This is a genomic window from Methylomonas sp. Kb3 (genome assembly GCF_002834115.1).
Lineage (GTDB): Bacteria > Pseudomonadota > Gammaproteobacteria > Methylococcales > Methylomonadaceae > Methylomonas > Methylomonas defluvii.
The window spans coordinates 169,758-227,428 of sequence record NZ_PIZT01000067.1 but is presented as its reverse complement, the minus strand read 5'-3'; the positions used below and the strand labels follow the sequence as shown (position 1 = coordinate 227,428).

Annotated in this window: 50 protein-coding genes and 1 other RNA gene (2 of these 51 cut by a window edge); 28 read left to right on the top strand and 23 right to left on the bottom strand. The window is 53.6% G+C overall.

Annotation, left to right across the window (positions count from 1 at the left end):
* The 8 genes from CWO84_RS18220 to CWO84_RS18185 form a co-directional block, all read left to right on the top strand.
* Positions 1–1,575, top strand: partial view of a hypothetical protein gene (locus CWO84_RS18220; protein WP_101054389.1) — the 3' end only. Its footprint begins 2,100 nt before the window's first position; the window shows 1,575 of its 3,675 coding nt (coding positions 2,101–3,675); the start codon falls outside the window, past its left edge; its stop codon occupies positions 1,573–1,575.
* A gap of 9 nt (positions 1,576–1,584) precedes the next feature.
* A complete protein-coding gene (locus CWO84_RS18215) occupies positions 1,585–3,198 on the top strand; it encodes a hypothetical protein (protein ID WP_101054386.1) in 1,614 nt (537 codons plus the stop codon).
* On the top strand, positions 3,191–5,170 hold the full coding sequence (locus tag CWO84_RS18210; protein WP_051670169.1) for an ATP-binding protein: 1,980 nt from the start codon (positions 3,191–3,193) through the stop codon (positions 5,168–5,170). The genes CWO84_RS18215 and CWO84_RS18210 overlap by 8 nt, the downstream gene beginning before the upstream one ends.
* A 3-nt stretch (positions 5,171–5,173) precedes the next feature.
* Entirely contained in the window at positions 5,174–8,995 is a 3,822-nt protein-coding gene (locus tag CWO84_RS18205) for a DUF4157 domain-containing protein (RefSeq protein WP_101054382.1), read from the top strand.
* On the top strand, positions 8,995–9,960 hold the full coding sequence (locus CWO84_RS18200) for a tetratricopeptide repeat protein (RefSeq protein WP_033157791.1): 966 nt from the start codon (positions 8,995–8,997) through the stop codon (positions 9,958–9,960). The genes CWO84_RS18205 and CWO84_RS18200 overlap by 1 nt, the downstream gene beginning before the upstream one ends.
* Before the next feature lie 361 nt (positions 9,961–10,321).
* Entirely contained in the window at positions 10,322–11,029 is a 708-nt protein-coding gene (locus tag CWO84_RS18195) for a hypothetical protein (RefSeq protein ID WP_033157792.1), read from the top strand.
* A 1,041-nt stretch (positions 11,030–12,070) separates the two neighbouring features.
* Entirely contained in the window at positions 12,071–13,102 is a 1,032-nt protein-coding gene (locus tag CWO84_RS18190) for an agmatine deiminase family protein (protein WP_101054379.1), read from the top strand.
* A gap of 15 nt (positions 13,103–13,117) precedes the next feature.
* Positions 13,118–14,002, top strand: coding sequence for a carbon-nitrogen hydrolase (locus tag CWO84_RS18185; protein WP_101054376.1), 885 nt, complete (start codon positions 13,118–13,120; stop codon positions 14,000–14,002).
* 66 nt (positions 14,003–14,068) lie between these two features.
* Here the strand turns inward: CWO84_RS18185 and CWO84_RS18180 are convergent, their stop codons facing one another.
* On the bottom strand, positions 14,069–16,303 hold the full coding sequence (locus tag CWO84_RS18180) for an Rne/Rng family ribonuclease (RefSeq protein WP_101054373.1): 2,235 nt from the start codon (positions 16,301–16,303) through the stop codon (positions 14,069–14,071).
* 418 nt (positions 16,304–16,721) lie between these two features.
* On the opposite strand from CWO84_RS18180, the gene rluC reads away from it, so the two are divergent.
* From rluC to CWO84_RS18140, 8 genes are all read left to right on the top strand, one after another.
* On the top strand, positions 16,722–17,681 hold the full coding sequence (gene rluC, locus CWO84_RS18175) for a 23S rRNA pseudouridine(955/2504/2580) synthase RluC (RefSeq protein ID WP_033157796.1): 960 nt from the start codon (positions 16,722–16,724) through the stop codon (positions 17,679–17,681).
* Complete coding sequence (locus tag CWO84_RS18170) at positions 17,665–18,312, top strand: HAD-IIIA family hydrolase (RefSeq protein ID WP_033157797.1); 648 nt, start codon at positions 17,665–17,667, stop codon at positions 18,310–18,312. The genes rluC and CWO84_RS18170 overlap by 17 nt, the downstream gene beginning before the upstream one ends.
* A gap of 7 nt (positions 18,313–18,319) precedes the next feature.
* Positions 18,320–19,303 (top strand): signal peptide peptidase SppA, encoded by a 984-nt coding sequence (sppA, locus tag CWO84_RS18165; RefSeq protein WP_033157798.1) that lies wholly within the window; start codon positions 18,320–18,322, stop codon positions 19,301–19,303.
* 117 nt (positions 19,304–19,420) lie between these two features.
* Positions 19,421–19,517: signal recognition particle sRNA small type (gene ffs / locus CWO84_RS18160), an RNA gene on the top strand.
* A 33-nt stretch (positions 19,518–19,550) separates the two neighbouring features.
* Complete coding sequence (gene dnaX / locus CWO84_RS18155) at positions 19,551–21,149, top strand: DNA polymerase III subunit gamma/tau (protein ID WP_033157799.1); 1,599 nt, start codon at positions 19,551–19,553, stop codon at positions 21,147–21,149.
* A 16-nt stretch (positions 21,150–21,165) separates the two neighbouring features.
* Positions 21,166–21,489, top strand: a complete 324-nt coding sequence (locus tag CWO84_RS18150; protein ID WP_026147014.1) for a YbaB/EbfC family nucleoid-associated protein — start codon at positions 21,166–21,168, stop codon at positions 21,487–21,489.
* A gap of 2 nt (positions 21,490–21,491) precedes the next feature.
* A complete protein-coding gene (gene recR / locus CWO84_RS18145) occupies positions 21,492–22,088 on the top strand; it encodes a recombination mediator RecR (RefSeq protein ID WP_033157800.1) in 597 nt (198 codons plus the stop codon).
* Between the two features lie 8 nt (positions 22,089–22,096).
* Positions 22,097–22,435, top strand: a complete 339-nt coding sequence (locus CWO84_RS18140; protein ID WP_033157801.1) for a histidine triad nucleotide-binding protein — start codon at positions 22,097–22,099, stop codon at positions 22,433–22,435.
* A 67-nt stretch (positions 22,436–22,502) separates the two neighbouring features.
* Here CWO84_RS18140 and CWO84_RS18135 read toward each other — a convergent pair whose 3' ends face one another.
* From CWO84_RS18135 to CWO84_RS18105, 7 genes are all read right to left on the bottom strand, one after another.
* A complete protein-coding gene (locus CWO84_RS18135; RefSeq protein WP_101054370.1) occupies positions 22,503–23,495 on the bottom strand; it encodes a polysaccharide deacetylase family protein in 993 nt (330 codons plus the stop codon).
* Positions 23,492–24,349, bottom strand: coding sequence for a hypothetical protein (locus tag CWO84_RS18130; RefSeq protein WP_033157802.1), 858 nt, complete (start codon positions 24,347–24,349; stop codon positions 23,492–23,494). The genes CWO84_RS18135 and CWO84_RS18130 overlap by 4 nt, the downstream gene beginning before the upstream one ends.
* A 52-nt stretch (positions 24,350–24,401) precedes the next feature.
* Positions 24,402–24,668 (bottom strand): acyl carrier protein, encoded by a 267-nt coding sequence (locus CWO84_RS18125; RefSeq protein WP_101054368.1) that lies wholly within the window; start codon positions 24,666–24,668, stop codon positions 24,402–24,404.
* Positions 24,669–24,698: 30 nt separating this feature from the next.
* On the bottom strand, positions 24,699–25,802 hold the full coding sequence (locus CWO84_RS18120; RefSeq protein ID WP_101054365.1) for a 2-oxo acid dehydrogenase subunit E2: 1,104 nt from the start codon (positions 25,800–25,802) through the stop codon (positions 24,699–24,701).
* A gap of 9 nt (positions 25,803–25,811) precedes the next feature.
* Positions 25,812–27,839: an alpha-ketoacid dehydrogenase subunit alpha/beta gene (locus CWO84_RS18115; protein WP_101054363.1), complete on the bottom strand. Its 2,028-nt coding sequence runs from the start codon at positions 27,837–27,839 to the stop codon at positions 25,812–25,814.
* 122 nt (positions 27,840–27,961) lie between these two features.
* Positions 27,962–28,873, bottom strand: a complete 912-nt coding sequence (gene rsgA, locus CWO84_RS18110) for a ribosome small subunit-dependent GTPase A (RefSeq protein ID WP_101054360.1) — start codon at positions 28,871–28,873, stop codon at positions 27,962–27,964.
* Entirely contained in the window at positions 28,873–30,123 is a 1,251-nt protein-coding gene (locus tag CWO84_RS18105; RefSeq protein WP_033157806.1) for a M48 family metallopeptidase, read from the bottom strand. Before CWO84_RS18105 ends, rsgA begins: the two co-directional genes overlap by 1 nt.
* 89 nt (positions 30,124–30,212) lie before the next feature.
* Between CWO84_RS18105 and orn the strand changes: the two genes are divergently transcribed.
* The 4 genes from orn (at position 30,213) to CWO84_RS18085 (ending at position 33,326) form a co-directional block, all read left to right on the top strand.
* Entirely contained in the window at positions 30,213–30,758 is a 546-nt protein-coding gene (orn, locus tag CWO84_RS18100) for an oligoribonuclease (protein WP_033157874.1), read from the top strand.
* Positions 30,758–31,465, top strand: a complete 708-nt coding sequence (gene crcB, locus CWO84_RS18095) for a fluoride efflux transporter CrcB (protein WP_033157807.1) — start codon at positions 30,758–30,760, stop codon at positions 31,463–31,465. The genes orn and crcB overlap by 1 nt, the downstream gene beginning before the upstream one ends.
* Before the next feature lie 42 nt (positions 31,466–31,507).
* Positions 31,508–32,779, top strand: coding sequence for a serine--tRNA ligase (serS, locus tag CWO84_RS18090; protein ID WP_101054356.1), 1,272 nt, complete (start codon positions 31,508–31,510; stop codon positions 32,777–32,779).
* Between the two features lie 157 nt (positions 32,780–32,936).
* A complete protein-coding gene (locus tag CWO84_RS18085; protein WP_033157809.1) occupies positions 32,937–33,326 on the top strand; it encodes a group 1 truncated hemoglobin in 390 nt (129 codons plus the stop codon).
* A gap of 52 nt (positions 33,327–33,378) precedes the next feature.
* On the opposite strand, the gene CWO84_RS18080 is transcribed toward CWO84_RS18085, so the two are convergent.
* On the bottom strand, positions 33,379–35,409 hold the full coding sequence (locus tag CWO84_RS18080) for a methyl-accepting chemotaxis protein (RefSeq protein WP_033157810.1): 2,031 nt from the start codon (positions 35,407–35,409) through the stop codon (positions 33,379–33,381).
* A 119-nt stretch (positions 35,410–35,528) separates the two neighbouring features.
* On the bottom strand, positions 35,529–35,798 hold the full coding sequence (locus CWO84_RS18075) for a hypothetical protein (RefSeq protein ID WP_033157811.1): 270 nt from the start codon (positions 35,796–35,798) through the stop codon (positions 35,529–35,531).
* A gap of 194 nt (positions 35,799–35,992) precedes the next feature.
* Between CWO84_RS18075 and CWO84_RS18070 the strand changes: the two genes are divergently transcribed.
* On the top strand, positions 35,993–36,718 hold the full coding sequence (locus tag CWO84_RS18070; RefSeq protein WP_033157875.1) for a pentapeptide repeat-containing protein: 726 nt from the start codon (positions 35,993–35,995) through the stop codon (positions 36,716–36,718).
* 28 nt (positions 36,719–36,746) lie between these two features.
* On the opposite strand, the gene CWO84_RS18065 is transcribed toward CWO84_RS18070, so the two are convergent.
* Positions 36,747–37,529, bottom strand: a complete 783-nt coding sequence (locus CWO84_RS18065) for a symmetrical bis(5'-nucleosyl)-tetraphosphatase (protein ID WP_101054353.1) — start codon at positions 37,527–37,529, stop codon at positions 36,747–36,749.
* A gap of 554 nt (positions 37,530–38,083) precedes the next feature.
* Between CWO84_RS18065 and CWO84_RS18060 the strand changes: the two genes are divergently transcribed.
* Positions 38,084–38,353, top strand: coding sequence for a hypothetical protein (locus CWO84_RS18060; protein WP_033157813.1), 270 nt, complete (start codon positions 38,084–38,086; stop codon positions 38,351–38,353).
* A 224-nt stretch (positions 38,354–38,577) separates the two neighbouring features.
* Here CWO84_RS18060 and CWO84_RS18055 read toward each other — a convergent pair whose 3' ends face one another.
* Entirely contained in the window at positions 38,578–38,985 is a 408-nt protein-coding gene (locus tag CWO84_RS18055) for a DUF805 domain-containing protein (protein WP_033157814.1), read from the bottom strand.
* 236 nt (positions 38,986–39,221) lie between these two features.
* Here CWO84_RS18055 and CWO84_RS18050 point away from each other — a divergent pair, with 236 nt between their 5' ends.
* Positions 39,222–40,427 (top strand): HD-GYP domain-containing protein, encoded by a 1,206-nt coding sequence (locus CWO84_RS18050; protein WP_101054349.1) that lies wholly within the window; start codon positions 39,222–39,224, stop codon positions 40,425–40,427.
* A 91-nt stretch (positions 40,428–40,518) separates the two neighbouring features.
* On the opposite strand, the gene CWO84_RS18045 is transcribed toward CWO84_RS18050, so the two are convergent.
* From CWO84_RS18045 to gpmI, 3 genes are all read right to left on the bottom strand, one after another.
* Complete coding sequence (locus CWO84_RS18045) at positions 40,519–40,860, bottom strand: hypothetical protein (RefSeq protein WP_101054346.1); 342 nt, start codon at positions 40,858–40,860, stop codon at positions 40,519–40,521.
* Positions 40,861–41,042: 182 nt separating this feature from the next.
* On the bottom strand, positions 41,043–41,840 hold the full coding sequence (locus CWO84_RS18040; RefSeq protein ID WP_033157817.1) for a cobalamin-binding protein: 798 nt from the start codon (positions 41,838–41,840) through the stop codon (positions 41,043–41,045).
* 114 nt (positions 41,841–41,954) lie between these two features.
* Complete coding sequence (gene gpmI, locus CWO84_RS18035) at positions 41,955–43,595, bottom strand: 2,3-bisphosphoglycerate-independent phosphoglycerate mutase (RefSeq protein ID WP_101054343.1); 1,641 nt, start codon at positions 43,593–43,595, stop codon at positions 41,955–41,957.
* A 482-nt stretch (positions 43,596–44,077) separates the two neighbouring features.
* On the opposite strand from gpmI, the gene CWO84_RS18030 reads away from it, so the two are divergent.
* Complete coding sequence (locus CWO84_RS18030; protein WP_033157819.1) at positions 44,078–45,034, top strand: hypothetical protein; 957 nt, start codon at positions 44,078–44,080, stop codon at positions 45,032–45,034.
* A 126-nt stretch (positions 45,035–45,160) separates the two neighbouring features.
* On the opposite strand, the gene CWO84_RS18025 is transcribed toward CWO84_RS18030, so the two are convergent.
* The 5 genes from CWO84_RS18025 to CWO84_RS18005 form a co-directional block, all read right to left on the bottom strand.
* On the bottom strand, positions 45,161–45,712 hold the full coding sequence (locus CWO84_RS18025) for a hypothetical protein (protein ID WP_033157820.1): 552 nt from the start codon (positions 45,710–45,712) through the stop codon (positions 45,161–45,163).
* A gap of 830 nt (positions 45,713–46,542) precedes the next feature.
* A complete protein-coding gene (locus CWO84_RS18020; RefSeq protein WP_101054340.1) occupies positions 46,543–46,842 on the bottom strand; it encodes a type II toxin-antitoxin system RelE/ParE family toxin in 300 nt (99 codons plus the stop codon).
* A complete protein-coding gene (locus CWO84_RS18015) occupies positions 46,836–47,024 on the bottom strand; it encodes a hypothetical protein (protein ID WP_033157822.1) in 189 nt (62 codons plus the stop codon). The genes CWO84_RS18020 and CWO84_RS18015 overlap by 7 nt, the downstream gene beginning before the upstream one ends.
* Positions 47,025–47,044: 20 nt before the next feature.
* Positions 47,045–50,539: a transcription-repair coupling factor gene (gene mfd / locus CWO84_RS18010; RefSeq protein WP_033157823.1), complete on the bottom strand. Its 3,495-nt coding sequence runs from the start codon at positions 50,537–50,539 to the stop codon at positions 47,045–47,047.
* 157 nt (positions 50,540–50,696) lie between these two features.
* Positions 50,697–51,446, bottom strand: a complete 750-nt coding sequence (locus CWO84_RS18005; protein ID WP_033157824.1) for a flagellar brake protein — start codon at positions 51,444–51,446, stop codon at positions 50,697–50,699.
* 79 nt (positions 51,447–51,525) lie between these two features.
* On the opposite strand from CWO84_RS18005, the gene CWO84_RS18000 reads away from it, so the two are divergent.
* From CWO84_RS18000 to rimO, 4 genes are read left to right on the top strand one after another with little or no spacing between them, the layout of a single operon-like run.
* Positions 51,526–51,846 carry a multidrug efflux SMR transporter gene (locus tag CWO84_RS18000; protein WP_033157825.1) on the top strand — a complete coding sequence of 107 codons (321 nt, stop codon included), beginning with the start codon at positions 51,526–51,528 and terminating at the stop codon, positions 51,844–51,846.
* Complete coding sequence (locus CWO84_RS17995) at positions 51,846–52,139, top strand: DsrH/TusB family sulfur metabolism protein (protein WP_033157826.1); 294 nt, start codon at positions 51,846–51,848, stop codon at positions 52,137–52,139. The genes CWO84_RS18000 and CWO84_RS17995 overlap by 1 nt, the downstream gene beginning before the upstream one ends.
* The gene (locus CWO84_RS17990; protein WP_201799005.1) at positions 52,130–52,462 is read left to right on the top strand and encodes a TusE/DsrC/DsvC family sulfur relay protein; all 333 of its coding nucleotides are present in this window, start codon (positions 52,130–52,132) and stop codon (positions 52,460–52,462) included. Before CWO84_RS17995 ends, CWO84_RS17990 begins: the two co-directional genes overlap by 10 nt.
* 21 nt (positions 52,463–52,483) lie before the next feature.
* Entirely contained in the window at positions 52,484–53,794 is a 1,311-nt protein-coding gene (gene rimO / locus CWO84_RS17985) for a 30S ribosomal protein S12 methylthiotransferase RimO (RefSeq protein ID WP_101054337.1), read from the top strand.
* Positions 53,795–53,832: 38 nt separating this feature from the next.
* Here rimO and CWO84_RS17980 read toward each other — a convergent pair whose 3' ends face one another.
* The 3 genes from CWO84_RS17980 to CWO84_RS17970 all read right to left on the bottom strand — a co-directional run.
* A complete protein-coding gene (locus tag CWO84_RS17980; protein ID WP_020483452.1) occupies positions 53,833–54,042 on the bottom strand; it encodes a cold-shock protein in 210 nt (69 codons plus the stop codon).
* Positions 54,043–54,499: 457 nt separating this feature from the next.
* Positions 54,500–55,939 (bottom strand): sodium:proton antiporter NhaD, encoded by a 1,440-nt coding sequence (gene nhaD, locus CWO84_RS17975; RefSeq protein ID WP_308441615.1) that lies wholly within the window; start codon positions 55,937–55,939, stop codon positions 54,500–54,502.
* Between the two features lie 346 nt (positions 55,940–56,285).
* Positions 56,286–57,671: the final stretch of a pyridine nucleotide-disulfide oxidoreductase gene (locus CWO84_RS17970; protein ID WP_101054335.1), read on the bottom strand. Its footprint extends 2,262 nt past the window's final position; the window shows 1,386 of its 3,648 coding nt (coding positions 2,263–3,648); the start codon falls outside the window, past its right edge; its stop codon occupies positions 56,286–56,288.

Here is a 57,671-nt window from a genome sequence, read left to right as displayed (position 1 = left end):
ACGCTGACCGATTTATTCGACCCCACCGATGCCGCCACCTTGCGTAAACAGATGGAAAAAATCGGCGTGGTGGAAGACGATCAGGCCGGCGCCAATGCCAGCAATCCATTCGAGCGTAGCGGCAAACTGGAATCGCCAGCGGTGCTGGATAATCTGGCCGACAAAAACGCCCCGAACAATCCGCAGCGATCCAGCCTGTTAAAAACCCAATACCGCTACCACGCCTTGTTCAAGGCCGGACGGATTTTGACGCAATGGATCGCGATTTTCGAGGCGCGTTACAACAATATCGAACGCAAACTGCAAGGCAAATTACGCGAACAAGCCAACAAGCTGGCGCAGATCGACAAACTGGCCGGTTTGATCCGGGTGGCGCGGGAAACTCTGGAAGGTATGGATAGATTCCGCGTCGAACAACTCGGCGACTACGGTGTCGCGCAGCGCTTGCTGGATGAAGATTGGCGGCAGGTGTGGGCTTTGAATAAGGAACGTACCCGGATTTTGACCAAGGCCTTGCGCGGTTTGTATTACGTCAGAGTGCGCGGTACGCCGGTCAGCGCTGCCTTGGTCGACCCCTTGGCCTTGCGTTACGGCAGCAGCAAGGACATCGTCCCCGGCTGCGATTGGGAAGAGGAAGTGGATTTGCCCGCGGCGCTGGACCCGTTTTTCGCGGCGATCTGCGAGATTCCGATGGACGACTGGGCCGGTTTAAGACCGTTGCGGCCCAAGCTGCCGCCGTTTCAACAATTCGATTATCTGGGACAACTGCGTCAGGCCCGCTTCAAGGCCAGGCCCGCCAGCTTGCTGACGCCAGCCAATACCGATACCTTGCAGGCCCGCCTGCAGACCGTGCATCTGCAAACCCAGATCGTCATGCAGCAGTGGGCCGGTTTCAGCTTGCCGGCATTTACCGCCAGCAGTTTGCAAACTCAGGCGGCAGCCGCCAAAGTGTTGGCCTTGGCAGACCTGGCCGGCGCTGCCGGACCGCTGCGCAAACCAGCCCACGAATTGCGCGAGCAGTTGGAGCACTGCCAGTTTTGCTTGCTGGAAAAGCTCAATCTGTTGCCGCCGTCCTTGCGTTTGCAATGGGGGCAGCTGGCCGAAGACGATCAGATTCGCGTCGAGGACGTATCTTGGTGGCCGGGCATGGATAGAGCGGAAGCCGACGATTTTAACGCGGCCCGCACCGTATCGGAATTAATCGCCTGGTGGTTTCGGCAGCTGGACCGCGATGCCTCCGCTGCCAGCCGCAGCGCGATGCGCAATATGATTCGGGCCGTGCTGATTCATGCTTCCTTGGGCGATCCGCAGGAAATTATTCGCGGTAATGTGCATGTGCCGCCGCGTCTGGCTGCGATAGGTGAGCGCTTGCAGGTTAAGTTAAACCGGCCGCCGTTGCCGGGTACCCGGCTGCAATTGCTGGATACCGAGCAGCGGGTGGTGGCGGTGCTGGCGGTGGAAGATCATAGTCCGCAAAGCACCCAAGTCACCATTGTCGATATGCTGCAAAGTGGCGTGAAGATCAACACCCGCTTTAGCGTCGTGGCGAACAAGCTGACGCAGCAGCGCTTGTAAATTGCGGTTATGACCAAGCTGGCCGCCGACACCGTTGCGATACACCGTCTGACCGTCCGTGCCGGGCAGCAACGGGCGGCTGAAAGCGTGCGCGACAGTTTGCAAAGTGCGGATTGGCCGCAAGCCGGGCAGGACAACTGGGTGTTTATTCGCCGCCTGCAAGTCAGCGGTGCGGCGCGGCAACTGCCTCTGCATTTGCTCGAGCAAACCCGGCAGTACTTAACACAAAGCAACAATCCCGAACAGGTGATGCGCTTTGCCAGCCTAGCCGAGCTGTTGGCGGCTTTGCTGACGGATCTGCTGCGCGGCCGCGCCGGCTTGCATTGGTATTGGCGACGCTGGGCGCATTGGTTTGAATTGCCGGTGTCGCGGGCTATATCCGGGATAGTGTCCGAACATCTGACTTTACTGCCGGCGGTTTGTGCCCGATTGGCGCAACGAGAAAAATTAGCCGCCGTCTGCTTGAGTCTGACCGACAGCGATGCTCGGCAATTGGCGGTCGAACTGGCCGGAATGAGTGGTTTTCGCTTGCCGTCGGTTTTGGAAATCGCCGAGGTGCTTGGTTCTGAAATCGATAACGCAGACCGGCAAACCCCTTTAGCCGCCAGTCAGCAGACTTGGGCTGAGCAACTGACGCCTAGGCCCGGATTGCTGGCGTATTGGCGACCGCTATTGCAAGAACTGGATGTCGCCGACGGCCGTTATCAATTGGCCTTATTGCTGATCGGCCAAGACTTGGCGCCATTGTTGTTGCAACAACAGCCGGCTAGGCTGCAGGCTGTTCTATCCGCCTGTTTTGCGGCTATGCTGAACGCCAAAAAAGCGCAGACGAGTGGTGAGCCCAAGCCCAAGCCGGTATGCGCGAAGGAACAGATCCATCCCCGGCAAGTAAAACCCCCTTTGCAAGCGCAGCCGCTTAACCAAGTCCATCAAGCCCGAGCGCAAACAGACGGCGAGGCCAATCCGAAACTGGATGCCGACACCGAGCGGCAGATACCGGCGCCATTACCGCAAAAGCCCCTTGCCGAGCATGATGGCAACTATATTCGGCAATCCCGGCAAACGCCGATGGCTGAAAGCCTATCGTTAGCCGACTCTTCTTTTCCTGCCAAGGCGCTTGCCCAGGGCTCTTCTCCAGAGCCGGCCAGCGCAGACCTGGAGTTTGCGGGATTCCATACCCGGCAAGGCGGCTTGCTGTATTTATTGAATATCCTCAACCGGCCTGAAATGCGCTGCTTGATGCTGGAGCATGCCGAAACCTTGCCTAGCGGCTGGGGCTGGTTGTACCGGCTTGGGCAAGAGTTGCAATTGCAAGAGGACGATGCGCTGGTCGATTTCATCGCGCGGCAATTGGGCCTGGACGATAGCGGCGAACTGGGCCGATTGCCGCCGCTACCAGCCCGCGAACAGGTGTTGGATTTGGCCCTGCGCTGGTATGGCAAGACCGGGGTTTGGCAGCCTGAGTTGTTGGCGCTCACCGGGCAAATTCACTACAGCCCCAGTCATATCGATTTGTACGCGCCGATGTCTGCGATCCGATTGCCGGTACGCCTGGCCGGGTTGGACATCAATCCGGGCTGGCTGCCGTGGCTGGGCCGAGTCGTGGGTTTTCATTATGACTAAGCCGCCGCAGCCCTTGGCCGAATCGCTAAATCTGCAAGCACCTAACCGGCAGCAACCGTTGGCGGCCTTGGTGCGGGTCGGTTTGGCAGAGTTCTGGGAGCGGATGATGCCGGGCGACACCGAACTGTCAGAGCAATTGCGGCAACAAGCCGCCCGGCTGTTAAACGTGGAAGTGCTGCCGAGCTGGATACAAATGCGCGAACACGCAGTGGCCCAGTTGCATGCATTGCCCGGCCCATTTGGGCATTGGTTGCGCGAACAACAGATCGATCTGCCGCAAGCCTTTTTGTTGGCCGTAGTTGGCAGCGCCGAGACCGACTATCTGGTGACCCTGACGCTCAGCGAATTGCAAGCGCCCAATCCCGGCAACCGCCTCGCCGCGCATCTGGCGCTAACGATGCTGGACGAATTATTCGGTGCCGGCACACTGGATGCGCTGGATTTGCATGCTACGCCGTTGGTGCAACAGCAGGTGTTATTACTGGAAGGATCGGGGCCGCTGTCGCTCCGGCCATTGCGCATCGAGCCGGCCTTGTGGTCGGTATTGTGCGGCCGGCCGACGATTTGGCCGGGATGCCGAGTGGTTGCGTTGACTGACCGGGAATTGCTGCCGCAACGTATCCGCAAACAATTGCCGCATTTGGCGACCTTATTGGCGAAAGGCGAAGTGCGCGGCTTGGCGATACGCGGCAACAGCGGTTGCGGCCGGCGGGCCTTGGCCGCCGAGCTGGCCGGTTTGTTGGGATTAACGGCCATCGAAGTGCCGAGTGATTTGTGGCAACAGCAGCTGGCCTTACCGCTGGCCTGCCAACTGGCCGGCTGGCTGCCGGTCATCAAGGTGCAGGTCGCGGCCGGCGAAAGCTGGCAGTTGCCGGCGATACAACCCAATATCGCCCATGTGATTGTGCTGGGTATGACCGATGCGGTATCCGGCCAGGATTTGTTGGAATTGGAAATGGGCGTGCCCGACGAAGCCGAGCGCCGCCAGCTTTGGGCGCGTTACCTCGCCGATCCGGAATTGGCCCGCCGTGCCGCCAGTGCCTTGCTGAGCGGTCCGGTGATCCAGAAAGTGGCGCGCAATGCGGTGCTGCGCGCAGAACAAAGCCGCAGCGTATTGAATGCCGAACACATTGCCCAAGCCCGCCGCGATTTGGGGGCGGAACGCTTGCGCTTGCTAGCCGAGCCGGTGCGGCGGCGCGTCGAACGCGAAGCGGTGGTATTTCCGCCGCTGGTGGAGCAATACCTGCACGATTTCATCGCCCGCGCGCACAGCCGCGAATCGTTGTGGGAAGCTTTGGGCGTAACCTTGCAAGCCTCGCGCAATGCCGGCCTGCGGGCCTTATTCGTTGGCGACAGCGGCACCGGCAAAACCCTGGCCGCCAGTTATGTCGCGACCGCGCTGGGCGCGCCGCTGTACTGTGTGGACTTGGCGGCGATCATGAACAAATATGTCGGCGAATCCGAGAAAAATCTGGGCCTTTTGTTGGATCTGGCTGCCGCCGCCGATGCCATCCTACTGTTCGACGAAGCCGATTCTTTATTTGGTCGGCGCACCGAGGCCCAGCAAAGTGGCGAACGTTACGCCAATATGCTCACCAACTTTTTATTAACCCGCATCGAAAACCACCCCGGCATCACGATTCTGACCACCAACAGCCGCGAGCGTATCGATAATGCTTTTACTCGCCGGTTGGATGCGATTGTGGATTTTCCCATGCCGGGGTTTCAGGAGCGCCTGGATTTATGGCGCAGCCATTTCGGTCAACGCAGCCCCAGCGACGATTTATGCAAAACGCTGGCTAGCTATTGCGACATCAGCGGCGGCCAGATTCGGAATGTGGTGTTGACCGCTGCCGGTTGCAGTCCGGCGGATCAGCCTATCGGCATTGAGACCTTATTGTCGGCTTTACAGCGCGAATATCAAAAACTGGGCCGCAATCCGCCGGCGCAGTTAAAACAGTTAAGGAGTTAGCTTATGGCAACCCTGGCCTCCAAACTCCGTAAAAAGCAGCCGCAGCGCAAAACCAGTGCGCCGCCCAAACCCAATGAAGAGAAAAAACAGCGCAAACCGGCGTATCTGCAACGCAAGATGGCCGTCAGCCAGCCGCATGACCCCGAAGAAAAGGAAGCCGACCAAGTGGCGCAGGAAGTCAGCCGCGCTAAAAAATCCGGCGATCAGCCGGGGGTGAAGGAAGACAAGGAGATGATTTCCAGCAAGCCGGTGCCGAGTGCTCAGCGCTTGTTGCGGCGGCTGAACCGGGCTGTGGCGGATGCAGCCAAGCCGGAAGAGGAGCAAAAACCGGTGCGCCGGGCGAAAAAGCCGGATGAGGAAAAGAAAAACCCAGCCGCGCAGCGCTCTGTGGAAACCGAGGACAAAAAAGAAGATCAGCTCAAACGTCTGAGTCGTAAAACCAAGGAAGAAGAAAACCCCAAGTCTGCCCGGCTATTTCGTAAGGCCGCAGGACCCGAAAAAACAGACGAACAGCAAACGACTGCCGCCCGTTTGTTACGTAAATCCAAACCGGCGGATGAGGAGCAAACGGTCGCCCAAACCCGCCTGCACAGGGCTGCCGCCGAACAAGCAGAGCAGCCTGACGATACCGAATCAGCCGCGTCGGCAAACACAGTCGAGCAGTCGGTGGAGGCGCGAATCGAGGAAAGCCGGGGTAAGGGAGCGCCGTTGCCGGAAAGTATCCGGCGCGAAATGGAGCAACAGCTTGGTGCGGATTTTGCCGGGGTGACCATTCATAACGATGCCGAAGCGGCGGATCTGTGCAAGCAACTCAATGCTCGCGCCTTTACCGTTGGTAACGATGTTTACTTCGCGCCCGGCGAGTTTGCGCCGGAAGCCGACGCCGGACGCGAACTGCTGGCGCATGAGTTGAGCCATGTGGTGCAACAAAGCGGCGGGGTGCAGCGCGTGATGCGCGCGCCGCCGGTGGCACCTGCTGCCGCTCCGGCCGCGGGCGGTGCCAAAAGTGCCGGTAAAGGTACGCTGAAGGGTGGGGAATTGCATGTGCCCCTGCTGACTTTGCCGCAAAAACCGGGCATGCAGGAGAAATTCAGCGCCAAATACGGCGGGCTGACCAATTGGAAATTACCGCAAGCCGACGAGCGCACCAACCAGATTGACGACTGGAAAAAGCAGATCAAACCGTCGTCCGGCGGCTGGGATTTAAAACCCTACCTCGGCAGCGATAACACTTTGCCGGATACCAACGGTGCCAGCACGCAATATGCCTTGAAGCTGAAAGCCGGGGGTGGCGGCCAAGGCTATCTGATCGGCTCCGAAAGCGACATCCGCGAGCAGGCTATTCTGCCGTGGTGGAATAGTCAGGGCGCCCCGCACCTGTTCGATGTCGATCATATTCTGGAGCTTCAATTGGGCGGGGATGCGGACAAGCTGGAAAACTTCCAATTACTCGATGCCAGCGCCAATCGCAGTTCGGGTAGCAAGATTAAAAACGCCATCGATAAAGCAATACGCGCGGCCATCCCGCCCGAAGTGGAAGGTGGTGGCGACTTGCCGGAAAATCTCTCCAAACCGTTGCCAGGGCGGGGCAAAGCCGCCCCTGGCGCTGCACCGGCACCGGCTGCGAATGCCGCGGCGCCTACTCCGGCCCCAGCTGCGGGAGGCGGTGCAGCACCGGCTACCGCCGCCAAAGATCCGGCGTCGGCTGCACTGGACGCGATCAAAACCAGCTATCAGGATAAGCTGATTTTCGACGAAGTGAAATTCGAGGGGGCCGTCGGCGGCAATCCGGGCATCTGTTGGCAGGCCGACCGCGTCACGAAGATGGAACATCTGAAGCCGTTGGAAAAGGCTACCAAAACCAATGCGCCGGATCTGTTTGCCAACGATAAATTGCGGCTGCTGCCGCGTCCCGGTGCCGGGGTGATGTTTGTTAGCGCCTTGAAGGGCGACCCCGGCAGCGAAACCTTCGACGCCGGTAGTTGGGGCGGCATGTCGGTGGTTGGCGGAACCTTCAACCGCAGCGCCGGTAGCGGTACGGTGACGCTGACCATGCCCAAAACCAAAAAAGTCGATGCGCAGAACACTACACTAAATTTTGTCAGCAGCGGTGCGCCGACGCTATGTCATATTCCGCCCGGCCAAGTAGCCGATGCTTATCGCAACGCCTTTAAAGCCAAGACTTTGAGCCCGATTGCACTGAACAACGCCGATATGGATGCCAGCGCCAATATCGTCGGTGGCGGCGTCTTAACCATCGACGGTATTCCGCTGTTGGCTGGCACGACGGTTGACGTGGCGTTGGTCGGCGGCGATCTGGTGTTTTCAAAAACCTTTTCTACCGACGAGTTCGATATGAAAGGGCCGATTCAGCTGGATAGCAGTTCGCTGACGCTGAGCGCCGGCGCGGCCACGCCGATTGCCGCCGCCGGCTTGGTGGAGTTTCATATCGGTGAACTGGCCAAAGGCTATTTGGAGGGCAGTGCCACCGCCGGCGGCTTTGCGATGGCCGGCCAATTGGAATTTGATAAACAGCTGTTCACCGGTGCGGGGCGTATCGATTATGACAGCGCTAAAGGCATCAAAGCTTCGGGTACGCTCGGCCTGAAGCCGGGGGCGTTGAAAGGCATCAAAAAAGCCAGTTTTACCCTAGCTTACGACGATGCCAAAAAAGCCATCGATTTTGCCGGCGATGCCGAAGTTTCCGTGCCCGGTTTTAAAGGCGCCAAACTGTCTGCGCATGCCGACGATACCGGCAACATCAGCTTGGGTGGCGAGGCGACGCTGTCCGACACCATCCCGCGTATCAAGGGCGGCAAGCTGAACATTGCTGCTGATCGGAAGGGCGATGTCTGGTCTTTGGGCGGCGGCGGTGAGCTTGAGCCCGATTTGAGCGGATTGGACGCCAGCGCCAAAATCAAACTGGATTATAAAGATGGCTTATTGAATGGCAAACTCACGGCCAATTACAAACGCAGCATGCTGGCCGGTAATATCGATTTGAATGCCAAAGCCGTGGTCGGTGAAGGTGGCGGCGAGGCCGAGCCCATCAAGGTGTGGGGCAGCGGCACGGTCGATGTCACTGCCGCGCCGTGGTTGAAAGCGACGGTTGGATTGACATTGGACGAGAAAGGCGAGATTACCGTGTCCGGCGAATTGGGTTTACCTAGTTCGTTGGAGATCTTTCCGCGCAAGGAAATCAACAAATCGCTGTTTGCCGTTGCCACGCAAGTACCGATTGTGCCGGGTATCGTCGCGGAAGTGGGCGGCAATCTCAGTGCGACGGCTGGCATTGGCCCCGGCAGCCTGGATCAGTTGAAAATCGGCTTGACCTATAATCCCGATCACGAGCAAGACACCAAGATTACCGGCGACGCGCATCTTAAAGTGCCGGCCGATGCCGGCTTGCGCTTGGCGGTGCGGGCTGGTATCGGTCTGGGGATTACCGGCGCCAGCGCCACCGGCGGCCTGGAGATAGGCGGCAAACTGGGTATTGAGGGTGCGGCGGAGGCTGGCGTGCATGTGGATTGGACGCCGGCCACAGGCCTGGATTTGACTGCCAAGCTGGCGGTGTCCGCGCAACCCAGCTTTACCTTTGATATTTCCGGTTACGTAGCCGTGACTGCATTGGGCTTCAGCGTGTACGATCAGCGTTGGCAACTGGCTTCGTATCAATTTGGTTCGGATTACAAGTTTGGTATCAGCCTGCCGGTGCATTATCACGAAGGACAACCCTTCGATGTATCGCTGGATGACGTGCAGTTCGAGGTGCCGGACATTTCGCCGGGCGACATTTTGAGTGGTTTGATTGCCAGGATAGCCTGATGAATGCGCTTAACGATTTGCTCAGAGAAGGCGTGATAGCCCATCAGTCCGGTAACCTGACCGAGGCAGCGCGCTTATATCGGGCGGCGCTGGAATTGGACGCTGACAATGCCAGCGCGCATAACAATCTCGGGTTCGTGCTAGCGCAGCGGCAAGAGTGGCCGGAGGCCTTGGTGCATTTGCGTACCGCGTTGCGCCTGAAGCCGAATATGGCGATGGCGCATTGCAATCTTGGTCAGGTGTTGGTGAATACCGGTCGTGCCGGCGAGGGTTTGGCGCATTTGGAGCAGGCTACCGCTTGCGATCCGGATAGCGTCATGGCATGGGATAATCTGGCACGGATTAGAGTGCTATTGGGCGACTTTCAGGGCGGAGAATATGCGGCGATCCGAGCCTTGAAACTGCAACCCAACGCGCCGCAGCTGCATACTCGTCTGGGCATCGCCGTGGCCGCTCAGCAACGGCTGCCGGAAGCCTTGCAGCACTATCAACAAGCTTTGGCATTAGACAGCAAACATCAAGAAGCCTGGGCGCAACTGGGTATTACCTGTTTCCTGCGTAACGATCTGGGCAGCGCCCGCGATGCGTTGGAAACCGCGCTGGCGCTGAATCCGGACGACAGCAATGCCTTGCGGCATCTGGCCTTGGTGAATCTGAGTCTGGGTAACCGCGATGTCGCCATCGCCCAGTTCGAGCATCTACTAGCGCATAACCCGGACGATGACGACTCGCGCTTGGATTTGGCGGTGGTGTTGTTATCCGGCCAGCATACGGCGGCGGCTTTGGAACAGCTGGAGTCGATAAACGAGGCTGCGCGCGCATCCAGCAAATATCGGTTTTATTTGGGTTTGGCTTTGCAACAAAACGGCGAACAGGAATCCGGCGCGCAATTGCTGCGGCAACTGGCCGATTTGCCGGATGATGCCTACGGGGTTAAGGCGCGGAAGATGTTGTTGGTGAGTTGAGTTTAGTGAGGTGGGAGGGTTTTGAATTCGAATCGGAGGATTTCGAGCATTAAAGTATTTAAGCGATTTGTTGAAATGGAATATTTGAGAGGCGGGAACCGGCCACAGAGCAGTCTTGGAGGAATGACGGCAAATTGGCACATTGCCCGATGGCTTCGCTTCATTGATCGTCCGACTGGACACGGAAACATAACAACCTCTAAAACAACTATCGGTGTAGTTTGGATGATATACAGAAAGGAAAATCCTTGCTGATCACAAACTTATTGTAGCGGCGCAGGTTTCATGGTAGATGTTCAGAAACTATCTAATAACTAGTTAGCGCCCATGATCCGGACAAAAATCCTCTAGGAGGTTAGCGATGGATGTTGGTACCGCCATAACAGTGAGCAAATCCCTGCTGGAATTGGGGCAAGACATAGCCGAGGTTGTTAAAAAAGCCCAGGACAGTCCAGACGTCACGAAACGTGTTCTTTTATACTTGGAATCGGCGCGGGCAGCAGTTAACGCTTTAGGCCTCGAACGCCAACACATTCTCACAGATGTGCGGAAATGTGACGTCGGAGAACTTGATCAGGTAAACGCTCTCTGGGCGCGACTTGATCGTTACCTTCATGAGGATAATATTCGCCCTCAGTTGGAGAATTCAATCCGCGGGCTGTACGCATGCCATCAGGCAATCGAAAAAGAGGCAAAGGGAATCTGGTGGCGTAAGCGCGATAAACAACTCGCTGTAAAAGCATTCACAAATACCTTAAGTGAACTGGAAGCCATGTTGCAGGGCTTGAGCTCCAACTTCTATCCTGGCGGGAGCGGTATGGGAGTCCAAACGCTTGTGCCAATCTTTGAATTAATCAGCAAGGTTCGTGAGGACCGTAAATTTGGCCGGTTCCAAGACACTCAAGTTGAATTGGTTCATGAAGAGCTTGGCGAATTGGCCTACCAAGGCGTATGTGACGAATCACACGAGGAATGGTTTCGGATGGCTGGAAGGGTTGAAGCGTTAGTTGCGCAACTGCAATTAGCGTTCTCGGTAAAGATAACGAAGGAACATGCAAGCGGCTTCTGACAAGCGGCCAGGGCTAACATTGCGCTCAAGCCGACCCGCTTCCGCTTCACTCCAGCAGTCGGCTTAGCTTTACGTTGAATGTCAGCTAATTGAATCCCTCCCGACATTGAGTGCAAAGCTTCGAATGTCGCCTTGGGGGCGATGGCTACAGTTCACCAGTTCCAAATGCCATTATTCAATACGGCTGCAATCTTATCGGTACTGGCGGCCTGATTTAGATCTGGGCCGGTGGCGGTTTTAGCTGCGATGAAGGGATGGATTTAAAAAGGAATAGTAATCACAAAACCTCCAAATATTCGCATCCGTCATAGCTAGTAAGTCTAAGTTATCTGGGCTCCCGCGCAGGCGGCAGTCCAGTAAAAATCCTGGATTCGAGTCCAGCTTGATGCCTTAGTTGTTGAAACTGCCCCAATAACCGCCCGCAAAATCAATATTCCCGCTTGAAAAAATCGGCCGTAAGGCCAGAATGAAACACAGAGCACTACTGCGGTGTTAACACCGCGCAAGCGGTCGATGACGAGTGGAACAAATGAGCGGCAACGCGTGTCCTGTCTGAGGATTGAACGTTAGAGGCAATTACCACGTAAAGAGCGGGTACGGAAAGATTCAAATTGGTGCATAGTGGCGTCGAATCCCTCGAGCAATCGTGGTTTCGTATTTTGTTCATAATTGGCTGAAATGATGGCAGATGTCTTGGTTAGTGCGGCCTCACGGTAAATTTCGGGATTTCTGACTGACTACAGACCTCGAGTCTGACCTCGTCAACGGCATCGGCGGTAGGCTGGCGGGTTGGAGGCTACAGTTTAGGCTGTGGAATCCCCCGCCGGCGGGCTCATCATCCAACTCCGGTTATTTCTCCCTTCCTGCTTCTCGAATCGCATCCCAACTGTTTTTCGGTGTTAGCGGCAAACCTCTGGAACCTTGCCTCCGTATCCAAACATGCACCGATTACATTTAAAATTCCGTGGAATAGGCCTAACCGGTCAGCATTGATACAATAAGGCATTATTTCTCAAAGCCACATTATCCAGGGAGTACTTCATGATTCGCTTTCCAGCAGAATGGGAAACACAATCAGCCGTTATCATCGCTTGGCCGCACCACAGCGGCGACTTTACCAATCTGTCCGCCGTCGAAGACACCTATCATTTTGTCGCCACTACCATCAGCCGGTTTCAGCCGCTGGTGATTATTTGCAAGGATGGCGAGCATCAGCAGCATATTCAGACGCAACTGGGCCACAACGAAAAAATTCATATGGTGCAGGCCGATTACAACGATATTTGGCTGCGGGATACGGTGTTTTTGACGATGGAGTGGCAGCACCCCAAAGCCAGCGTGCAGTTGCTTAACTTTCGATTCAATGGCTGGGGTAAGAAATATCCGCATGCGGCCGACGACGCCTTGAATTTGGCCTTGTTTGCGCATCCGATTTTTAAAGGCCATCCCACCGCGACCTTGGACTTGGTCTTGGAAGGCGGCAGCGTGGAGTCGGACGGGCAAGGCACCTTGATGACGACCAAAAATTGTTTGCTCAACCCCAACCGTAATCCGGATTTGTCGGAAGCGGCGATAGCCGGTCAACTGCAAAATTATTTGGGCGCGAAGCGGATTTTGTGGGTCGAGCAAAGCAATCTGGCCGGCGACGACACCGATGCGCACATCGATACGCTGGCGCGGTTTTGCGATGCCAACACTATCGCTTATACCAGTTGCGACGACAGCGCAGACCCGCATTTCGAGAGTCTGAAAAATATGGAAGCGCAACTCAAAACCTTTAAGACAGAAGGTGGCGATGCCTATCGGTTGGTGGCGCTGCCATTACCAAAACCGATTTTCGATGAACAAAGCCAGCAATTACCGGCCAATTACTCGAATTTCCTGATTATCAACGGCGCGGTATTGGTGCCGGTTTACGACGACGCGATGGATGCGGTGGCGCTGGAGCGCTTGAAAGGCTGCTTCCCGAATCACGAAATCATCGCCACGCCGTGTCGGCCGTTAGTGCATCAGTATGGCAGTTTGCATTGCGCCAGCATGCAGGTGCCGGCATTTGTTAAATTGAATTTCTAAGCATCTGTCCGACTCATGAAAAAATCGATTATCGCCTGCGCCGTGCAGCAGCCTTGCAATCGCGGCCGGGAAACCAATCTGGCTTATTCGATTAGTCAAATCGAAACAGCCGCCCAACAAAATGCCGACTTAGTGGTGCTGCCGGAACTGCATCTGGACCATTATTTTTGCCAAAGCGAAGACACCAGCTGTTTTGATTTGGCGCAGCCGATTCCCGGTCCGACTTGCGAAACGCTTGCCGAAGTGGCCAAGGCCAACAAGGTAGTGATCGTCTCGACCATTTTCGAGAAACGTGCGCCGGGTTTGTACCACAACACGGCGGTGGTGTTCGATAAGGACGGCAGCATCGCCGGCACCTTCCGGAAAATGCATATCCCTGACGATCCGGGATTTTACGAGAAGTTTTATTTCACGCCTGGCGACCTGGGTTTTACGCCAATAGAAACGTCGATAGGCAAGTTGGGGGTGTTGATCTGCTGGGATCAATGGTATCCGGAAGCGGCGAGGCTCATGGCGTTGGCCGGTGCTGATGTGTTGATTTATCCCACCGCTATAGGCTGGAATCCCGAGGATGACGCTGTCGAGAAACAACGCCAATGCGATGCCTGGATTACCGTGCAACGTGCGCATGCGGTGGCGAACGGCATTCCGGTGATTTCCTGCAATCGTATCGGTTTTGAAGCGGCGCCGGATCAAGCGCCGGGCATTCAGTTTTGGGGAAACAGCTTTATCGCCGGCCCGCAAGGCGAGATTCTAAGCAGCGCTGACGATAATCAGGATGTGTTGTTATTTGCCGAGCTTGATTCGCAGCGCAGCGAAGATGTCAGACGCATCTGGCCGTTTTTGCGTGATCGGCGGATAGATGAGTATGCGGATTTGAAGAGGCGGTTTATCGATTAAACGCTGATGATGTCAGCGATTTGAGAAAGCCGGACAACAGCTAGAACTGTTGTCCGGCTTTTTTTATCAGTCTTCGCTGGCGCTGCGGCTGACAGGTTCTTGAGGTGTTTCGCTGTGGCGATTGTTGCTGCGCTCGGCGAACTCTCTGTCATAAGAGCGCGGTTGGCTACTGGCTTCGCCGCTTTCGGAATAGCTTGGAGCTGGGGCTGGACGTTCGCCGCCTTGATTGCCTGTTGAGCTATTTTCGCCCGCTTCGCCAGCGGCGTTTTGCTCGGGGCGTCTCTCGCCACCGTTGCGCGGGCCACGTCTGCGGCTGCGGCTGCGGCGGCTGCGTTCTTGGCCACCGTTGCCGTTTTCTCTTTTTGCGGTTGTAGTCGCGTCGTCGGTATTTTCCTGGTCAATCACCACGGCTTGCTTTGGCTCGACTGGAGCGCTGCCCGTAGCTTCGGTATTTGCCGGGTTGTTGGGCGGACGGCGATTGTTGTTACGGCGGTTGTTGTTACGGCCTGATGCTGAGCGCTCGCCCCTCTCTCCTCTGTCGCCGCGATCACCACGGTCCCGGCGATTGTTTCTGCCGGATCTGGGTTTGTCTTCGTTGCTTTTTTCAGAGGCTTCGCCGATTTCGGCGGCTTTGCTATTCCCGATCAGACGCTGCCAGAAACGTTGAATTAGACCGGCAGAGGTCTTTTTGTTTTGTACGGGGGCGGGGGAGTCCGGTAAAAACTCCTTAATCGCGGCTTTTTCGGCTTTAGGGCCGGCCTGCTTGGCAAATTCCGGTACCGTGATGTCTTCTTCCTTGATATGCAAATGGCTGGCTTTTTCTTCGCTGCTTTCGCCTGCGGATTTGATGCGTTCGATGTCGTAAGACGGGGTTTCCAGGTGTTTGCTCGGCAGAACGATAATGCCGACTTGCAGTCTGGTTTCGATTTCCTGAATCGCCGCGCGCTTTTCGTTGAGCAGGAAGGTGGCGCAATCGATAGGCAAATGGGCGATGACGCGCTCGGTGCCTTTTTTCATCGCTTCTTCTTCGATCAAACGCAATACGGCCAGGGTGACGGATTCGACGTTACGGATGGTGCCTTGGCCTTTGCAGCGCGGGCAAGTTAATTGTGTGGAGTCGCCCAGCGAGGGACGCAAGCGCTGTCTGGACATCTCCATCAAGCCGAAGCGCGAGATGCGGCCGGTCTGGATGCGGGCGCGGTCGATTTTCAAGGCATCGCGCAGACGGTTTTCCACTTCGCGCTGGTTTTTGTTAGACATCATGTCGATGAAGTCGATGACGAACAAGCCGCCCAAGTCGCGTAAACGCAGTTGGCGGGCGATTTCGTCGGCGGCTTCCAGGTTGGTATTTAGCGCGGTTTCTTCGATGTCGCTGCCTTTGGTGGCGCGCGCCGAGTTGATGTCCACAGAAGTTAAGGCTTCGGTGTGGTCGATGACGATCGAGCCGCCGGATGGCAATGACACTTCCCGGCGATAGGCCATTTCAATCTGGGTTTCGATCTGATAGCGGCTGAACAGCGGCACGCTGTCCTGATACAGTTTCGCCTTGTGCAGATTGTGCGGCATCACCTGCTTCAAGAAGTTATGCACCAGTTTGAAGGCGCCTTCCTGGTCGATGAGGATTTCGTCGATGTCGCCGCGCAAGTGATCGCGCAGGGCGCGGATGATCACGTTGCTTTCCTGGAATATCAGGAATGGCGCGGTTTGTTCACTGCTGGAGCGGTCGATGGCTTCCCAGAGTTGCCGCAGGTAGTTCAAATCCCACTGTAGCTCTTCGACGTTTTTGTCCGAGCCGGCGGTGCGGATGATCAAGCCCATACTGTCCGGAATTTCCAGGGCGGCCATGGTTTCGCGCAATTCACTGCGGTTGTCACCCTCGATACGGCGAGAAATGCCGCCGGCCTTGGGGTTGTTCGGCATCAACACCAAATAGGTGCCAGCGAGACTGATGTAGGTTGTTAGCGCCGCGCCTTTGTTGCCGCGTTCTTCTTTTTCAATCTGAACGACGATTTCCTGGCCTTCGCGAATATTCGATTTGGAGGATTTACCCTCTTCGACTTCACCGGTTCTGTATTCGGGGGCGATTTCCTTGAACGGCAGAAAGCCGTGTTTTTCGGCGCCGTAATTAACGAAAGCTGCTTCTAAACTGGGTTCTACCCGGGTGATGATGCCTTTGTAAATGTTAGATTTTTTTTGTTCTTTTGAAGGAACTTCGATGTCGAAATCATAGAGTTTCTGACCATCTACCAATGCCACTCGCAGCTCTTCGGGCTGCGTGGCGTTGATAAGCATTCTTTTCATTAAATTATCCTTATTGTAATTTGTATCCTACTTAGAGCTTAAACAGGTTTGGTTGTCGCGGATAAAGGCGGCGTGTTTCCCAATATGTACTTAAGTGAGCGGCCAGACTGACGGAAAACTGCAATTAGTTGTAGTAATTGTCGCAGCGGGTTATCGGCATTGCCGAGGGTGGCGCTTGAAAAGTGGGAGGTCTGTTATACCGAACTCTATTCTAAGGATGCAGCTCGCTCATCATGGGTTGAGCGATAAAACCCGAAAAAATTCTTTTAGGTCAGCGCGAAGACACAACGCTGAAACCCCGGTCTTTAAATTTTTATAGCTAAAGTCTATCCAAAGATAAACTAGCCTAATATAGCAATGTTTATTGACAGCAGCAATTTTAAACATGGCTGGCGGATATGTTGTTATTATTTGCCGCATGAATACCGCAGAAAATCAGACCAATCCGCAAGTCCAATGGCTGGAGATTACCGAGGCAAACAGCGAACAAAGGCTCGATAATTTTCTGATCACTTATCTCAAAGGCGTTCCCAAAACCCGCATCTATCGCATGGTCAGAAAGGGCGAAGTGCGGGTCAATAAAGGCCGGATCGACGTCAGTTACAAGTTGCAGTTGGGTGATATTGTGCGAATCCCGCCGGTCAGAGTTGCGGAAAAAAAAGACGAAATCATCGTCCAACCCACCTTGAAGTTCAGCCTGGAAAACCACATTCTTTACGAAGACGAGGGCTTTATCGTGTTGAACAAGCCGGCCGGCTTTGCCGTGCATGGCGGCAGCGGCGTCAGTTCCGGCGTGATCGAAGGACTAAGACAGATTCGGCCGCAACAGAAGTTTTTGGAATTGGTGCATAGGCTGGACAAGGAAACCTCCGGTTGCTTGTTGATTGCCAAGAAGCGTTCAGTATTGAAGCTATTGCATGAACTTTTTCGCGGCGATGGTATCCAGAAGACCTATTTGGCTTTATTGGTTGGGCAGTTCCAACGCAAGAAACAATTAGTCGAGGTGCCCTTATTGAAAAACGTCGCCCAGGGCGGCGAGCGGATGGTAGTGGTCAGCCAGGCAGGCAAATCCGCCGAAACCTTGTTCACGCGGCTGAAGCAGTTTCAGGATGTCACCTTGGTACATGCCGCGCCTAAAACAGGCCGTACCCATCAGATTAGGGTACATGCTGCTTGGCTGGGGCATCCGATTGTGGCTGATGATCGGTATGGCGATGACGATACGAATAAAGCCTTTAAAAAGCGCGGATACAAGCGTTTGTTTTTACACGCCGAGCAACTGCAGTTTGCGCATCCGGTCAGTGGCGACTTGCTGCACTTTACCGCGCCATTGCCCGAGGATTTACAAGAATTGCTGAATCATGAAAAACCGCTTTGATTTAATCATTTTTGATTGGGACGGTACTTTAATGGATTCGGTGGACTGGATCGTGCATTGCATCCAACAAGCGGCGATGAGTTGTGAATGTGCAGTGCCGGAAGCGCAGGCGGTCAGAGACATCGTCGGCTTGAGCATCGAAAATGCGATGAAGCAATTGTTTCCGAATGAAGAGTCCGAGATCCGGCAAAAGATCGCTGCCGATTACACGAAAACTTTTTTTAGCAAACAAATCGGCCCTGACGACTTGTTTCCCGGTGTGCATGAAATGTTGAAGCAGTTTCGTGACCAAGGGTATCGTCTGGCTGTGGCGACCGGCAAGAAAAACGCGGGTTTGCATGCAGCAATGAATGCGACCGGTGCAGCGGATTTGTTTTGTACTACGCGCTGTGCGGACCAAACGGCTTCCAAGCCCAATCCGCTGATGCTGGATGAAATCATGGCTGAACTGGGTGTGGATAAACAGCGCACCTTGATGGTCGGCGATTCGGTGCATGATTTGCAAATGGCTCTAAATGCCCAAGTCGCGTCAATCGGTGTCACTTGCGGGGCGCATTCCGCGGCAACCTTGCAAAAATACAATCCCTTGTTGTGTGTGAACTATCCCACCGATTTAATCGGAATCATATAGGAGACAAATGGTGGAGAATAAACAAGATCTTCCCGAAGATATTGCTGAAAACAGCCCCGGTTGGGAAAAGTCGGTGCTGGAGAAATTGGCGTTTGCCGCAATCGACGAACAGAAAGCGGCGCGCCGTTGGGGAATATTTTTCAAGTTGCTGACGTTTGCTTATTTGGCCGTTGTGCTGGGTATAGCGATTTATCCGAAATTCAAGGAGGATATCGAGTCCGGCACCTCCGAGCACGTGGCTATCATCGATGTATTGGGGCAGATTGTCGAAGGTGAGGCCGCCAGTGCGGATGTGGTGATCGAGGGCTTACGTGATGCGGCCAAGGATAAAAATGTCAAGGGTATCATCCTCAATATCAACTCACCCGGCGGCAGTCCGGTGCAATCTGCGTACATTTACGATGAAATCAGGCGCTTGAAAGCCAAGCATCCGCAATTACCGATTTATTCGGTAGTGGGCGATATGTGCGCATCCGGCGGTTATTATGTGGCCTCGGCTACCGACAAAATATTCGTCAATCAGGCCAGCATCATCGGCTCTATTGGAGTCATCATGAACGGCTTTGGCTTTACTAATGTATTGGACAAACTGGGCGTGGAGCGGCGTTTGTTAACCGCCGGCGCACACAAAGCCATGCTCGATCCGTTCTCGCCGGTCAATCAGCAAGAAAGCAAGCATATGCAGTCATTGCTGGACCAAGTACACCAACAATTCATCGGTGCGGTGCGGGAAGGACGCGGCAAGCGTTTGAAGGAAACCGAAGCGCCCGAGATGTTCTCCGGGCTGATTTGGACCGGCACCGAAGGCGTCAGGCTGGGATTGGCGGATGATTTCGGTAGCGTTGATAGCGTGGCCCGCGACCAGTTCGGCACCGAAGAGAAAGTAAACTTTACGCCGCAAGAACGCCTGATCGACCGCTTGGCCGGCAAGTTCGGCGCTTCGTTCGGTCATGCTATCGCCAGCCGTTTGCCTGTGCCGGCGATGCAGTAGTCCGGCGGGCATTATCCAAGTTATTTACTTAATTTTTGGCAAGACAGTTGCTTATCGATCAGCTTTTATGGATAATGCGCCACTCTTCAGCGTCTTGCTGATGTTTTATGGTTACTGTGTCGGTCCTCTCGCAACGATACGCTGTAAACCCCGCCAGGTCCGGAAGGAAGCAACGGTAGCAGCGGACTCGTGTGCCGGGATGTGGCTGGCGCAGTAGCCGCCCAACTCTTGCCTTTCCGCGTTGCTAATGGCTTATCAGGTTCTTGCCAGAAAATGGCGTCCCAGCAACTTCAAGCAGCTTGTCGGTCAGGAGCACGTCAGCCAATCGCTAATGCACGCCTTGCAACATGATAGATTGCATCATGCCTATCTGTTCACCGGCACCCGCGGCGTCGGCAAAACCACGGTGGCGCGGATTCTCGCCAAAGCCATCAACTGCGAAAGTCTAAAAGATTTCAACCCTTGCGGCGAATGCCGGGTTTGCCGAGATTTCGAGCAAGGCCGGTTCATGGACTTGATCGAAGTCGATGCCGCCTCCCGCACGAAAGTCGAAGATACCCGCGATCTCCTCGACAATGCCCAGTACGCACCCAATCAAGGCCGCTACAAAGTCTACTTAATCGACGAAGTGCATATGCTGTCCGGGCATAGCTTTAACGCCTTGTTAAAGACCCTGGAAGAGCCGCCGCCGCACGTCAAATTTCTGCTGGCTACCACCGATCCGCATAAAATTCCGGTCACGGTATTGTCGCGCTGTTTGCAATTTAATCTAAAACGATTGCTGCCGGAGCAAATCGACGCGCAAATGCAGTTCATCTTGGGCCAGGAACAAATTGCCTTCGAGCCTGCTGCGCTAAAAATGTTGGGCAGAGCCGCTGACGGCAGCTTGCGCGATGGCTTGAGCTTGCTGGATCAGGCCATCGTGTACGGTAGCGGCAGCGTCACGACGGATGCGGTGATCGGCATGCTCGGCACCGTGGCTCAGCAGCCTATCGACGATATGTTGCAGGCCTTGGCGGCAGGCGATGCGCGGGCTTTGCTGGCAGAAATCGCCGATGTCGCGGAGTTGACGCCGGATTTTGCCGATATTCTGCAGCAGATGTTGCGGGTGTTGCATCGGGTCGCGCTGTTACAGCAAATGCCGGATTTCGTCGATCAGGAATTTGATAAGCAATTATTGGACACTCTAGCCAAGACTTTATTGCCCGAAGACGTGCAACTGTATTATCAGATTGGCTTGCTTGGCCAACGCGATTTGCCGCTGGCGCCCGATCCGCGTAGCGGTTTTGAAATGGTCATGCTGCGGATGCTGACTTTCCGGCCGCAAACTGCGGAAGCCCAAACGCTTGAGCCGGCCAAATCGCCGGTCGTTAAGTCGGTTGCCAGTACGCCGGCGCCGGTTGCGGTTGTGGAGAGCAGCGCCAAATCCATCGAAGAGCCGCGTCCGTTATCAGTCTCACAAGTCGTCAAACCGAGCAATTGGACCGAGATTATAGCCGCGTTGAATATCAGCGGGCGTACCCGCGAACTGGCGAATAACTGCGTGTTGGACGGGATCGACGACAGCAGTTGCCGCTTGCTGCTCGATCCGAGCTTCCAGCAAGTCGGGACTAAAGCCGAGGACAACCTAAGGGTAGCATTGCAAAATTATTACGGTAAACCCTTAAAACTGTTGATAAGCAAGCAAGTAGAGCAGCAAATGACACCGGCGCTGGAAATGCAAAAAGCGCGCGAAGATCGGCAGCAAGCGGCAGTCGATAGCATTAATAGCGATGAAAATGTGCAGGCTTTGAAAGACACGTTTGGCGCTAGAATCATGCCTGGCAGTATCGAGCCACTGAATTAATATTGGAGAGACAATGATGAAAAATGCGCTAGCGGGCATCATGCAACAAGCCCAAAAAATGCAAGACAACCTTAAAAAAGCCCAGGAAGAATTGGGCGCGATGGAAGTGCAAGGCGAGTCCGGCGGAGGCTTGGTGACGATAGTGATGACCGGCAAACGCGAGGTCCGCAAGGTCAGTATCGACCCGTCTTTGGTGGGTGACGACAAGGATATGTTGGAAGACTTGGTGGCGGCGGCGATCAACGACGCGGTGCATAAAGTCGGTAAAATGAAAAAAGAAAAAATGGCCGATGTTACTGCCGGCATCCCGATCCCACCCGGTTTCCAAATGCCATTCTAAGCATGCAAAACCAAGGTCTGCTGAAAGAGTTGATCCAAAGCCTGTGCTGCCTGCCCGGCGTGGGCCCTAAATCGGCGCAACGCATGGCTTTCCATCTATTGCAGCGCAACCGTGACGGCGGCATGCAATTAAGCAAAATGCTCGCAAAAGCCGTCAACGAAATCGGCCATTGCCGCGAATGCCGGACTTTGACCGAAGCCGAGTTGTGCGAAGTTTGCGCTAATCCGCTGCGCGATGCGGAGACGATCTGCGTGGTCGAAAGTCCTGCCGACGTTTGGGTGATCGATCAAGCCACTACCTTCAAGGGCAAATACTTTGTATTGCATGGCCGCTTGTCGCCGTTGGACGGTATCGGTCCCGATCAGCTTGGCTTTGAGTTGCTCGAGCAACGCATGGCGAGCGGCCAGATCAAGGAAATCATCCTGGCGACCAATTCTACCGTCGAAGGGCAGGCTACCGCGCATTTCATCGGCGAAGTCGCCGGCAAACTCAATATCCGCGCCACGCGCATCGCGCACGGCGTGCCGATGGGCGGCGAGCTGGAATTTATCGACAGCGGCACCTTGGCGCACGCCTTTAACGGCCGCCGCGAATTTTAGGAGGACATATGAGTGATTGTTTGTTTTGCAAGATGGGCAGCGGTGAAATCAAGCCGGATGTGGTTTACGAAGACGAGCAACTACTGGCGTTCAGGGATATACACCCGCAAGCGCCCATGCATGTGTTAATCATCCCTAAGCGCCACGTCGCTAATTTAAATGATCTGGACGATGCCTTGCTGGGCGGATTGATGTTACAGACTGCTGCTAAAATTGCCGGTCAGCTAGGCTATGCGGAAAGCGGTTACCGAACTGTGTTCAACTGTAACGATGACGGCGGACAGACTGTGCACCACTTACATATGCATCTACTGGCCGGCAGGCAAATGCATTGGCCGCCGGGTTAACGCGGATATAAAAAGCATAAAAAAGCCGCGAAATTCGCGGCTTTTTTATGCTTGGGCAACTGCTCCATCAATGTCGTTCCAGCCAGTCCTTGATCTCCAGCGGGGTCATGGTCGCGCCACCCAATTCCCGCATAAAAAAGTCGAAGTAGCGCCGGCATTTTTCCAGAAACCGTTCAAGGTCCGCATCGCTGTTCACGTAAGGTGTGCCGCCCGGCATCACCGACGGCGAATGAAAGCTGAACACAAAGATTCGCACACCGTCGGCCAGTAAGGATTTGGTTAAGCGGCGCATCTCCGGCTCGCTGTAATCTTCAGGGGAAAGCCTAATGCGTTCTAGGAGTCGCAGCCTGGCGACTGCTCCCGAAATCTTGGCTTTGCGCAGCCAGGGATGCATCAGCTGCCGGTAAAGAGGCGTGCCACCCGCCCGCAATGTTCCCACGTAACCGCCCGAGCCGGGCAAGCTAAGCAGGCGGCGCTGATTGCCAAACCAAAACGGGTCACTGGTATAGCTGGAGTAGTCCGGGCCGCCGTCGGCGCTGTAATCAATAGACGCGGCCACGCTGATGTCGACCTCGTAGCCCAGTTCTTCGAGAATCTCGCCGGTATTGGGACCGAAGCCGTAACGGCCCGCGAGATAGGTTAACGGCGAGGTGCCGAACGAGCTTTTGATTTGCTCGGTGAGTATCCTGAGTTTTTCATATTCCAGCGCGCGCGGCAAATTGCCGGGATAGGAGTTGCGGGCGTTCAGTTCTTCATCGTGCGGTGGCGACACCCAGGGATGCAAATGCGCTCCAATCAGTGCTCGTCCCGAATCTGCGTAGGCTTTCAGCGGACCGAAAGCTTCTTCTTTCGAAGCAATCGGATAGTCGACCACATAGTTCGGCACAATCCCAAAACTATCGAAAACCTTCTGTGCCCGGTCGATGTGGCGCATATGCTTAACGCCGGTGGCCTGCCTGTCGTGCGGCTTGTTCCAATCGAACTCCTCCTCGGTATGGATGACTACCGACAAGATGGGGCGGGTTTCGCTGTCTACACGAATCAGTTTTCGTTCGCTCACTGGTTTAGCCCCACGATCTCGGAATAAAAGTTGCTGATGTCGGCTTCAGCCAGGGTGTCGCTGCGAAAGACTTTGTTGCGGTAGCCGGCCAGTTCGTGGCAGAGCAGTGGTAGCCGGGGCAGCAGGCGCGACTCGACTCGGGTGTAAAAACAACCTTTCTGTAACAGGTGTGAGCCGATGCTATTGCGGTAAATCAAAAACAGCTCGGGATCGCTGAATCCCAACACCAGCGCGCCGGGGACGCCTTTTAATCTGTTCGGTTTCCAGGTCACGAGACAATACGCGCCTGGTTTTCCAACTGCCAAGTGTCTAAGCCAGGGCAGGTGGCGGTGGTCATGGAATACCTTGGCATCGGCGGGCGCAAGCGCCTGTTCAATAGCATCGTGATCGGTAATTACACGTACGCCGCCAAGGCTGGCAAATGGCCAGGGAAGATTGGGCCACAGTGCGTGGCGTTCGTTCATGGGCTTGAACTTCAGGAACTGTAGCGTCTTCGATACCACTTCGGTCGGCGTTAGATCTGTGAAATGATAGCCGGGCTGGGAGACCACCGCCATCGCCAGCCGCATGCTTTGCGAGCGGAAGGCCTCCAGCACGCACCAGCTGGTGATGTTGCAGAATTGTTCCGGTTTACCGTGAATAATTCGCTCCGCATAAATCGCGCCGATGCCAGCGACAATTTTGCCTTCGTCGCGGATCAGAAAACCGTTGTTGGGCTTGGTTACGCCCCAGTTCTGCTGGAAAGCTTGCGCCCATTGCTCGGCACTGCGCTCAGAGCTCAGGTGTTCCGTGAGAAATTGGCAGAAAGCGAGCAGGTCGCCGTCTTGAATCGGTTCCAGCGTCGGCATGGCCATGATTATTCCTTCAGCGCGGTTGCATCAAATAGGCTGCGGTAGATTGTTTGGCTTACGCTTGTTTGCTGGACAGCAGAAAGTCGGTCATCGCATTAATCGAGCCGAGATTGTCGATGTTCATGTCTTCCTGTTTGATCCGAAAGTCGTAGCTGGCCTCAAACCAGACCACAAGTTCCAGAATGGCGCCGGAATCCAGCACACCGGTGGCCGGCAGGATGTCGTCGTCAGTAACGCCTGAGGCGTCCATGTCCAGCGCTATGGCTAGTTCTATTACCTTGGCGCGTATCGCGGCTTTAATCTCGTCGGGATTTAGGTTCATCTATCGGTGGCCTCTGGTTTATGTGAGTGGTTATGCCGGACGGGATAACGCCAGCAACACCTGTGCGACGTCGAAACCCGTGAGAACGCGGTGATCGTAAGTGGCACCCAGTACGGCCTTATCGGAATTTTTCGGCGCGGCGTGAGCAATAATCAGCGCTGTTTGCGGCGGTAGAATAGGGGTGTGGCGGCTGACATTCCAACGTGCCATGCTCGAAAACGATAGCGTAGCGCCGGTGGCTTCCTGCGGCGGCAGCTTGTGTGCCATGGCGTGGCGTTGTACCTCGCCGAGGGCGCTGATGAATTGTGCTGCGTCCATGTCTTGCGTGTCGCGCACCACGGTTAGGTAAAGCATCGCGCCAGCCTGCACGGTAAAGCCGATATTGACGGGTGTGTATTGAAAGCGCTGACCGTTGACTATCGTGGAGTTTATTATAGGGCGTTCGCGGCCCAATTCCGCCAAACGAAAGGCCATCAATGGCAGCAAGGGCGAGAGCATCAGCTTATGTTCCGCCGCATAGGCGGCGGCGCGTTCTTCCCAGGGTTTGGGGTCGTATTCGACTTCCAGATAGGCCGAGGCCGCAAAATCTCGATGCCAGGCAACTGTATGCAGCATGCCTGCCGATTCCGGCGACAATTCCTGCAAGTCTCCTGCAACCGCAGGTGTATCTTCCCGGCGGTTTACCGTTTGAGTAGTCGCGGCGGCTTTACCGGGCTTACCGCCCTTGCTCAACCAAGTCTCGATGTCGGCTACCGACAGACGTTCGCCGCTGACGGGGACGCGGGACGGGTCGATGTCCAGTTCCTTAAGCATGGCTCTGGCTTTTGCCGTGGGTTGGCGCACGGCGCTTGCTGTTGACGAAGTGTCCTTGGTTTCTTCCGGGATCGCTTCGTCGCGCGTCTCACCCAGCCAGAACATCACGGCGCCGACACGGATTTTTTGCCCCGGTTCGCAGTCGACTCGCAGCACGTAGCCGTCTTGTTCGGCGACCACATCTATCATGGATTTGTCGGTTTCGACGGTGGCGACCACGTCGCCGCTAGTGACGAACTCGCCTTGCTTGACGTCGATGCTGACGACGTCCACGAACTCGTCGTTGATGTTCACGCAGGGGACGGTTTGGAAAGTGGGCATGGCGGTCCTTTAAAAAAGGTCGAGAATTTGCTCGATTATCGATTGTTCGTCGGGAATAATGCTGCGCTCCAGGCTGCGGGCGGAGGCGATGGGCACGGGCGGTGTGCCGATGCGTAGAAACTGGCCCTTGAATCCTGATTCGAGCAAAGCGGCGGCGATTTCGGCGCTGACACCGAAGTCGTGGTGAGATTCCTCGATCACGACCACGCATTCTCGGGCTGCCAGATGCTTGATCAGCGATTCGCGCGGCAACGGCGACAGCAGCGACGGCGAGACGATTTCAACTTCCAGCTCTTCTTCGCTTTCCAGTCTGTTCGCCACGGCTTCGGTCATTGTCAGCATGCCGCCGTAGCTTACTAACGTTACATCAGGTTCATTCGCACCCCGGCGTAGGGTAGGGAACAAGTGGGTCGCCACATCATCCGTGGCCGGCAGCGCGACATAATCCGCCGGGTCCATTTTTTCGCCGTACAGCAGTTTGTGTTCCAGAAACAGCACCGGGTAGTGCCAGCGCAGCACCGCGTCGATTAACAGTTCGGCGACATTGTGCCTATGACTGCCGTAAACCACGGTCAGGCCTGGCACAGACGTAAACAGGTGCTCCGGGCTTTGGCTGTGGGTGGGGCCGTAGCCGCGCCGGCCGCCGCAAGGTGTGCGGATGACTATAGGCACGGAGGTGTCTGCAAACATGCCTGGGAATTTCACGGCATGGTTCAGCAGTTGATCCAGGCATAGCGACAGGAAATCGGCGAACATGATTTCCACGATGGGCAAGTAGCCGTCAAGCGACAAGCCAATAGACGAGCCGGTGATGCCTGCCTCGCTGATCGGTGTGGAAATGACGCGACCGGGAAATTCGCTGGACAGGCCTTGTGTGACTTTGAAGGCGCCGCCGTAGGGGTCGTGCAGGTCTTCGCCGATTAATAGCGTGCGCTGATCGGACTTGAGCAGGAATTGCAAGGCGGTGTTCAAAACCTGCCGCACGTTGCTGCCCGCCGCGATTGGCGGATAACTGGGCACTGGGTATTCAGGTTGAGCGGAGAAGATGTGTGTCGGTGTCTCGGCGAGCGTGGCTTCCGGGGACGCGTTGGCCGCTTGGCGTACCGTTTCCACGAATTCGCGATTGCGGGCTTCGATAGTTGCCAGCGTATCTGCCGGCAACTGCCTGGCCAAGGCGGCCAATGGATCTCGGGCGCGAATTTCTGCGAGTTCGTTTGGATCGCGCAGATCGTCGCCTTTACTGTGCGGGCCCATCCGCCGGGTATCGATTACCAGGAAGCCGGGGCCGCGACTCGCGCGCACTGCGCTGACGGCTTCCGCTACTTTGCGGCAGAATTCAGGATCATCGTCGGCAAGACGCCAAGTGGGTAGTCCGAATGCTGCGCCACGGGCTTGGATGTCGCCGCCCAGATTGTCGCGACTGACGGTAGTCTGAGAAATACCGTTGTTCTCGACCACGACCAGCAACGGTGCGTTCCAGACCGACGCCATATTCATGGCTTCGTAAACCAAGCCTTGGCCGAGTGTGCCGTCGCCTATGATGGCGGCCACGATTCCGGCGCTGTCGTGCAGCTTGCGCGCTAACGCTAAGCCGGCGCCGATGCCCAGCATGCCGCCCTGCACACCGTTACTGTGAAAATTACGATGGACCAGGTGTTGACTGCCGCCCCAACCGCCGCAAGCGCCGGCCTCCCGGCCCATAATTTCGCCAACCAGTCCGACAAAGTCTCCGGAATACGACAGGAAATGGCCGTGATTGCGATGATTGGAAAGCACGGCGTCATCGGGATGGTCCAAGGCGCGCACCACCGATAATGCGGTGAGCTCCTGGCCGATGCAGGTGTGGGTGGTGCCTGAAACGAGGCCGCGGGAAAATTGATCCAGCACCAATTCTTCGGTCAGGCGTATCAGGTGGCCATATGCATAAAGACTTGCCGGGTCGAGCTCGATTTGCGGCTTGCCGTGCTGGTCGCGCGTGAAGCCCGGCACTTGCCAAGTTTTATCGTCCGGAAGGCGAGCTACTGTGTGTGTATCCATGTATTGGTTCCGGCGGTCTTGGCTAGTGCTTTAGTCGAAAGAATATAATTTACGCGAACCTACTGTAGCACGCAAGATGGGATTGAGCTGGTCCGGAATGCAGAATCATGTGTTGGAAGGGACTAGTTGCGATTGCCCGGCGGCATCTTTTCTCTAAGTTTTAAGAAGCGCTGGTAGCGCTCTGCGGCAATTTGGCCCGCTTCTACCGCCAGCCGCACCGCACAATCCTTGTCATTGACATGCCGGCAGTCGTTGAAGCGACATTTGCCGATGTGCGGCTGAAATTCTCTATAACCCCAAGCCAGTTGCCCTTCCGACAAACCGGCCAAGCCAAATATGGCCACGCCGGGGCTGTCGATTAAATCGCCGCCGCCCGGTAAATGGTAAAGCGTCGCGGCCGTGGTGGTATGGCGGCCGTGGCGGGTGATTTCCGATACAGTGTTGGTTCTTAGGTTCCGGTCCGGCAATAGTGCATTCGTCAAAGACGATTTTCCAACCCCGGATTGGCCGGCGAACATGCTGGTCTGCTGTGCCAAAACCTGTTGTAAACCCTGAATACCAACCGCTTGTTTGGCGCTGACTCTATGTAGGCTATAGCCCAAGTTTTGATAATAAGCCAGTTCTGCCTCGACGGCGGGTGATAGCGGCAAGTCGATTTTATTGAGTACTAGCGCCGCATCGATATTGCAGTTTTCGCAAATCGCCAGATATTGATCCAGCAGCAGAAAATCGCATTCCGGTTCGGCGGCGAAGACGATGAAAATGGTATCCAGATTGGCCGCTACCGGCCGGGTGTCGTTGCCGCGGCTCGGGCGTTGCAACACCGAGCGCCTGGGCATTATTTGCTCGATGCGGCCTTGCTCGGGTGAGGACATCGATAGCATCACCCTGTCGCCGACCACCACAGTGTCCAGTTTACGTAGTGTTTGGCAAAGCACGAGCTGCTCGACGGTTACACCGGCATCGTCGCTCACCTCGACAGCAATCCCCTTGCCGAGATGGGCGACGACCAAGCCTTGGTGCAAGTCTGCCATCAGGCGGACTGCATCTTTTGTTCGATATGCGCTATGCGGATCGCGGCGGGCGGATGGCTGTAATGAAATGCGGAGTACAAGGGGTCGGGGGTCAGCGTGCTGGCGTTTTCTTCGTAAAGTTTCACCAAACCGCTGATCATTTTGCTGCCTTGGGCATTTCGGGTCGCAAAGTCGTCGGCTTCGAACTCGAATTTACGTTGAAAATAGGCGCTGATCGGTTGCATAAACGTGGTGAAGACCGGCGATACCAGCATAAATAGCAATAATGCGGCAGCGTTGGAATGGGTAGTGACCCCCAAACCGTCGAAAAACCAGTCCTGGGTAATCAACCAGCCTAGCACCGCAAAGCTGATCAAGGTCATCACCGACGAAGCCACCAGCATCTTGATGGTGTGCTTGCATTTGAAATGGCCCAACTCGTGTGCCAAAACCGCTTCCAATTCTTCCTCGTCCAGCGAATTGACCAGCGTATCGAAGAACACGATGCGCTTGTTATTGCCCAGGCCGGTGAAATAAGCGTTGCCATGGCCGGAACGGCGTGAACCGTCCATAATGAAAATGCCGTTGCTGCTGAAGCCGCAGCGTTCCAATAGGCCTTGAATACGTTGCTTCAAAGAGCCTTCCTGCATCGGCTCGAATTTGTTGAACAGCGGTGCGATCAAGGTCGGAAACAGCCAGCTCATCAACAGAGAGAAACTCATGATGATCGCCCAAGCATATAACCACCATAGGCTACCGATACTGTCCATGACCCATAGAATCAGAGCCAGAATCGGCAAACCTATCGCCAGCGTCAAGCCCATGGACATTAGTTGGTCTTTCACGAACTGCGGCAGTTTGCTTTTGTTGAAGCCGTATTTTTCCTCAATGACAAAGGTTTGGTAAAGGCTAAACGGGATTTCAATTACAGTCATCAGCAGAAAAATGCTGGCCATTGACAACAAGCTGGCCATCAGTGGCGACAAATCGAAGGTTGACCAGAAATCGAACACCAGGCTGATGCCGCCACCCAAGGTCAGCGCCAGCAGAAATACCATGCCGACCACGCTGTCGATGTCGCCCAGTTTGCTTTTCTCTATGGTGTAATCGGCAGCCTTTTGGTGCGCGCTGAGTGACACTCGGTCTTGAAAGGCGGTCGGCACCTGCTCGCGATGCTGTAAAACGTAGGATTTCTGGCGCATTGCCAGCCAAAATTGGATGCCGTAGGAAAGGACTAAAGCCGCTAAAAAAATGCCGGTAAACGTGTTCATCAAGCCTATGTAGGTGGGGTTAACAATTAGCGGTACAGATTAGCTAATGCTACAATTTGCCGCAACATTATTAATACCATGGAATGAAAATGGCTCAAGATGCCGACAATCTTATCTGGATCGATCTGGAAATGACAGGCTTAGATCCTGATAACGATCTGATCATCGAAATCGCCACGGTAGTGACCGACAAAAATCTGCAAATCCTGGCCGAAGGGCCGGTGATGGCGGTGCATCAGTCTGACGCGGCGCTGGCGGCAATGGACGACTGGAACCAGAAGCACCATGGGCAGTCCGGATTGATTCAGCGGGTGAAGGAATCAAAAATCGACGCGGCCGAAGCGGAAGCGCTAACCATCGCGTTTTTGCAAGAATGGGTGCCGGCCAGAACGTCACCGATCTGTGGAAACAGCATTTGTCAGGACAGGCGCTTTCTCTATCGCTACATGCCCAAATTGGAAGCCTATTTCCATTACCGCAACCTGGACGTCTCCACCGTTAAGGAACTAGCCGCGCGCTGGGCGCCGCAGTTAAAGGATGGCTTTAACAAACAAGCCTCGCACAAAGCGCTGGACGACATCATCGAGTCCATCGAAGAATTACGGTACTACCGGGAAACGTTCTTTAAATTCTGATGTTGCAATTGTTCGCGGTCGCTCTTGGCGGCGCCATAGGCTCCATGTTGCGCTATCTGGCCTCCAGCGGCGTATATCTGTGGCTGGGCCGGGGCTTTCCTTACGGTACCTTGACGGTCAATTTGCTCGGCTCATTTTTGATCGGGCTGATGACCGAAGCGTTGATTCTGCAACGTCTGACGATTGCCTTGGAATACCGCACCGCGATTCTGGTCGGCGTGATGGGTGGATTTACCACTTTTTCCAGCTTTTCTCTGGAAACCTTTTATTTGCTGGAACAGGGACAACTCAGCAAGGCCGGTCTGAATATTGTAGCCAGCGTGTTCGGTTGCCTGTTAGCGGTATGGGCCGGTTTGGCGCTAGGCAAAGGCTTGTTTTTCTATTCGCAGGGCACAATTCGTGTGTTCGACTGGCCGTTTCCCTATGCATTGACGCTGGTTAATGGCATCGGCGCGTTTTTGATCGGCATCGTCGCCACGGTGTTGATGCACAAACTGTCCATTTCAATAGAATACCGGGCCATTTTAGTGACCGTTCTGATTGGTTTATTCATCACGCTGTCCGGCTTATATTTGATTCTCTACCTGCTGGAAAGTGGTCATTCCTTCGAATCGCACATGGGTGCGATGCTGACCGTTTTTCTAAGCAACATCGTGTTTTGCGCCGCCGCACTGTGGACCGGCTTGTGGCTGGGCAAGCAGGTATAGCCGTCGTTTTATCTCTTTTTTCAATTCAGGATCTTTAACATCATGCTAGACCCCCGTTTATTTAGAAGCGACCTGGAACTGGTTATGCAACAGCTGCAAAGACGCGGCTTTCAATTCGATGCCGCCGCTTATCAAGCTCTGGAGGACCGGCGCAAAGAGGTTCAGGTCAAAACCCAGGAGTTGCAAAACGAACGTAATACCCGCTCCAAAGCCATCGGCCAAGCCAAAGCCAAGGGCGAAGATGTGCAACCCTTGCTGGATCAGGTGGCGGATTTGGGCGATCAACTGAAAGCAGCGGAATCCGAGTTAAACAACATTCAAAACCAATTGAGCGTGCTATTGGAAGGCATCCCCAATATTCTCGATGAAGCAGTACTTGCCGGTAAAAGCGATGCGGATAACCAGGAAGTGAGCCGCTGGGGCGAGCCGCGCCAATTTACATTTACTCCAAAAGACCACGTCGACTTGGGTGAGCCGCTGGGCATGAATTTCGAGCTGGGCGCGAAAATCGCCAGTGCCCGTTTCGTGGTATTGGCCGGCAAGCTTGCGACCTTGCAGCGCGCTATCATTCAGTTGATGTTGAATACGCATATCAACGAGCACGGCTATCAGGAAACCTACGTGCCGTTCCTGGCCAATGCCGATAGCCTGCGCGGTACCGGCCAATTGCCCAAGTTTGAAGCCGATCTGTTCACGGTCAAAAACGATCCGACGTTTTACCTGATCCCGACCGCCGAAGTGCCGGTCACCAATATCGTCCGCGATGTGATCGTCGAAGCCAAACAAATGCCGCTGAAATTTGTTTGCCATTCGCCGTGTTTTCGCAGTGAAGCCGGTGCCTACGGCAGCGACGTGCGCGGCATGATACGCCAGCATCAATTCGAAAAAGTCGAGCTGGTGCAAATCGTCACCCCGGAAACCTCCGCGCAGGCTCATGAAGCACTCACTGCGCACGCCGAAGCTATTTTGCAAAAGTTGAATTTGCCGTATCGCAAAGTGTTGCTGTGCGCGGGCGACACTGGCTTTTCATCGTCCAAAACTTACGATTTGGAAGTCTGGTTGCCGGGCCAGCAGAAATACCGCGAGATTTCGTCTTGCAGCAACTTCAAGGATTTCCAGGCGCGGCGTCTGCAAGCGCGCTGGCGCAATCCGGAAACCGGCAAGCCGGAGTTGGTGCATACCTTGAACGGTTCCGGTTTGGCAGCCGGCCGCACCTTAATAGCGGTGATGGAAAATTATCAAAACGAAGACGGCTCCATCACCGTGCCGGAGGCTTTACGGCCTTATTTGGGCGGTATCGAAAAGATTCAATAACTTACAATCAGTCAGGTCTTTGGCGGCAGTGAAATAGTTTGGATACGAAACTATCATCGGGTATTATCGCCGCCGAGGCCGTTAAATCAGTCAAAAATCAATAGTTTGCCGATTTAACAGACGCCTCGTAAATTAAAAACTATAACGAGGGGGTATTATGAGTGAAGCAAATGAAGTGCAAGGACCAACTTTGTATGAACGCATCGGCGGCGAAGCGGCGGTGAATGCCGCAGTAGATGTGTTTTACGGCAAAGTGATGGGGGATTTTCGGATCAACCGCTTTTTTGAAAGAACCGACATGGCTAAACAAGCCGAGCATTTAAAAACCTTTATGACGGTGGCTTTCGGCGGTCCCAACAACTACACCGGACGTTCCTTGCGCGACGGCCACGCTCGCTTGGTAAAAATGGGTTTGAACGACTCCCATTTCGACGCGGTCATGGAGCATCTAGGCGCGACTATGCAAGAGCTGAATGTGCCTGCCGAACTCATCGCGGAAGCCGCGGCACTGGTGGAAAGCGTTAGAGGCGAAGTGCTGGGTAAATAGAATGGGTTCCGCTACCTGGGTGCCTGCACAAATCGGGTAGCGGCTTCTCTTGCTAGATATTCAGTTTGAATTGCGTGGTTAGTTTTTGTAAGTTTTCCGCTAGCTGATTCAGCTGGCGGGCTTCGGCGGTAGTCTGATTAGCCCCGCTACTGGTGTGTTCCGACAAATTGGTAATGTGGACGATATTCCGATTGATTTCCTCCGTCACAGCCGTTTGCTCTTCGGCCGCGCTGGCAATTTGCAGGTTCATCGCGTCGATGGTTTCCACCGATTGGCTGATCGCTTCCAGGGATTGCATGGCCTCCCGAGATTTCTCCACACCCACATTAGCTTGCGTACGGCTTTGCTGCATCACGGTGACCGCTTTGCGCGATCCGGCCTGTAATTCGCCTATCATATTTTCGATTACGGCAGTCGATTCTTGGGTACGGCTTGCCAGGCTGCGAACTTCATCCGCCACTACCGCAAAACCGCGGCCGTGTTCGCCGGCGCGGGCGGCTTCAATGGCGGCATTCAATGCCAATAAGTTGGTTTGTTCGGCGATACTTTTAATCACATCCACCAAAGAGCCTATGGATTCGCTGCTTTTTTCCAGACTTTGAATCACATTGGCAGCACCTTCGATGTCTTTAGCCAATTGGCTGATCGATAGTGTGGCGCTTGCCACGACACTTTGACCGTTTTTTGTTTGCTCGTTAGCGGTGCTGGCCGCTTGGGCCGCCGTATTGGTGGTGGAGGCAACGTCCTGGATGGTCGCGCTCATCTGGTTCACCGCGGTCGCAACCGAGGTGATTTCTTCGCGTTGCCGGTCGAGATGAGTCGCACTTTGGTTGGCAACTGTGTAGACTTTTTGCGCCGACGTATGCAATTCGGCACTGGTATGAATGATTTCTTTCAGCAAAGCCGAACTAGTGTCTATCATGGCGTTAAAGTTTTCGGCAATCTCCCGCATTTCATCGTTGGCATCAATATGTATTCTCGCGCTCAGGTCGTTTTGGGCAACGCGCTTAGTTGCGAGGTTAATTGCGGTTATGTTGCGATTGACCGACTTGGTTAAGCCCAGCAATAGCACAATGACCACCAACAACACCCCGATTAACCCGGCCAGCGTAAATTGTAAAAACTGTTCGGCTGCCGCGCTGCGGGTGCGAAAAAGCAGGTCGAGTTCGGCTATCAGTCCGGTGTAAAGCTGGTAAGACTGGGTGATGGCTTGGGTGGAGGTTTCGAATACCGTATCGCTACCAACAGAAATGGTTTCGCTTTCGACCAATTGCTGGCGTAATAAACCGAGCATGGTTTGCAAGGCTGTTCGGTAGTTTTCATTGGTGCCGCGCAAGTTTCGCGACACCTCGGGGTTTTCCGCAAACGCCACGGCCAAGCCTTCATCCACCTTGCGGGCATAGGTTTCTATATTAGCGATTAAGATCAACAGCTTGGTCAAGGATTGCGGTGTGTGACTACCTTTGGCGGCGATGCCGGACGCCAGCGCCCGCGTTTGCCCCATCACTTCGATTAATTCGGGCAAATCGGCCGTCAGTACGAAGCCCATATGAAAGCTATCCAGCTTGGGGTCGAGGATGATGCCGGACGTGTTCGAAATATGGGTTAGTAGCTTCAAGCCATCGGCAATCAACACGTTATGAGCGGTTATCACTGCACTTAACTCTTGATCCTGGGAGTGTGTTTTGATGTCGTTCCACTGTTGGCGGAGCTTGGCGAGCATGTCGTCGGTTTGCAAGGCCTCATGCAGTTCGCGGTCGGTTTTTTCCAGTTCCGCAAAATAGCCATCGATTTCTTCGCGTTTACTCGTGATGCGTTCCTTAAATTGGGTTGCGCCGTTGCGAAACGCGCTGGTCATGCCCCGATGCTGCTGAATGTGTTCGATTGGTTTTCTGAGGGCGGCGATGTAACTTAGGCCATGGCGTTCTTGCGCCAAGGAGTCGATTTCCTGTTGAAATTGTCTGATCAAGGTGCCGGCCATGAACAGCATCGGGATCAGCACGATGCTGAATAGCAGCGCAAATTTTGCGGGATAGCGCAGCCTATCCATCAAGGCGATTGCGGGCGAAATGACAAAATCCATAGTTAAGATCCTGGCGATGTTGTGGGGGCGCGTGTCTGGGCAACTATAGTTGCTTTATGTTTTTTGGAAAGTATCTAGTAAATTTAATCGGCGGCGTGTTTGTTAAGCAGTTTTATGTTCTATAGGCGGGCAATCAGCAGGATCGCCGCCGAAACGATTAAACAGCTTCCCGCCAGCCAAGCCCCTGGACGGGACGGCTTCTTCGAAACTCGCAACATGATGAGGGTTGTCAGGGAAATCAGTAAGGCCGGATACGCTATCATAATCGCCAACGCCGGCAGTGCGGTGTTTGGGCCGGCTTCTTCAAGCGTGTAATAGCTGAAACAGCCTAAACCGGGCAGCGCTAGTATCAGCCCCAAAATCAATAATTTATGATAGAAAGCGTTCACGCTAAACAGCCTTTAGTGGTTGTGTTGCCAAAAGTATATAACTTGTCGAAAACCCTTGATCATGGCTGGCCGGAAGTAGCGCTTCTATAGGGCGGGAAAATTTGCCTAAAGCCTGATTTATTGGATTATGATGCACTGAAACTCGCAAGATGGCGGTTATTTTTTGACCGTCTAACCCGCTTTGAGGAGTAGTTATGCAATACGATTCCGGTGTTTGCCGAACATTGGTAGCTTTCAGTTTGGGTTTTTGGCTATTGCCATGCGCTGCAGCGGAACTCACTCGAGAAGGCGTTATCGCGATTATAGCCGAGGCCGGCAGTCAGCAGCCGAACTTGATCAAGAAAGACCTGTCGGGTTTGGATTTATCCGGAATCGATTTCAATAAAGCCGACCTGTTTTCCAGCAATCTTGACGGGGCAAAGCTAACGGCAGCTAAAATGGTAGGTGTCAATCTCAATCTTGCGCAGATGCGTAATGCGAATTTGCAGAATGCCGATTTATCCTATGCCAGCCTATATGGCGTACTGATGGATTATGCCGACTTATCCGGCGCGGACCTGAGCCGCAGCCGCGTCACCGGATCGCTGAACAATGTTAATTTCGCCGGCGCCAAATTAAAACAGGCCAATTTAGGTCCCAATTCGGCGAGTCCGCGGCAACTGCGCGATAAGTTGGAAATGAACAATGCGATACTGAACAATGCGGATTTGAGCGACGCGAATTTTAATTACGCGCTGATGAGCAATACATCGCTCCGGCATGCCAATTTGAGCGGCGGTCAGTTTATTTGGGCTGACTTGTCCGGCGCCAATTTAGATGGCGCGACCATTTCCGGCGCGGATTTTAGAAGTGCCAAGTTTGATGATGCAAATTTGACTAATGTGACAGGGGCCGATACAGCCCTGGGCTTTAAAAAATGAGCGTATGGCCGGCCAGGATGAGTTCAAGCTAAGACATTGCTGCAAGCATTGCGCCGGATGTCGATAATCGCAAAGCCGACAAAGCGGGCAGCGGATAGAAGCCGGCGCAATTAATATCGGCAAAATGCGCGTCATCGGCAAAAACTAGGTTCAATTGCGATGTCAGCCGGTTGGGGACACGATACCAAGGCATTAAACCGCTCGGTTGAGCATCGACTGGGCCCGTTGCGTTGAAATCCAGCTTGCCTTGTTCATTGCAATAGGCCATTTGCGTATAGGCATTGGCAATAAAATTCAGCCGTTTCCAGCCGCGCAGTTTGGCATGCCAGCGCGACTGGTCTTGCTTGCGGTTTTCCAGAAACGCCGCGTAATTGCTTCCCGATAAAACCGATTCCACTTCATACGCAAAAGTCAGCGCCTGACTAAAGCTCCATTCGCCGGGAATCCCGGCATGCACCAGCGTAAAATTAAGCTTGGCATCGTGATGAATCAGGCTACGCAGTCGTAGCCATTTCAATAATTCGTCCCGGTCCGGGGCGGTAAGAATTTCATCCAAGGTATCTTCCGGGGCCAATGGCGTATAGCCCAGCGCAACGCTCAAGAGATGGAGTTCTTGTTTGCCCAATACCACAACAGTTGCTTTGCCCAGGCTTTTCACGTAACGCAGTACTTGTAAAGATTCCGGCCCGTGATTGATAAGATTGCCGGCAAACCACAGTCGATCTTCCAATGGGTCAAAGCCGATGGTGGTCAGCCGTTGCATCAGTGCTCGGTAATCGCCGTTTACGCTGCCGATGGCATAGGTAGTCATAGGTATTTAAATTCCAAAGCCAGGTCTGAACAAATCTCCGGCCATGACCGGAAGGTCAGCGCAAAGCCGGCATATTGCCTGAACCCTATCAATTTTGATGCCATTAATCTTGGCGCCGGATTTCAGCGGAAGACGATCCTGCCAACTCACTGATTATGTGTTGGAAATAGATGAAAATGGCCAATATGCTGATCGGACTAACCTGGTTCGTTCCCCACTAAATCCGCAGTTTTGCCGGTGAAATGTAAAGTAATCGACACGCTTTGCCGCGCTGATTAACTAAGCCCATCATTCCTGCTGGTGATACTCAGACTGTCGCTTTATTCGACAAGCCGGCAAGGAATTCACTATATGTAAAATCTATTGAAGCCATAAAAACAATCAATTTTATTTACTCCAGGAGTTTGTTCACAATGGTCTCCAAGCTGGATCGGTTGAATTTCCAATCAGAATTCCAGTGATTTATTAACCCAGGCCGACATACCGTTCTTATCGAACGAGATGCAGAAACAGATAGGGCCGGGTTCATAACCATTATTACCAGGAGACCTATCATGAAAACCTTAAATACCATCCAATTGGCTATCGTCCTTACTGCCGCTCTTGTCTCGACAAGTGTTCAAGCACAGGGTGATCGCATCGCCTCCGGCGGCTTTTTAAATAGTTGGGTTGCTGAAGTGGTTTACGACAATCCCGCGCACAATCGCGGCATACATAGTTATCCCAATCCGCTTGCGCCGGTTGTGGTAGCGGAAAAAGATATGATTTATGTTGATAAAGCCCATGGTCAAGCTATTTACAGCTATCCCAGAAATACCAAATGAGCTCAACTCACGGCGGACGCCTTCGGGCGTTCCGCCAGTATTGCCCAAATAGTCACTTCGCTGTAATGCTCGCGAAAGCGGGAATCCAAGATTACCATTGAGCGAAGATAATTAAGGGCCGGGCTAAAAGAATTTTATCTTCCCGGAAACCAAGGTTTTAGGCGCGTCTAAGGGCGTGGTTGATAATCTTGAACAGGTTCAAACCAGCTGATTGGAATAAGCGCTTACAAAGCCCGTACTAATAGCACAGGCATCCACGGGCTCACCAATAACAGAAAGCCGGTAAACCAGATATCGAAGGTAGGGCGCAACGCCGGAGCTTCCAGTTGGTCGGCGGCCGGATTGCTGGGGGCGAATATTAATACCAAAGCCACCAACAGCATCAGCGGCGGCGCGAACAAAAATCCGAGCAATATTCCCCAGGCCGAAGAGCCGATGTCGCGGCAGCGTTTTATCATGGCGGATACCCCGAATAAGCCGCATGCCAGGGCGATAATCAAATAGAACGGCACGGCATATTCGTCGGACGACCCGCTGGTCGTTATCTGATGCGCATACAGGGGTAGCGCCAAAGCATTCAGCAAAGCCGGCAGGCCTAAAGCGATGTATCGAGAACGGTCGTAACGCAGCATGGTTCTATCTATTCCCTAAATTTGCAGTTAACCGGATCGCCTAGGTTAGCTCAGCGGCTGGCGATTGCCAATTTTTGCGTGTTTTTTGATGATCCCCGCACTAGGATTAGGGGTTGTTTTGGTGGCTTTATTGGTTACTGCTCCGTTCATGACTACTGCTGATACACTTACAGCGAACCCGGTCCTATTCATAACGGGTATGCCGCCATAGTCGCAATCCGCCAGGCAAATGCGCAATGATAAAAAAAATCGATGTAGCCGACCTGAAGCCCAAGATGTTTATCCACGACATCAACTGCCCGTGGATAAACCACCCGTTCTTGCGCAACAGCTTTTTGATTGAATCCGCTCAAGACATCGAAAAAATCGCCGCCTACGGCATTTGCCAGGTCTACATAGACACCGCGCTCGGCCCGGATATGCCGGAAGCTCCATCCGTTCATGACATAAACCGGCAGCTTGACGAACATATGCAGCACTTGGGGCGCACGCTCAAGCGCGTGCCGCCGCAGGTTAGCGTCGAAAAAGAACGTGTAAAAGCCAAGCAAGTCTGCCGCGAAGCCAACCGCATCGTACACAACGTCCTCCAGGATTGCCGCTTGGGTAAGCAGGTCGAATTGGAGCAGGTAGAGCCGGTGGTTTCCAATATCATCGATTCGATTTTCCGTAACCCGGACGCCATAGTCAGTCTGCTCAGAATCAAGCAGGCTGATAAATATACTTTTCAGCATTCCGTGGCGGTCGGCACCTTGCTGATTAGTTTTTGCAGAGCTTTGGATATAGACCGCAAGCTTATCGAACAGGTCGGCCTGGGTGGTTTATTGCACGACATCGGCAAAATGCAGGTGCCGAATAACATTCTGAACAAACCTGGAAAACTGACGGAAAGCGAATTTGAGATCATGAAAAATCATGTGCGCTACGGCTGTCAATTACTGGAGAAAACGCCGGGTATTTCACCCATCACGCTCAATGTCGCAGCCGAACACCACGAATGCTACAACGGCAGTGGTTATCCACTAGGCCTGAAGGGCGATGAAATCAGCCTTTACGGGCAGATGGCTGCGGTAGTGGACGTATACGATGCACTGACATCCACGCGGGTTTATCACACCGGCATCGAACCCACCGAAGTGCTAAGAAAGTTATTGGAATGGAGCGACCATCATTTCAATCTGACGCTGGTGCATCAATTTATTCGCAGCATCGGCATTTATCCGGTCGGCACCTTAGTACGACTGGAGAGCGGTTATTTGGCCGTCGTGGTCGAGCAACATCATGAAAACCTGCTACATCCCCGGGTGAGAGTGGTATTCAATGCCCGGACGCGCTGCTACACACCTCCCGCAGATTTTGATCTGTCCAAACCCGGTTGTAATGATCGGATTACCTCGTTTGAGGTGCCCGCGAAGTGTGGGGTCGATCCTCAGCGCTATTTATAGTCACAGTGAAGTTGCCGTCTGATTTTATGACGCTGTATTGGGCTACCTACGCGGCCCAATACAGGTTTATGCATGTTTTGGCTGGCAACAGCTATTCAGCTTCTATGGCGATAGGCGCGCCTGATTCATCGACTGGCTGCACAAATTCAAATAACTTGGAGCCGGTATTGATCACTTCGACGTTACCCTGAAAACCACTGCGCGCAGCAACATTTTTGCAGAATGTTCTTTTGATAAAGCCGGTCGTACATTTATTGGTGCCGTTGCTCAGATCGTCGGCTATGGTCCAGCCTTCCGGACAAATAATCGTGGGAATATCGAAGGTTTTACATACCGGTTTAGGTGTGGTGCCGCCACCGGTCGGCTGGGCATGGGCAATGGCGCTGGCGCCGAACAAAACAGTGCTTAGGAAAAATAATTTTGGCGTTTTCATGTGATACCTCTTCGATGATGATCATTGATCAAGCTCCCTGGGGGGGGTGGCATGAAGAATCCCTTTCGAAGAGGAGATTAAGATTTAGGCGCGGGTTTTGATATGAACTATTCCATCCGGCCCGGCGGGATTAATTCACAGCTATAGCCTGCGCTATTGGATTTATTTGAGCACCTATTAGGCTAAGCACAATCTTGCTGCCAATCATTGATGATCTGACATATTTGGGCCAAACCATCGCTAAGTGCCGCCGGTCCTGGCTGTAAAATATCGCAAGATTTAATTTCGTAGACTCGTTGTTGTTGTACGGCCGGAATGCTGTCCCAACCGGGGCGGGCAGCCAGGTGATCCGGGCGGAATTTTTTACCGCACCAGGAGCCGATGATGATGTCAGGCGCGCGCCTTACCACTTCCTGAGGATCGGCGATGATGCGCTGTTTGGCGGAATGTTCCGTGGCCAATTCGGCAAAGCAGTCCTCACCGCCGGCGATGCCAATCAACTCCGATACCCAGCGGATACCGGAAATCATCGGCTCATCCCATTCTTCAAAATACACCTTGGGACGTCTGGCAAAACTTAGGCTGCGCAGGCGGGTGGTTTCCAGTTGTTGCCGGTACTGCGCCACCAGCGTAGCAGCTTTTTCCGGGACGCCGACCATCGCGCCCAGCAAGCCTATCATCTGCAAAATACCGTTGACTGAGCGTTGATTGAACACATGCACAGCAATACCGTTACGGATTAACTCCGCCGCAATCTCAGCTTGCAAATTCGAAAAGCCCAGCACCAGATCAGGCTCTAGCGCTAGGATTTTATCGATTTTGGCGCTGGTAAACGCCGAGACCTTGGGTTTTTCCTGGCGAGCCTGCGCCGGTCGGACAGTATAGCCGGAGATGCCGACGATACGAGCTTGCTGGCCCAGCAAATACAAGGTCTCGGTGGTTTCGTCGGTTAAACAGACGATGCGTTCGGGGTAGTCCATTAGTTTTCCAAATTAGGTCATCAGGGGTTTTTAACGAATTTCCAGCGGCCAATAAAAACCGCCTAACAGCGTATAGCCGAAAGGCGGTGTCATCAGCTCAGAATGCTTTACGGCTTAGCTGGCTTTGATCAAGCTAGGATCGTAATCTTCCGGCGCTTCAAAACCCAGCAGATTCAAAATAGTCGCAGCCACATTCGACAAGCCGGCTTTCGGCAAATCGTCGCGGAGTGCGTAGCCAGGATTTTCCCCGGACACCAACACGAACGGTACCGGATTCAAGGTGTGCGAGGTTTTGGCCTTGGTGCGGCCCTCTGCATTGCGGGTGACATTGCCTTTTTTATCCAGCTCGTACATTTCGTCGGCATTGCCGTGGTCGGCGGTGATGATTGCCGTGCCGTTCATCTCCAAAATCACCGGAATCAGACGTGCCAATTGCAGATCCAGGCCTTGCATCGCGGTTACCGCCGCCTCGAAATTGCCGGTGTGGCCGACCATATCACCGTTGGCATAATTGACCCGCAGGTACTTATATTTGCCGCTACGCACCGCGTCGATCAGGGTGTCGGTGATCTCGGCGCATTTCATCCAGGGCCGTTGTTCGAAAGGCACTACATCGCTGGGGATTTCCACGTACGTTTCGGAGGCCTCGTCGAATTTGCCGGAGCGGTTGCCGTTCCAGAAATAGGTCACGTGGCCGAATTTTTGGGTTTCGCTGATGGCGTATTGGCTGATGTCGTTTTTAGCTAGGTATTCGCCCAGTGTGCGGTCTATGGTAGGTGGCTCGACCAGAAAGCGTGGCGGCAGTTTGGTATCGCCGTCGTATTGCATCATGCCGGCGTAAGTCACTTTCGACAGCGGGCCACGCTCGAAGGGGCTGAATTGTTCTTCGGTAAAGGCGCGGGAAATTTCGATAGCGCGGTCGCCGCGGAAGTTGAAAAAAACCACCGCGTCGCCGTCGACTATAGTACCGAGAGGCTTGCCGTCTTTGGCAATCACGAAGCCGGGCAAATCCTGGTCGATAACATTGGCTTCGTTGCGGAAGGTTTCAATTGCTTCGTGGGCGCTGGCAAATTGCCGGCCCAAACCCAGCACGTGGATGTCCCAGCCGCGTTTGACCATCGACCAGTCCGCTTCGTAACGGTCCATGGTGATTTGCATGCGGCCGCCGCCGGAAGCAATCGCCACATCAAAATCCGCGCCGCGCAAGCCGTCCAGATAGGCTTCGAACGGATCGACGTACTCCAAAGCTGACGTTTCGCCGACGTCGCGGCCATCCAGCAAAATGTGGATACGCACTTTAGCCACGCCTTCTTGCTTCGCTTGCTCGATCATCGCTTTCAAATGGTCGATATGCGAATGCACGTTCCCATCGGAGAACAGACCTAAGAAATGCAAAGTGCCGCCTTGTTTGGCGGTAGCGACCACCTCATGCCAGGCATGGCCTTGCCAGAGATGGCCGCTGCTGATCGATTCGGCGACCAGTTTCGCGCCTTGGGCAAACACCCGGCCGGCACCGAAGGCATTGTGGCCGACTTCGCTATTACCCATGTCTTCGTCGCTGGGCATGCCCACTGCGGTGCCGTGCGCCAGCAGCGTGGTCATCGGATAGCTGGCCATGTAACGGTCCAGATTTGGGGTGCGCGCGGCTTTAACCGCGTCGCCGTCTTCGCGCGGCGAAATGCCGACGCCATCCAGAACGATGGTAACGACAGGGCCGGGGCAGGTGGGAAAACGGGAAGATTTTGTTAATTTCATGGTGTTATGTCAGTGAGTGGTACGTCAGAAGTTAAAAGAAACAGGGTTTAGCGATTTAGATTTGTGTGACGGCTGAGCGGTCAAAATGCCCGACATCATACCTGATCAGCGACGTCCAGCAGCGCGTCAGGATAAAAGAAGGCGTTGGCGATGGTGACTTCATGTAGCATATGTAAGTGCGGCAAGGCGTGTCATTTAGCGATTGATCTGCGCGGACGCCTCGCCGTGCAAATAATCTTCCGCGCTTAATGATAATTTTTTCTGCCAGAGCCATCTTGAATTTGCCTTGGATATACAAAACGATTCTAACGGTTGCCGATGCAATGTGGAACCCTTGTGCCAAGTATTTCGTCCGAACTACGGATTGAAAAAACGTCTGTGCATTTTGGGTTTGACACAAATCCACTTTGTCAAACCAGCGAGCGTACAAATTAAACCATCACGCTATTTACCTAGATTGCATACATTAGAAAGGTGCCGCCATGACCATTGTCAAACCGCAAAACCCGCTTGAGCCCTTGCTGGAAAATGGCCGCTATTTTGAATATACCCAAGCCGCTGACCCAATTGGCTCCGGCGCTATCACTAAATTGCCGTTCGCCAATTTCGGCAGCGAGTTGCATCGAACCGGCGGCACCCGGATTATCCCGCTGGATGTCAGCGAGCAATTGCGTTGCCCTGGTCCAGCCACCAGCCCGGCCTTGTGCGCGAATTTTGTCAGAATTCTGGCTGGCGAGTCGCTGGCGACTAATTTCAATGCTACCTCGCTGTTGTTTTACGTGATGTACGGCGGTGGCCGCACTGAATTCGATGACCTGACCATCCCCTGGCAAGCCGGCGATTTTGTGGTGCTACCGGTGGGCAAGGATATTCGACATTTTGCCGACAGCGATTCGGCCTTTTATCTGGTGCACGACCAGCCGCTGTTGACTTACCTGGGGGTGACAGCCGACAGGCCATGCTTTAAACCGACGCTTTATACCGCAGAGGATTCGCTGCGCGAGTTGGCGGCAGCGCAAAAAGCCGCCGAGGGGATAAATCGCAACCGCATCAGCGTCTTGCTGGCTAACAAAGCCATGGACCAAACCCTGACCGTGACGCATACGCTGTGGGCGATGCTGGGCGTGCTGCCCAAAGGCGCGGTGCAATTGCCGCATAGGCACCAATCGGTGGCCTTGGATTTAATTCTGGATTGCGCGCCGGGTTGTTACACCCTGGTAGGACCGCAGATTTCGGCGAACGGTCAGATCGTCAATCCCACCCGTGTCGATTGGCAACCCTATTCCGCTTTTATCACCCCGCCTGGCTATTGGCATGCGCATTACAACGAGTCCGGCAAAGAGGCGCATTTGCTTCCGCTACAGGACGCCGGCTTGCAGACCTATTTGCGCAGTTTGGATATTAAGTTTGTGTTGCCGGATGGGAGTGTTTCGGGGTGAGTTTAGAAACCGCAAGGTTTGCGAACGATGCGGTGTACGTTGTTTAGCGCATCCTCGTGCTGACGGCAAGGCGGATTTTTCAATGTTTCTAGCCCGGCCGTCAGTTCAAGTTCACGGTTTAAGCGGTTAAAGGCCCCTGACGCGAGAATAAGTGAAATTCGTTGCAAAGTAATTAACGGCTGTATAAAGAGCTTTGATCTCGCCTTCCAACACGTCTTTGTTGGTTGGAAACATCGCTCCCCCTTGTCCCCGGTAGAAGCCAAAATTTGGTTCTAGAAACACAATGTCGGAGCCGGCGCCTGTAATGACAATCGCTTCGTGATTATTCTCGGTCGCGGAGGCCGGTGCCTTGTCATTTAGTGCGCCGAACCATAAGCCGATCCGGTAAAGCGAATTGATCTTCAATGGTGTGTTTAGCGATGGGTAATTGTCCTGTGGTGTGCCATGGACCCCACCGCCCTTTTGCGCAAGATTTTTAGCTTTACCTGCCTTAATTATTGTGGAAGGTATGACGCTTTCGGCGGCTTTGACCGCATCTTTAAAAGCACCTACACCGGGTTTGGCCCAGATTTTCTCTTCGACATATTCGCAGATGTAATAGCAAATCCCTTCCGACGAATAGCCGAATTCACCGAGAAATTTAGCTTGGGCGAGTGATTTCAATAAGGTGATTGGCATAAGCAGAACCCCATAATTTGGTTGATTGATCGGTTAACTGCGACTTTTAAGGAGATCAAGACGATAGTATCGTTTATTCACCGCCAGCCGCTGTTGAAGTAGTTGGTTGAGCCGTTTTCGCCCCACTCGGTAACAAATAAGCAATCGCCACGCCAATTTACTTAGAGTAGATAACTCTATGAATTAAAATAGATAAATTTATCTTCGAAGGGTGGAAATGCTTATACCAATATCAAATTCGGACGAAATACCGTAGATCTACGATATTTCGCAATTTGTCGTGTGCTGAATTAGTAGCATCCAGCAGACCGGTGATAAAACGCTGATATATCCATAGCCCACAGAGTCCGTGATTTTTTATTCGCCGGAAGCCGTCATTGGGCGTAGGTGGGCGAACTCCACACCAGTTTCGGCGTAAACACACATAGGTTCAGAAAGCGCGTGAGGTTATACCCAAGGGAACAAATACGCAGCAAAGAAGAGCAAGGCCTGGATGATTTTGCGGTGTTTGGGGGAGCAAACGTTTTGCCGCGAGCGGTAAGGTCGTCGACGGCGCTACCGGCCTTTTTGCGGGCCAAACGGGTCTTGCTATCTTGAGTATCGAGTCCGTGGACGAACGCCGGTTGGTCATAGTCCTCGTAGCTCTGGATAGCGAAGAGTATTCGGAGGGATTAAGGTGTTAGATTTGTTCTATTACGTTTAACTAACGTTATTTACATTTCTGGAATTCCAATTTGTAATGTTTGAGCATCTCTTGCAGCGTCAACAGGTTTTGATCGCAAATCGCTGCTTAGCGTTTCAAAAATTGTCTCTCCCTTGGATTTGCGTGTTTATTGGTCTATCGATAAGTCCGAATTTTTGAAATCGCGGCGTTTATGAACCACTGTGACAACATAGGCTTGATTAAACTTAATTTGGTAAATGATTCTCCAAGAATGCACGCCGATTTCCCTTAATTCCTGTTGTTCAAACTCGGGCACTTTTTTACCGAGGTAAGGAGACACCGCCAGGCTGTCGGTTTTTTGTATCAATTCCCGGATGATGCGTTTGGCAGTAAGCGGTGAATCCCGCGCGATGTAATCATGAATGGCTTTGAGGTCTGTTCTGGCGCGAGGCGTCCAAATTACCATTGCTCGATTTCGCGTAGCAAGGTCTCGCTGCTAATGCCCTTGCCTTGCTCTACATCTTCTAGCCCCTGATATATTTTGTTCATAACGTAGAGCCGGTACACGATTTCTTCAAAATTCACCGTGTCTGGCAATAGATTGATGGCGGCGATGGCTTCTTGCTTGGCGGTTTGGCAGCGCGGCATATTCCCTCCAAAAATTAATATCAAGATTTAGGTACCAATCGTACCAACAACTTCTCCAAAAACACCACCTTATCCTCCATATCCTTAAAGGCCTGGGTAAAGCGTAATTTGTCCGCGCCATCGAATTTATAAACTTGCGACTGGCTTTGAATCATCAGGATCAACTCGCCGGTATCGATCTGCGGTGACGCGGTAAAGACGATGCGGCCGCCGGTGGCGTGGGCTTCGATTTTGCGGATGCCCAGATGTGCGGCTTGTTGTTTCAGTTCGGTGATGGCGAACAAGGCTTTGACCTGATCCGGCAACAAACCGAAGCGGTCTATCATTTCGATTTTTAATTTGCGCAAGTCGTCTTCGGTTTCGGCGCTGGCGATGCGTTTGTACAGTACAAGGCGGGCGTGGATGTCCGGCAGATAGTCTTCCGGAATCAGCGCGGCGATTTGCAAATCCACTTCCGGGCCCGTTTCGAACGGTGCGTCCAGCTCGGGTTGCTTGCCGGATTTCAAGGCTTTGACCGCGCGTTCCAGCAATTCGGTATACAGCGTAAAACCGATTTCCTGAATCTGCCCGCTTTGTTCGTCGCCCAGCAACTCGCCGGCACCGCGGATTTCCATGTCATGCGAGGACAGCATGAAGCCGGCGCCCAGCTCGCCAGAGGTTTCGAAGGCTTCCAGGCGCTTGATGGCGTCCTTGGTCATCAACGACTTGGGTGGCACGATGCAATAAGCATAGGCGCGGTGATGCGAACGGCCGACCCGGCCGCGTAACTGGTGCAACTGCGCTAGACCCAGCTTGTCGGCGCGGTTGATGACGATGGTGTTGGCACTGGGGATGTCGATGCCGCTCTCGATGATCGTCGTCGCGATCAGAAGGTTGAAGCGCTGGTGGTAAAAATCCAGCATGATCTGCTCCAGTTCGCGCTCGGCCATCTGGCCGTGGGCGATCTGAATTCGCGCTTCCGGCACCAGTTCGCCCAGTTCGCGCATCATTTTTTCCATGGTTTTGACGTCATTGTGCAGGAAAAACACTTGGCCGCCGCGCTTGATTTCCCGTTGGCAGGCTTCCTGTACTTGCGAGTCTATCCATTCGGTCACAAAAGTTTTAATCGCGTGGCGGTTCGGCGGCGGGGTGGCGATGATGGAAATATCGCGCAGGCCGGCCATGGCCATGTTCAAGGTGCGCGGAATCGGTGTCGCGGTCAGGGTTAACAAATCCAGCTCGTGGCGCAGCTTTTTGAAATGTTCTTTTTGCGTCACGCCAAAGCGGTGTTCTTCGTCGATGATCACCAGGCCCAAGGCCTTGTATTTCATTTCCTTGGACAGCAATTTGTGGGTGCCGATGACGATGTCGACCTTGCCGTCGGCCAAGTCGTCGGCGATGGCTTTTTGCTGTTTGGGGGTGACGAAGCGCGAGGTGACTTCGATGCGCACCGGCGAGTCGGCGAAGCGGTCGCGAAAGTTTTGATAATGCTGCTGGGCGAGCAGGGTGGTGGGCACCAGCACCGCGACTTGTTTGCCGCTTTGCACCGCCACAAAGGCCGCGCGCATCGCCACTTCGGTTTTGCCGAAACCGACATCGCCGCAAACCACGCGATCCATCGGCTGGGTGGCGGCCATGTCTTGCAAGATGGCGTCGATGGCGCTGAGCTGGTCCGGGGTTTCCTCGAACGGGAAGGCGGCGGCGAAGGCGTTGTAGTCGCTGTTATCGATGTTAAAGGCAAAGCCTTCGCGGGCGGCGCGTTTGGCATGAATGTCCAGCAACTCGGCGGCCACGTCGCGGGCGCGCTCCATGGCTTTTTTCTTGGCCTTGCTCCATTGGTCGGTGCCTAAACGATGCAACGGCGCATTTTCGGCGCTGACGCCGCTGTAACGACCAATCATGTGCAAGGACGATACCGGCACATAAATCTTGTCGTTATTGGCGTATTCCAGCATTAAAAACTCCGCGTCGATGCCGCCGACGTTGAGAATCTGCAAGCCTAGATAACGGCCGACGCCGTGTTCCTGATGCACCACCGGCGAACCGATGGTCAGCTCGTCGAGATTATTGAAAATGTTTTCCAGCGCGCGGGCAGCGGATTTGGCCCGGCGCCGGCGTTGCTGGACTTTCTCGCCGCTGAGCTGGCTTTCGGTGATGATCGCCAGCGGCGGCAATTGTTCCAGACAATTTGCCGCACTTCCACCATCCATGGCGGTCGTTGCCTTATCCAGCCAAAGGCCATGGTCCATCGGCGCCACGACAATACACGGCGAATGATCGGCTTTTAGAAACTCCGGCCAGCTTTGTACTTGCTTGGCGGCCAGTTTGACGCTTTTTAATTTGTCGATCAGGCCTTCGCGGTGGCCGGCGGTTTCGGCGACGAACAAGATTTTGCCATCAAAGCCTTCGATGAATTGGCGCAGACGTTGTGCAGGTTCTTTTAAACGACTGTCTATCGCCACATCCGGCAGTAACTTGCAGTCGAAGGAGTGGGCGGTTTCTGCTTGGTTGTCCAGCACTACGCGAATAAAGCTATCGGTGTGTTGCTGGATTTCCTCGGCTGACAAAAATAGGCGCGTCGGCGGCAACAAGGGCCGGTTGGTATCGTATTTGCGTTGCTGATAGCGCTCGTCGGCTTCGCTGTAAAAGCGCTGGGCGTTTTTGGCAAAGTGGGCCGGCAGCACGAACAATGCAGTCTTGGGTAAATAGGCAAACAGCGATTCGGTGCTTTCGACGAATAGCGGCAAGTAGTATTCGATGCCGGCCGGGGCTATTTGTTTGGAAACATCCAGATACAGATTGTTCTTGGGCGAAGCGTCCGGGAATTGCTCGCGGAAGGCCTGGCGAAAGCGTTTGATGGCTTCGTCGGTAAACGGAAACTCGCGGGCCGGGAATAGCTCGACTTTTGGCATTTTGTCCTGCGACATTTGTGTGTCGGGATCGAAGCTGCGGATCGATTCCACATCATCGTCGAACAATTCGATGCGATAGGGCTGCTTGGAACCCATCGGAAACAAATCCAATATCGAGCCGCGCACCGCAAATTCGCCGTGTTGATAGACTTGTGAGACGCATTGATAGCCCACCGCTTCCAGTTTGGCTCGTGTGACTTCCAGGCTCAAAGTGCCGCCGACTTCGATGGCAAAACTGTGCGCCAGAATATGTTCACGCGGCGCTAGGCGGTGCATCAAGGTAGCGACTGACAAAATCAGTGCACCGCGTTTGGTGTCGGGTAGCAGCGCCAAGGTGCGCAAGCGTTCCGAGATGATCTCCGGTAACGGCGAGAATACGTCGTAAGGCAGGGTTTCCCAATCCGGAAAATGCAGAATCGGCAGGCTGTTGTCTAAGAAAAATGCCAGCTCGTGTTCCAGACGCAACGCGGTTTGCGTATCCGGCGTGACAATCACCAGCAGGCGCTTTTCCTGAGCAATCGTTTGCGCCAGCGTCAGCGAGTCGCCGCAGCCGCTCAGACCACTCCAGTATATCGTGGTGCCTTGTTGTGGCAATGCAGTTGCGGGGATTGTTGGTAAGGACATGGCGTTAAATCAGATTTTTGAAGCGCGCAATTATAACCAGTAAGGTCACACTTGGACTAAGCGTCCGCACTTTGTCAATGGCCGGCAATGGAAAACTGCCTTGGTGAGTATATGCTGCGACTATGCGGCCTAAAACCTATGCTCAGCTGTTTGGGATTTAAATGCTTAGATTCTTTTGCTGTAATTCGATTTCCTGCATGTAGCGTTGGAGGTTGTTTTCGAACACCTGCGGAATATGGGTGAATTTGCAGCCTATGCGATGTTGATAGGTTGTGGCGCTGGCTCGAACATTGTTCACGCTTTTAATGACAAAACCCACGTGGGCCCTGCTGCCATCGTGCAAATACAAGGCGCATTCGTCTATGACGGTATCAGGCACTAAAAGGTCGGCAATTTTTGTGTCGGGATTTAAAAACGAAAATCCGGAAATGCTGATGTCTGCCACGCTGAACACTTTGGCTTGCGTATCGACTTCGCCGGCTTCATTTTTTGTGGCAAGGTTGAGTTCGCAGGTGCTGTTTTTATGAGAAAGAGGCACTTTAACGCGATAATACTGGCGGCGTTGCATCCAAAAAATGGCGTCCGGGATAGGCATCGCAAACACCGGGTGACCGTCGCTTTGCGACTTTTTGATTGCTTTGCCGCGGAATGAAACTTTGATGCCTTCGTATTCGGTGCGGAACAGCACTTTGGCTGAGCCTAGCAACTGCTTATTCAGTAATTCCGTAGGCGCAACATCCAGTGTAATCAAATTGGCTTTTTGATCGAGATCGATAATGGTGGTCAAAAATGATTGGTTATGTTCGCCAAAATGCGCAGAGATAATGCATTTCTTTTTGACTAGATCGCTTAAGTGACCAAAAATCAGCCTCGCGCTTCTAACAAGATAGTCGGATTCTTTTTCCATTAAATTACTAAATATTGCGGATAGGTAAGAGCACTGCTGTAAAATACCGCAGATTATAGTGCATAGGAAAGGAGTTTTGATGGGTTGGTTGCTATTGTTCGCCGCGGGTTGCTCGGAAATCGTGTTTGCGATAAGTCTTAAATACAATGACGGGTTTACCAAGCTATGGCCGAGCGTAGTGACCGGCGTATCGGGGGCGGGCAGTTTTTACCTGTTAATGCTGGCGATCAGAACTTTACCGCTGGGTACGGCTTATGCGGTGTGGACCGGTATGGGGGCAGTGGGTGTCGCGATAGTCGGGATTTTTCTGTTTAAGGAATCGGCGGACTGGTTCCGCTTAGCGTCTATCCTGTTAATCATCGTCGGCATCGTCGGTTTGAAGCTGACGCATGTGGAATAATGCTGCATTTGTTATCGCAATTGCCGTTGCAAGCGGCGCTTATCGAGCGCATTGGCAGCGGTGACGATGTTGTCTTGATGGATGGTGCGGTGTGTGCCGCGCGGATCGGGCATAGCGGTAATGCGTTGTTGCGGCAATTGTTGAGTCGGTCGTGTCGGGTTTATGCCTTGCAAGAGATGTTATCGGTTCACGGTGTCCAGCCGCAATTTGTGTTGTCAGGTTTGGAAGTGGTTGATTATGCGGGCTTGGTCGAACTGACCGTGCGGAATCCGGTAATTCATTCGTGGAATTGATGGTCGGCGGTGTTGCGTTGCCAACCAGCGACGATGGCTTTTTGCGCGATGCCGGGCAATGGAATCGAGCGGTGGCTGACGAGTTGGCGCGGCTAGAAGGTATCGCGATCAGCGATGCGCATTGGGAAATCCTGTTGTACATTCGCGACTACTATCAAAAATTCCAACACCTGCCCAATGCCCGGATGTTTGTGGCGGCTATCCGCAAACAATTTGGTGAAGACAAAGGCAATAGCCGCTATCTGCAAAAATTGTTTCCACAAGGGCCGCTGAAATACGCCTGTAAAATCGCCGGCTTGCCCAAGCCGCCCACCTGTTTATAAAAATGTTTTCAAGAGAGTTTCATGAGTAACCCCCGTGTTGGATTTATCAGTTTAGGTTGCCCAAAAGCCCTGGTCGATAGCGAGCAAATTTTGACCAAGCTGCGTAGCGAGGGCTATCAGGTGTCGCCGAATTACAAAGATTCCGATCTGGTGATCGTCAATACCTGCGGCTTTATCGATGCGGCGGTCGAAGAATCGCTGGACAGTATCGGCGAGGCTTTGGCGGAAAACGGCAAGGTCATCGTCACCGGGTGTTTGGGAGCGCGGCAAGACGAGATTTTGGCTCGGCATCCGCAGGTTTTAAAAATCACCGGCGCGCACGCCACTGATGAAGTGGTGTCTGCGGTGCACGAGCATCTGCCGCCTGCGCATAATCCGTTTACCGACTTAGTGCCGCCGCAAGGCATCAAGCTGACGCCTAAACATTACGCTTATCTAAAAATCTCCGAAGGCTGCAATCATCGCTGCACGTTTTGCATCATTCCGTCGATGCGCGGCGATTTGGTGAGCCGTCCCATTGACGATGTGATGCGGGAAGCCGAACGGCTGGCCGATGCCGGCGTTAAGGAGCTGCTAATCGTTTCGCAAGATACCAGTGCTTATGGTTTGGATTTGAAATATCAAAGCCGGCGTTGGCGCGGCCGGGAAATGCAAACCCGGTTTTACGATTTGGCCGAAGCCTTGGGTGAGTTGGGTATCTGGGCACGGATGCATTATGTCTACCCGTATCCGCATGTTGATGACGTCGTGCCGCTGATGGCTGAAGGCAAGATTCTGCCGTATTTGGATATTCCGTTTCAGCACGCCAACAGCCGAATTTTAAAACTGATGAAACGTCCGGCTGCGGCGGAAAATAATCTGGAACGCATCAAAGCTTGGCGGAAGATTTGTCCGGATTTGACTATTCGCAGCACGTTTATCGTCGGTTTTCCCGGCGAAACCGAGCAAGACTTTGACGAGTTGCTGCAATTCTTAAGCGAAGCGCAAATGGATAGGGTGGGCTGTTTTGCTTATTCGCCGGTGAAGGGGGCGGTGGCTAACGATTTGCCCGATGCGGTGCCGGAAGCGCTTAAACAGGAACGCTTGGCGCGTTTTATGGAACATCAAGCGGCTATCAGCGCAGAGCGCTTACAACGCCGAGTTGGCCGAATCGAAACGGTGTTGGTCGATGAGGTGGTCGAGGAGGGTGCGGTGGCGCGCAGCAAAAGCGATGCACCCGAAATTGACGGCCAGGTGTTTATCGATGACGCAAGTCATTTACAAGTCGGCGATTTCGTCGATGTCGAAATCGAGGAAGCCGACGAGTATGACTTGTGGGGTAAACTGATCTAACGAAAAAGCCGCTGGTTAGGCGGCTTTTTCAGTTCAATTTACAGCGGTGTTACGTTTTCCGCTTGTGGGCCTTTTTGACCATTGGTCACTTCCATCGTGACTTTTTGGCCTTCTTTCAAGGTTTTGCGGCCGTTGCCGTTGATGGCGCTGAAGTGTACGAATACATCTTTGCCGCCTTCTTGCTCAATGAAGCCGAAGCCTTTTTCGTCATTGAACCATTTTACTTTGCCTTCTACTTGAACTGACATAAATCTCTCTTGCTAATAAAGTGCTATTCGCTGGTTTGTAACTAGGGTTGGTGAATAAAGCAGGTAGTGGAAAACAATGTTTGTTGATCCGATTGCAGACTTGAAAAGCGACAACGATACCGAGCTAAATCGCCTCCATTATACATCGCAATTGGCGGGTATCCACAAAAACTAGCTAGATTTTGCTTGTTAAATGATTGTGACAATAGGTTGTCGGCTGTCTTTGGACGGTGCAAATGTCAGGCTAACGTAGGTTGCGGGTGGCTATTGGCGGGCTAAGATATTGAAATGAAGTGATTTTTTTTAGGCTTTTATGGAGAGTCGGCTTGACTGAAATCCGCTTTTGGCCGCTTGCAAATGCAAATTTGATTGCCGCAAAAAACAAAAAAAATACTGAATTTTGCAATTGGCCTATTGGGCAGGCCATGAAAAAGACTGCCCAATAGAGCTTGTCGCGTCAAAAATAGCTACCGTTAATCAGGAAATGCGTGGCAATGCTACCGAAAAAACCGATCAAAATGACCGGCATCCATTTCAAGTGTGCGCTAAAGGAGTAAACGCCTTTCATTTGTCCCATCAAGCCTACGCCTGCTGCCGAGCCGATTGCCAATAAGCTGCCGCCCACGCCTGCGGTTAATGTGACTAACAGCCATTGGCCTTGCGAGATGTCGGGATGCATGGTGAGTACCGCAAACATGATGGTACCGTTATCAATGAAAGCCGACAGGATGCCGACCACAATGTTGGCGATGGTGGGGTCCATGCCGACGTATAACACATCCGAGGCCATGGTCAGATAACCAATGAAACTCAGGCCGCCGACGCTGATCATGACGCCGTAAAAAAACAGCAGGGTGTCCCATTCCAGTGTGGCGACGCTTTTAAATACATCGAATTTTTGGCTTGGCCTGGCGTCGGGAACCGCAACGTTAAATAATTTATACACGTGGGCGAAATCGCTAATTTTGCCGTTGTCTTTATCAGCGGTTTTTTGCAAATAAAAGCCCAGGAATTTTAGATAAGTCAGGCCGGCCAGCATGCCGGCCGCGGGTGGTAGTTTCAACATGTTTTCGAAGCAGACCGCAGTAATAATCGTCAGTAAAAACAGCACGATCATGGTCATTGCGCCGCGTTTCATTTTTGGGGCTTTACCGACTGCGGCAGGTTGCTGTTTGGGTATCCAGAAATGCATGATTATCGCGGGCAGTGCGAAATTGACTATGGCCGGGATGAAAAGCGAGTAGAAATCTTTGAACGGTACAACCCCGCTTTGCCAAACCAATAGTGTGGTGATGTCGCCGAATGGGCTGAACGAACCGCCGGCATTCGTGGCTACCACGACGTTGATGCAAGCCAACGTAACGAACTTGCGATTGTCTTTGCCCATGGCTGCGATCACTGCGCCCATCAGCAGTGCAGTGGTCAGGTTGTTGCAAACCGAGGACATGAAAAACGACATGATGCCGGTAATCCAGAATAACTTTCTGTAGCTAAAACCTTTACTGAGCAACCAAACCCTCAGATTATCGAAAACGCCGCGATCTTCCATCGCATTCAGATAAGCCATCGACACCATGATGAACAAAAACAGTTCCGCATAGCCTTCCAGACAAGCACGGAATGCGTGTCCGGCCTGCTCGCTCATGCCATTATTCACGTAAATGCCCGCGATAAAGGCCCAGATCAAGCTCGCGGCTAATACCATGGGTTTGGATTTGTTTAATTCGGTGACCTCTTCGGTCATTGCCAGCAGATAGGCAACGGCAAATATGCCGATAGCCAAATAACCCACCCAATGCTTAGTCAGATTAAGGGCTTGTGCTGCTTGTTCTGCGTCTGCCCAAGCTATTAGTGGTGAGCAGGTGAGTAAAATGAGTAGAAGGATGCGCGAAAACACGGGTGAACTCCTTTCAATAACTGGGTGCTGGACAGCCACGGTAGGGAGTGAGTTCCTCGACCGTGACTGCTTTTGCCGTGCCCGCTTAACTACGGGTTTGGCTATCACGATAGTACAAAGTTTGTAACTTTACAGCGAGTGTAGTTTAGCATCGCTAAAGCCCGGATATTCCGCTAGGAATGCTTCGGTTTTATATGCTTAACCCTGCCATTAATCCAATATATTCGTCACTCCCGTGCAGGCGGGAATTCGTTAAAGCCTTTTGTCTCCGGCCTTTGCGGGAGCGACGATACGGATCGGGTCTGTAGTCTACCGGGGATAGGCTTAATGTCTGCCTATCTTGTTATCATTGGGCTTCGAGTAAATACGTCAGCCAGAGTGAGGACAGTTTTTCCTGTACCGTGTTTTGCCGCAGGCGGGCTGCCAGATTCGGGAAATCCACATAATCCAGCGCCTGATCCTGGTTGTAACAAGAATACATAAAGCTCTCTTCGCCGCTTTCCGGATCCACGTGTTTGCATAAGCATTGGGCGCAGACGCCTTTCATCATGCATTGCATCGGCGAGTTGATTGAGCCGACCGCCTCGTGGCCTTCCTTCAAGTACGGTTTTAAAGCGGCAAAGCGTGCGGCTTTTACCGCTGCCATCATTCGATCCGAGCCGATAACGATCAGGTGATCCACGTCTTGCAGACGAATGCTGGTGTCACCTAATTTTCCGGTGGCGTAAGACACCATGGCTTCGACGATGTTGCCGACGAAGGTTTTATCCTGTGGCCGAGTGACCGGGATCGCTTCGTTGCCGGGTCTGTCGTCTACCGCCCAAACAATCACGTCGGACGCTTCTTCAATTTCCGGCACCTTGAACAAGTCTTCGCTGTTACGGTAGCCGGCGAAATACAGCACCTTGTTTCCCGCATTGCGCATGGCTTTACCGATTGAGAACAATACCGCGTTACCCAAACCGCCGCCCAGCAACAGCACGGTTTTACCGGTTGGAATTTCGGTTGGGGCGCCGGTTACGCCCATCAATACCAGCGGATCGCCGACTTTCCAGGTGGCGCATAAGCGGCTGGAGCTGCCCATTTCCAGGGCAATCAATGATACCAAGCCTTTTTCTTTGTCTACCCAGGCGCCGGTTAGAGCCAAGCCTTCGGCGGCCAGTGTGGTGCCTTCGACTACAGGGGCCAGTGATTCGTAATTTTGCACCCGGTAGAACTGGCCGGGTTCGAAATGTTTCGCAGCGGCGGGCGCTTTGATGACCACTTCGATGATGGTGGGTGTCAGACGATTCACTTCGACGACATGCGCCAGGAAAGTCGCATCCAGTCTGTCCTGCAAGTCGCGTAATTGGGCATCCCGTTGTGCTTGCTGTGAGGCGTCCAATCCAGCAAGCTCGTTGGCAAACAGTTGAACGATATACGGATAACCGTCTTTCGCGCTGGCCATGGCTTTTACCACGTTGCCGGCATAAACCGGATGGTTATCGCCATAGAAAGTGATGTAGCGGCCGTCGCTAACATAAGACGTAAACGGTGCCGGTTTGCCCACTTTGACTTGCGCTTCATCGGCCATCGGCGCCAGTTGCGCTTTGCCGTCCAACCAGTCGGGTTCGTGACGTTTGTAAAATTTGCCTTCCATCGCGAAAGTGCGCGGATGTTCGGACTGGTAGATCGTGTTGGGCGCTGTGCCGGCGGCGATGAACAGGCCGCGCAGCTTCACTTTCACTTCATC

Excerpts from the sequence above, each read along its gene's own strand:
- CWO84_RS18105 (WP_033157806.1), bottom strand. The coding sequence starts at position 30,123 with ATGAACACGTTTACCGGCATTTTTTTAGCGGCTTTAGTCCTTTCCTAC.
- CWO84_RS18150 (WP_026147014.1), top strand. The coding sequence starts at position 21,166 with ATGAAAAATGCGCTAGCGGGCATCATGCAACAAGCCCAAAAAATGCAA.
- CWO84_RS18050 (WP_101054349.1), top strand. The coding sequence starts at position 39,222 with ATGATAAAAAAAATCGATGTAGCCGACCTGAAGCCCAAGATGTTTATC.
- CWO84_RS17980 (WP_020483452.1), bottom strand. The coding sequence starts at position 54,042 with ATGTCAGTTCAAGTAGAAGGCAAAGTAAAATGGTTCAATGACGAAAAA.
- mfd (WP_033157823.1), bottom strand. The coding sequence starts at position 50,539 with ATGTCCTTACCAACAATCCCCGCAACTGCATTGCCACAACAAGGCACC.
- recR (WP_033157800.1), top strand. The coding sequence starts at position 21,492 with ATGCAAAACCAAGGTCTGCTGAAAGAGTTGATCCAAAGCCTGTGCTGC.
- CWO84_RS18000 (WP_033157825.1), top strand. The coding sequence starts at position 51,526 with ATGGGTTGGTTGCTATTGTTCGCCGCGGGTTGCTCGGAAATCGTGTTT.
- sppA (WP_033157798.1), top strand. The coding sequence starts at position 18,320 with ATGGTGGAGAATAAACAAGATCTTCCCGAAGATATTGCTGAAAACAGC.
- CWO84_RS18065 (WP_101054353.1), bottom strand. The coding sequence starts at position 37,529 with ATGACTACCTATGCCATCGGCAGCGTAAACGGCGATTACCGAGCACTG.
- gpmI (WP_101054343.1), bottom strand. The coding sequence starts at position 43,595 with ATGAAATTAACAAAATCTTCCCGTTTTCCCACCTGCCCCGGCCCTGTC.
- rluC (WP_033157796.1), top strand. The coding sequence starts at position 16,722 with ATGAATACCGCAGAAAATCAGACCAATCCGCAAGTCCAATGGCTGGAG.
- CWO84_RS18040 (WP_033157817.1), bottom strand. The coding sequence starts at position 41,840 with ATGGACTACCCCGAACGCATCGTCTGTTTAACCGACGAAACCACCGAG.
- CWO84_RS18170 (WP_033157797.1), top strand. The coding sequence starts at position 17,665 with ATGAAAAACCGCTTTGATTTAATCATTTTTGATTGGGACGGTACTTTA.
- CWO84_RS18060 (WP_033157813.1), top strand. The coding sequence starts at position 38,084 with ATGAAAACCTTAAATACCATCCAATTGGCTATCGTCCTTACTGCCGCT.
- CWO84_RS18080 (WP_033157810.1), bottom strand. The coding sequence starts at position 35,409 with ATGGATTTTGTCATTTCGCCCGCAATCGCCTTGATGGATAGGCTGCGC.
- CWO84_RS18130 (WP_033157802.1), bottom strand. The coding sequence starts at position 24,349 with ATGGCCATGCCGACGCTGGAACCGATTCAAGACGGCGACCTGCTCGCT.
- CWO84_RS18205 (WP_101054382.1), top strand. The coding sequence starts at position 5,174 with ATGGCAACCCTGGCCTCCAAACTCCGTAAAAAGCAGCCGCAGCGCAAA.
- CWO84_RS18125 (WP_101054368.1), bottom strand. The coding sequence starts at position 24,668 with ATGAACCTAAATCCCGACGAGATTAAAGCCGCGATACGCGCCAAGGTA.
- CWO84_RS18120 (WP_101054365.1), bottom strand. The coding sequence starts at position 25,802 with ATGCCCACTTTCCAAACCGTCCCCTGCGTGAACATCAACGACGAGTTC.
- CWO84_RS18185 (WP_101054376.1), top strand. The coding sequence starts at position 13,118 with ATGAAAAAATCGATTATCGCCTGCGCCGTGCAGCAGCCTTGCAATCGC.
- orn (WP_033157874.1), top strand. The coding sequence starts at position 30,213 with ATGGCTCAAGATGCCGACAATCTTATCTGGATCGATCTGGAAATGACA.
- CWO84_RS18015 (WP_033157822.1), bottom strand. The coding sequence starts at position 47,024 with ATGCCGCGCTGCCAAACCGCCAAGCAAGAAGCCATCGCCGCCATCAAT.
- CWO84_RS18030 (WP_033157819.1), top strand. The coding sequence starts at position 44,078 with ATGACCATTGTCAAACCGCAAAACCCGCTTGAGCCCTTGCTGGAAAAT.
- serS (WP_101054356.1), top strand. The coding sequence starts at position 31,508 with ATGCTAGACCCCCGTTTATTTAGAAGCGACCTGGAACTGGTTATGCAA.
- CWO84_RS18210 (WP_051670169.1), top strand. The coding sequence starts at position 3,191 with ATGACTAAGCCGCCGCAGCCCTTGGCCGAATCGCTAAATCTGCAAGCA.
- CWO84_RS18140 (WP_033157801.1), top strand. The coding sequence starts at position 22,097 with ATGAGTGATTGTTTGTTTTGCAAGATGGGCAGCGGTGAAATCAAGCCG.
- CWO84_RS18025 (WP_033157820.1), bottom strand. The coding sequence starts at position 45,712 with ATGCCAATCACCTTATTGAAATCACTCGCCCAAGCTAAATTTCTCGGT.
- CWO84_RS18115 (WP_101054363.1), bottom strand. The coding sequence starts at position 27,839 with ATGGATACACACACAGTAGCTCGCCTTCCGGACGATAAAACTTGGCAA.
- CWO84_RS18020 (WP_101054340.1), bottom strand. The coding sequence starts at position 46,842 with ATGGTAATTTGGACGCCTCGCGCCAGAACAGACCTCAAAGCCATTCAT.
- CWO84_RS18180 (WP_101054373.1), bottom strand. The coding sequence starts at position 16,303 with ATGAAAAGAATGCTTATCAACGCCACGCAGCCCGAAGAGCTGCGAGTG.
- CWO84_RS17995 (WP_033157826.1), top strand. The coding sequence starts at position 51,846 with ATGCTGCATTTGTTATCGCAATTGCCGTTGCAAGCGGCGCTTATCGAG.
- CWO84_RS18215 (WP_101054386.1), top strand. The coding sequence starts at position 1,585 with ATGACCAAGCTGGCCGCCGACACCGTTGCGATACACCGTCTGACCGTC.
- CWO84_RS18195 (WP_033157792.1), top strand. The coding sequence starts at position 10,322 with ATGGATGTTGGTACCGCCATAACAGTGAGCAAATCCCTGCTGGAATTG.
- CWO84_RS18190 (WP_101054379.1), top strand. The coding sequence starts at position 12,071 with ATGATTCGCTTTCCAGCAGAATGGGAAACACAATCAGCCGTTATCATC.
- dnaX (WP_033157799.1), top strand. The coding sequence starts at position 19,551 with ATGGCTTATCAGGTTCTTGCCAGAAAATGGCGTCCCAGCAACTTCAAG.
- CWO84_RS18005 (WP_033157824.1), bottom strand. The coding sequence starts at position 51,446 with ATGGAAAAAGAATCCGACTATCTTGTTAGAAGCGCGAGGCTGATTTTT.
- rimO (WP_101054337.1), top strand. The coding sequence starts at position 52,484 with ATGAGTAACCCCCGTGTTGGATTTATCAGTTTAGGTTGCCCAAAAGCC.
- CWO84_RS18045 (WP_101054346.1), bottom strand. The coding sequence starts at position 40,860 with ATGAAAACGCCAAAATTATTTTTCCTAAGCACTGTTTTGTTCGGCGCC.
- CWO84_RS18085 (WP_033157809.1), top strand. The coding sequence starts at position 32,937 with ATGAGTGAAGCAAATGAAGTGCAAGGACCAACTTTGTATGAACGCATC.
- CWO84_RS18200 (WP_033157791.1), top strand. The coding sequence starts at position 8,995 with ATGAATGCGCTTAACGATTTGCTCAGAGAAGGCGTGATAGCCCATCAG.
- rsgA (WP_101054360.1), bottom strand. The coding sequence starts at position 28,873 with ATGGCAGACTTGCACCAAGGCTTGGTCGTCGCCCATCTCGGCAAGGGG.
- CWO84_RS18070 (WP_033157875.1), top strand. The coding sequence starts at position 35,993 with ATGCAATACGATTCCGGTGTTTGCCGAACATTGGTAGCTTTCAGTTTG.
- CWO84_RS18055 (WP_033157814.1), bottom strand. The coding sequence starts at position 38,985 with ATGCTGCGTTACGACCGTTCTCGATACATCGCTTTAGGCCTGCCGGCT.
- crcB (WP_033157807.1), top strand. The coding sequence starts at position 30,758 with ATGTTGCAATTGTTCGCGGTCGCTCTTGGCGGCGCCATAGGCTCCATG.